This window comes from Cupriavidus sp. FW305-3-2-15-C-LB2 (assembly GCF_058787575.1).
In genome coordinates, this window is sequence record NZ_JBYSZW010000002.1 from 228059 (window position 1) to 285176 (window position 57118).

General features: G+C 69.1%; 46 protein-coding genes (2 of these 46 cut by a window edge). 22 read left to right on the top strand and 24 right to left on the bottom strand.

Annotated elements, in window-relative coordinates:
• The 5 genes from AC3WRR_RS02955 to AC3WRR_RS02975 all read left to right on the top strand — a co-directional run.
• Positions 1–358, top strand: partial view of a short-chain fatty acid transporter gene (locus AC3WRR_RS02955; RefSeq protein WP_492296197.1) — the end only. It extends 983 nt beyond the left edge of the window; the window shows 358 of its 1341 coding nt (coding positions 984–1341); its start codon lies beyond the left edge, outside the window; the stop codon is at positions 356–358.
• A gap of 41 nt (positions 359–399) precedes the next feature.
• Complete coding sequence (locus tag AC3WRR_RS02960; protein WP_010814571.1) at positions 400–696, top strand: YciI family protein; 297 nt, start codon at positions 400–402, stop codon at positions 694–696.
• A 53-nt stretch (positions 697–749) separates the two neighbouring features.
• Positions 750–1034 carry a muconolactone Delta-isomerase gene (catC, locus tag AC3WRR_RS02965; RefSeq protein ID WP_010814570.1) on the top strand — a complete coding sequence of 95 codons (285 nt, stop codon included), beginning with the start codon at positions 750–752 and terminating at the stop codon, positions 1032–1034.
• 39 nt (positions 1035–1073) lie between these two features.
• Positions 1074–1853, top strand: coding sequence for a 3-oxoadipate enol-lactonase (pcaD, locus tag AC3WRR_RS02970; RefSeq protein ID WP_058696817.1), 780 nt, complete (start codon positions 1074–1076; stop codon positions 1851–1853).
• A gap of 248 nt (positions 1854–2101) precedes the next feature.
• The gene (locus AC3WRR_RS02975; RefSeq protein ID WP_439669139.1) at positions 2102–3517 is read left to right on the top strand and encodes a DUF1254 domain-containing protein; all 1416 of its coding nucleotides are present in this window, start codon (positions 2102–2104) and stop codon (positions 3515–3517) included.
• A gap of 90 nt (positions 3518–3607) precedes the next feature.
• Here the strand turns inward: AC3WRR_RS02975 and metE are convergent, their stop codons facing one another.
• Complete coding sequence (gene metE, locus AC3WRR_RS02980; RefSeq protein WP_010814567.1) at positions 3608–5986, bottom strand: 5-methyltetrahydropteroyltriglutamate--homocysteine S-methyltransferase; 2379 nt, start codon at positions 5984–5986, stop codon at positions 3608–3610.
• Positions 5987–6116: 130 nt separating this feature from the next.
• On the opposite strand from metE, the gene AC3WRR_RS02985 reads away from it, so the two are divergent.
• Positions 6117–7040 (top strand): LysR family transcriptional regulator, encoded by a 924-nt coding sequence (locus AC3WRR_RS02985; protein ID WP_010814566.1) that lies wholly within the window; start codon positions 6117–6119, stop codon positions 7038–7040.
• Between the two features lie 7 nt (positions 7041–7047).
• Here AC3WRR_RS02985 and AC3WRR_RS02990 read toward each other — a convergent pair whose 3' ends face one another.
• The gene (locus AC3WRR_RS02990) at positions 7048–7389 is read right to left on the bottom strand and encodes a hypothetical protein (protein WP_010814565.1); all 342 of its coding nucleotides are present in this window, start codon (positions 7387–7389) and stop codon (positions 7048–7050) included.
• A gap of 151 nt (positions 7390–7540) precedes the next feature.
• Between AC3WRR_RS02990 and AC3WRR_RS02995 the strand changes: the two genes are divergently transcribed.
• Positions 7541–8011: an Lrp/AsnC family transcriptional regulator gene (locus AC3WRR_RS02995; protein ID WP_010814564.1), complete on the top strand. Its 471-nt coding sequence runs from the start codon at positions 7541–7543 to the stop codon at positions 8009–8011.
• An 8-nt stretch (positions 8012–8019) separates the two neighbouring features.
• On the opposite strand, the gene AC3WRR_RS03000 is transcribed toward AC3WRR_RS02995, so the two are convergent.
• The gene (locus tag AC3WRR_RS03000) at positions 8020–8550 is read right to left on the bottom strand and encodes a hypothetical protein (protein WP_010814563.1); all 531 of its coding nucleotides are present in this window, start codon (positions 8548–8550) and stop codon (positions 8020–8022) included.
• Positions 8551–8818: 268 nt separating this feature from the next.
• Here AC3WRR_RS03000 and ribA point away from each other — a divergent pair, with 268 nt between their 5' ends.
• The 3 genes from ribA to AC3WRR_RS03015 all read left to right on the top strand — a co-directional run bounded on the left by ribA (position 8819) and on the right by AC3WRR_RS03015 (position 11490).
• Positions 8819–9415: a GTP cyclohydrolase II gene (gene ribA, locus AC3WRR_RS03005; protein ID WP_010814562.1), complete on the top strand. Its 597-nt coding sequence runs from the start codon at positions 8819–8821 to the stop codon at positions 9413–9415.
• 178 nt (positions 9416–9593) lie between these two features.
• The gene (locus AC3WRR_RS03010; RefSeq protein ID WP_010814561.1) at positions 9594–10073 is read left to right on the top strand and encodes a MarR family winged helix-turn-helix transcriptional regulator; all 480 of its coding nucleotides are present in this window, start codon (positions 9594–9596) and stop codon (positions 10071–10073) included.
• 46 nt (positions 10074–10119) lie between these two features.
• Positions 10120–11490, top strand: coding sequence for a serine hydrolase domain-containing protein (locus tag AC3WRR_RS03015; RefSeq protein ID WP_010814560.1), 1371 nt, complete (start codon positions 10120–10122; stop codon positions 11488–11490).
• A gap of 51 nt (positions 11491–11541) precedes the next feature.
• Here AC3WRR_RS03015 and AC3WRR_RS03020 read toward each other — a convergent pair whose 3' ends face one another.
• Entirely contained in the window at positions 11542–11877 is a 336-nt protein-coding gene (locus tag AC3WRR_RS03020; RefSeq protein WP_439669137.1) for a HigA family addiction module antitoxin, read from the bottom strand.
• Between the two features lie 11 nt (positions 11878–11888).
• The gene (locus tag AC3WRR_RS03025; RefSeq protein WP_010814558.1) at positions 11889–12167 is read right to left on the bottom strand and encodes a type II toxin-antitoxin system RelE/ParE family toxin; all 279 of its coding nucleotides are present in this window, start codon (positions 12165–12167) and stop codon (positions 11889–11891) included.
• 225 nt (positions 12168–12392) lie between these two features.
• Between AC3WRR_RS03025 and uvrA the strand changes: the two genes are divergently transcribed.
• The 3 genes from uvrA to AC3WRR_RS03040 all read left to right on the top strand — a co-directional run bounded on the left by uvrA (position 12393) and on the right by AC3WRR_RS03040 (position 19577).
• A complete protein-coding gene (uvrA, locus tag AC3WRR_RS03030; RefSeq protein WP_492296199.1) occupies positions 12393–18254 on the top strand; it encodes an excinuclease ABC subunit UvrA in 5862 nt (1953 codons plus the stop codon).
• An 87-nt stretch (positions 18255–18341) separates the two neighbouring features.
• On the top strand, positions 18342–18692 hold the full coding sequence (locus AC3WRR_RS03035) for a hypothetical protein (RefSeq protein WP_010814556.1): 351 nt from the start codon (positions 18342–18344) through the stop codon (positions 18690–18692).
• Between the two features lie 24 nt (positions 18693–18716).
• On the top strand, positions 18717–19577 hold the full coding sequence (locus AC3WRR_RS03040; protein WP_492296201.1) for an endonuclease/exonuclease/phosphatase family protein: 861 nt from the start codon (positions 18717–18719) through the stop codon (positions 19575–19577).
• A gap of 102 nt (positions 19578–19679) precedes the next feature.
• Here AC3WRR_RS03040 and AC3WRR_RS03045 read toward each other — a convergent pair whose 3' ends face one another.
• From AC3WRR_RS03045 to AC3WRR_RS03055, 3 genes are read right to left on the bottom strand one after another with little or no spacing between them, the layout of a single operon-like run.
• Positions 19680–20063: a hypothetical protein gene (locus tag AC3WRR_RS03045; RefSeq protein ID WP_010814554.1), complete on the bottom strand. Its 384-nt coding sequence runs from the start codon at positions 20061–20063 to the stop codon at positions 19680–19682.
• 30 nt (positions 20064–20093) lie between these two features.
• Complete coding sequence (locus AC3WRR_RS03050) at positions 20094–20324, bottom strand: hypothetical protein (protein WP_010814553.1); 231 nt, start codon at positions 20322–20324, stop codon at positions 20094–20096.
• A 34-nt stretch (positions 20325–20358) separates the two neighbouring features.
• Positions 20359–20724 carry a BON domain-containing protein gene (locus AC3WRR_RS03055; protein ID WP_492296203.1) on the bottom strand — a complete coding sequence of 122 codons (366 nt, stop codon included), beginning with the start codon at positions 20722–20724 and terminating at the stop codon, positions 20359–20361.
• A 417-nt stretch (positions 20725–21141) separates the two neighbouring features.
• Here AC3WRR_RS03055 and AC3WRR_RS03060 point away from each other — a divergent pair, with 417 nt between their 5' ends.
• Entirely contained in the window at positions 21142–21777 is a 636-nt protein-coding gene (locus AC3WRR_RS03060; protein ID WP_492296204.1) for a malto-oligosyltrehalose synthase, read from the top strand.
• A gap of 32 nt (positions 21778–21809) precedes the next feature.
• Here the strand turns inward: AC3WRR_RS03060 and treY are convergent, their stop codons facing one another.
• The 8 genes from treY to AC3WRR_RS03100 form a co-directional block, all read right to left on the bottom strand.
• Complete coding sequence (treY, locus tag AC3WRR_RS03065) at positions 21810–24503, bottom strand: malto-oligosyltrehalose synthase (protein ID WP_454750247.1); 2694 nt, start codon at positions 24501–24503, stop codon at positions 21810–21812.
• A complete protein-coding gene (treZ, locus tag AC3WRR_RS03070; protein WP_492296205.1) occupies positions 24503–26509 on the bottom strand; it encodes a malto-oligosyltrehalose trehalohydrolase in 2007 nt (668 codons plus the stop codon). Before treZ ends, treY begins: the two co-directional genes overlap by 1 nt.
• Before the next feature lie 218 nt (positions 26510–26727).
• A complete protein-coding gene (locus AC3WRR_RS03075) occupies positions 26728–29271 on the bottom strand; it encodes a glycogen/starch/alpha-glucan phosphorylase (RefSeq protein ID WP_010814548.1) in 2544 nt (847 codons plus the stop codon).
• Positions 29272–29381: 110 nt separating this feature from the next.
• On the bottom strand, positions 29382–31631 hold the full coding sequence (malQ, locus tag AC3WRR_RS03080) for a 4-alpha-glucanotransferase (protein ID WP_010814547.1): 2250 nt from the start codon (positions 31629–31631) through the stop codon (positions 29382–29384).
• Positions 31628–33862: a glycogen debranching protein GlgX gene (gene glgX, locus AC3WRR_RS03085; protein WP_010814546.1), complete on the bottom strand. Its 2235-nt coding sequence runs from the start codon at positions 33860–33862 to the stop codon at positions 31628–31630. The genes malQ and glgX overlap by 4 nt, the downstream gene beginning before the upstream one ends.
• A complete protein-coding gene (glgB, locus tag AC3WRR_RS03090) occupies positions 33859–36129 on the bottom strand; it encodes a 1,4-alpha-glucan branching protein GlgB (protein ID WP_010814545.1) in 2271 nt (756 codons plus the stop codon). The genes glgX and glgB overlap by 4 nt, the downstream gene beginning before the upstream one ends.
• Positions 36126–39485, bottom strand: coding sequence for a maltose alpha-D-glucosyltransferase (treS, locus tag AC3WRR_RS03095; protein ID WP_439669133.1), 3360 nt, complete (start codon positions 39483–39485; stop codon positions 36126–36128). Before treS ends, glgB begins: the two co-directional genes overlap by 4 nt.
• Positions 39486–39506: 21 nt before the next feature.
• The gene (locus tag AC3WRR_RS03100) at positions 39507–42923 is read right to left on the bottom strand and encodes a maltotransferase domain-containing protein (RefSeq protein WP_492296208.1); all 3417 of its coding nucleotides are present in this window, start codon (positions 42921–42923) and stop codon (positions 39507–39509) included.
• Positions 42924–43266: 343 nt separating this feature from the next.
• Here AC3WRR_RS03100 and AC3WRR_RS03105 point away from each other — a divergent pair, with 343 nt between their 5' ends.
• From AC3WRR_RS03105 to AC3WRR_RS03125, 5 genes are all read left to right on the top strand, one after another.
• Positions 43267–43638 carry a hypothetical protein gene (locus AC3WRR_RS03105; RefSeq protein ID WP_492296210.1) on the top strand — a complete coding sequence of 124 codons (372 nt, stop codon included), beginning with the start codon at positions 43267–43269 and terminating at the stop codon, positions 43636–43638.
• A gap of 37 nt (positions 43639–43675) precedes the next feature.
• Positions 43676–44119, top strand: a complete 444-nt coding sequence (locus tag AC3WRR_RS03110; protein WP_010814541.1) for a PA2169 family four-helix-bundle protein — start codon at positions 43676–43678, stop codon at positions 44117–44119.
• 150 nt (positions 44120–44269) lie between these two features.
• Entirely contained in the window at positions 44270–45412 is a 1143-nt protein-coding gene (locus tag AC3WRR_RS03115) for a flavodoxin family protein (protein ID WP_439671886.1), read from the top strand.
• A 44-nt stretch (positions 45413–45456) separates the two neighbouring features.
• The gene (locus AC3WRR_RS03120; protein ID WP_010814539.1) at positions 45457–46023 is read left to right on the top strand and encodes a BON domain-containing protein; all 567 of its coding nucleotides are present in this window, start codon (positions 45457–45459) and stop codon (positions 46021–46023) included.
• 32 nt (positions 46024–46055) lie between these two features.
• Entirely contained in the window at positions 46056–46328 is a 273-nt protein-coding gene (locus AC3WRR_RS03125; RefSeq protein WP_010814538.1) for a BON domain-containing protein, read from the top strand.
• Between the two features lie 29 nt (positions 46329–46357).
• Here AC3WRR_RS03125 and AC3WRR_RS03130 read toward each other — a convergent pair whose 3' ends face one another.
• Together AC3WRR_RS03130 and AC3WRR_RS03135 are read right to left on the bottom strand one after the other, a co-directional pair.
• Positions 46358–47737 carry an erythromycin esterase family protein gene (locus AC3WRR_RS03130; protein WP_011617303.1) on the bottom strand — a complete coding sequence of 460 codons (1380 nt, stop codon included), beginning with the start codon at positions 47735–47737 and terminating at the stop codon, positions 46358–46360.
• A 65-nt stretch (positions 47738–47802) separates the two neighbouring features.
• The gene (locus AC3WRR_RS03135) at positions 47803–48024 is read right to left on the bottom strand and encodes a DUF2188 domain-containing protein (RefSeq protein ID WP_010814536.1); all 222 of its coding nucleotides are present in this window, start codon (positions 48022–48024) and stop codon (positions 47803–47805) included.
• 173 nt (positions 48025–48197) lie between these two features.
• On the opposite strand from AC3WRR_RS03135, the gene AC3WRR_RS03140 reads away from it, so the two are divergent.
• Positions 48198–48506 carry a hypothetical protein gene (locus AC3WRR_RS03140; protein WP_010814535.1) on the top strand — a complete coding sequence of 103 codons (309 nt, stop codon included), beginning with the start codon at positions 48198–48200 and terminating at the stop codon, positions 48504–48506.
• Positions 48507–48561: 55 nt separating this feature from the next.
• On the opposite strand, the gene AC3WRR_RS03145 is transcribed toward AC3WRR_RS03140, so the two are convergent.
• The 4 genes from AC3WRR_RS03145 to AC3WRR_RS03160 all read right to left on the bottom strand — a co-directional run bounded on the left by AC3WRR_RS03145 (position 48562) and on the right by AC3WRR_RS03160 (position 53051).
• Positions 48562–49920, bottom strand: coding sequence for an MFS transporter (locus tag AC3WRR_RS03145; protein ID WP_010814534.1), 1359 nt, complete (start codon positions 49918–49920; stop codon positions 48562–48564).
• Positions 49921–50061: 141 nt separating this feature from the next.
• Positions 50062–50286, bottom strand: coding sequence for a DUF2783 domain-containing protein (locus AC3WRR_RS03150; protein ID WP_492296213.1), 225 nt, complete (start codon positions 50284–50286; stop codon positions 50062–50064).
• A gap of 31 nt (positions 50287–50317) precedes the next feature.
• Positions 50318–52042, bottom strand: a complete 1725-nt coding sequence (locus AC3WRR_RS03155; protein WP_492296214.1) for an FAD-dependent oxidoreductase — start codon at positions 52040–52042, stop codon at positions 50318–50320.
• A gap of 49 nt (positions 52043–52091) precedes the next feature.
• Positions 52092–53051 carry an MBL fold metallo-hydrolase gene (locus tag AC3WRR_RS03160; protein ID WP_010814531.1) on the bottom strand — a complete coding sequence of 320 codons (960 nt, stop codon included), beginning with the start codon at positions 53049–53051 and terminating at the stop codon, positions 52092–52094.
• A gap of 310 nt (positions 53052–53361) precedes the next feature.
• Here AC3WRR_RS03160 and AC3WRR_RS03165 point away from each other — a divergent pair, with 310 nt between their 5' ends.
• Both AC3WRR_RS03165 and AC3WRR_RS03170 read left to right on the top strand, forming a co-directional pair.
• Entirely contained in the window at positions 53362–54189 is an 828-nt protein-coding gene (locus AC3WRR_RS03165; protein ID WP_010814530.1) for an IclR family transcriptional regulator, read from the top strand.
• Positions 54186–55043, top strand: coding sequence for an IclR family transcriptional regulator (locus AC3WRR_RS03170; RefSeq protein WP_011617300.1), 858 nt, complete (start codon positions 54186–54188; stop codon positions 55041–55043). Before AC3WRR_RS03165 ends, AC3WRR_RS03170 begins: the two co-directional genes overlap by 4 nt.
• Here the strand turns inward: AC3WRR_RS03170 and AC3WRR_RS03175 are convergent.
• Together AC3WRR_RS03175 and AC3WRR_RS03180 are read right to left on the bottom strand one after the other, a co-directional pair.
• On the bottom strand, positions 55027–56007 hold the full coding sequence (locus tag AC3WRR_RS03175) for a Bug family tripartite tricarboxylate transporter substrate binding protein (RefSeq protein WP_492296216.1): 981 nt from the start codon (positions 56005–56007) through the stop codon (positions 55027–55029). The two genes, AC3WRR_RS03170 and AC3WRR_RS03175, sit on opposite strands and share 17 nt — an antisense overlap.
• A gap of 109 nt (positions 56008–56116) precedes the next feature.
• On the bottom strand, positions 56117–57118 hold the 3' portion of the coding sequence (locus tag AC3WRR_RS03180) for a PAS domain-containing hybrid sensor histidine kinase/response regulator (RefSeq protein ID WP_492296218.1). It continues 993 nt past the right edge of the window; the window shows 1002 of its 1995 coding nt (coding positions 994–1995); the start codon falls outside the window, past its right edge — the gene reads right to left on this strand; it ends in the stop codon at positions 56117–56119.

Sequence of the window (57118 nt, forward strand, 5' to 3'; positions counted from 1 at the left end):
TACCATCTCGCGTGTGTTCGTGGAGATCGCCACGCCGCAGACGCTGCCGTTCTGGGGGCTGCTCAGTTCGTTCGTGATCAACTTCTTCGCACCGTCGGGCGGTGGCCACTGGATGATCCAGGGCCCGTTCATGGTCGATGCGGCCAAGGCCATCAACAGCTCGGTCAGCCAGACCTCGATGTCGGTGATGCTCGGCAATGCCTGGAACGACCTGGTGCAGCCGTTCTGGATATTGCCGGCGCTGGCGCTGTCCAGGCTGAACCTGAAGGACGTGATGGGCTACACCGTGATCATGATGTTCTGGGTGGGCCTGATCTACATTGCCGCGCTGCTGCTGTGGGGCGCGCAGATTACCTGACTTTGACCCGCGGCCAGCGTGCCGCTGACAGGAGGATTGCCATGCCGTACCTGATCGAAACCGTCGACAAGCCCAATCACCAGCACGTGCGCCAGGCCACCCGTGCCAGCCACCTGGATTACCTGGAAGCCAACAAGGACTTGCTGCTGGCTTGCGGCGCCAAGCTCAACGACGATGGCTCGGATGCCGGCGGCGGCATCTATATCGTCGATGTCGACACCCGCGACGCGGCACAGCAATTCATCGACGCCGATCCGTTCACCGAGGCGGGTTTGTTTGCCGAGGTGCGCATCGTGCGCTGGCGCAAGGCCTATCTCGACGGCGTGCGCCATCTTTGACGAGGCAGCCCGCGCTGCCTCCATCCCACCATACCCCCGGACAAGGAGACCCCATGTTGTTCATGGCAGAAATGACCGTCAAGATTCCCGCATCGCTCGATCCACAACTGGTGGAGCAGCTCAAGGCCGACGAGAAGGCCATGTCGCAGCGCCTGCAGCGCGAAGGCAAGTGGCGCCACCTGTGGCGTGTGGTGGGCCAGTACGCCAACGTCAGCATCTTCGATGTCGGCGACAACGACGAACTGCACACGCTGCTGACCATGCTGCCGCTGTACCCGTACATGGAGATCAAGGTCACGCCGCTGGCGCAACACGGTTCGGCCATCGCGCCGAACTGAGCGCCTGCCATCCAGCCACCTGATCCTGAGCCAAACGCCATGCCATACGCCGACCTCGCCAACCTCCGACTGCATTACCGCCTCGATGGCGCCGAGCACCTGCCGGTGCTGGTGCTGTCCAATTCGCTGGGCACCAGCTTCAGCATGTGGGAGCCGCAGGTGGCGGCCTTCAGCCAGCACTTCCGCGTGCTGCGCTATGACACGCGCGGCCATGGCGAGTCGTCGGTGCCGGCGGGTCCGTACAGCATCGCGCAACTCGGCGGCGACGTGATCGCGTTGCTCGATCACCTTGGCATCGGCGAAGCCAGTTTCTGCGGCTTGTCGATGGGTGGCATCACTGGCATGTGGCTGGCCCTGAACCATGGTCCGCGCCTGCGCAAGCTGGTGTTGTGCAATACCGCTGCCTATATCGGCCCGCCGGAGAACTGGACCAACCGCGCCGCTGCGGTCGGGCGCGACGGCGTGGCATCGATCGCTGCCGCGGTAGTCGACAAATGGCTCACCCCGCCGTACGCGGCCGCGCATCCGGGGCTGGTGGCATCGCTGCGCGCCATGCTCGGGGCCACCCCGGCTGCGGGCTACGCGGCCAACTGCCTGGCGGTGCGCGATGCCGACCTGCGCGCGCAAATCGAAAAGATCGCCACGCCGACGCTGGTGATCGCTGGCTCGGGCGACCTGCCCACGCCGCCGCGCGATGGCGTGTTCCTGGCGCAGACGATCCCGGGCGCCCACTATGTCGAGCTGGAGGCCGCACATATCTCCAACCTGGAGCAGGCCGAGGCGTTCAGCAAGGTGGTGCTGGATTTCCTGACGCGCTGAGGCTCTGAGGCGGAAAGGCCGAGCCATGCGTGCGGCTTTCATCACCCCTGATAGTGCTTATGATTCACCCGTGACCGATGCCGCCGGCGTTCGGTGCGCTTGCCCTCGCTTCCCGGCTTCAGAGGAATTGACAGGTCACCGGCGCGCGGGACAAGATGCGCACGGAATAGATGCGCCTTCGGGACGACATGCCGGCAGTCATAGCCGCAACACCCGAAAAGCCGCAAAAACATTGGGAAAACGGGGTCATGAAGCCATCCTTGCGTCAACTGGCGAGCGCGGTCACGCTTGCCGTCATGCTGTCCGGCTGTGCGTCCGCGCCGGATCACGGAACCAGCCCGGCAGTCGCCGAGCAACCGCCGTCCGACCAGGCGATGAAGGCCTTGTCTGCCGAGGTCTTCACCTTCGCCTATCCGATGGTGCTGATGGACGTGACGCGCGAGCTGATGACGCTGCGCACGCCGGCCAATACCTTCCACCACAAGCGCACCTTCCCGGACGCCAGCTTCACCGACGTGGTCAGCCCCAACGCCGACACGCTGTATTCGTCGGCCTGGCTCGACCTGTCCAGGGAGCCGGTCATCCTGTCGGTGCCCGATACGTACGGGCGCTACTACCTGATGCCGCTGATGGATGCGTGGACCAATGTGTTCGCGTCGCCGGGCAAGCGCACCACCGGCACCCGCCGCGGCAACTTCGCCATCACCGGGCCTGACTGGCGCGGCACGCTGCCCAAGGGCATGCAGGAGATCCGTTCGCCCACGTCGATGGTCTGGTTGATCGGCCGTACGCAGGCCAATGGCAAGCAGGACTTCCCGGCGGTGCACCGGCTCCAGGACCAGTACCGGCTGACGCCGCTGTCGGCCTGGGGTGGCGGGCGGCGCGTGCCGGAGAAGGCCGCGCCGCGGCCCACGGCCATCGACCCTGAAAGCTCGCCCGTGGAGCTGGTGGCGGCAATGGATGCACAGGCCTTCTTCACGCGCTTTGCCGCCTTGCTGCCGGCCAATCCGCCGGCGCCCGCCGATGCCGCCATGGTGGACAAGCTCCGCCGCATGGGCATCACCCCGGGGGTGCCGTTTAAGACCACGGTGATGGAGCCCTCCACCGCGCGCGCGGTGCAGGAGGGTGCTACCGCTGCGCTGGCCGCGATCGTTCAGGGTGCGCGCAAGGGCAATGCCGATGCCGGCAACGGCTGGGTCATGCATCGCGACCTGGGCACTTATGGCACCAGCTACGGCCGCCGCGCGGTGACCGCGTGGGTGGGCCTGGGTGCCAACCTGCCCGAAGACGCGATCTACGCCTCCACCCGCACGGATGCCAACGGCAAGCCGCTGCAGGGCGGGGCGCGCTATGTGCTGCATTTCGACAAGGACCAGTTGCCGCCGGCGCGCGCGTTCTGGTCGCTGACGCTGTACAACGACCGGCAGGCGTTCATTCCCAACCCGATCCAGCGCTACGCCGTGGGCAGCCGCGACCGCCTGCGCTACAACCGCGACGGCTCACTCGATATCTATATCCAGCACGAGCGCCCGGCCGGCGCCAAGGCGGCGAACTGGCTGCCGGCGCCGCCCGATGGCCTGAACATGATGCTGCGCGCGTACTGGCCGGAGCAGGTGCTGCTGGACGGCAACTGGATGCCGCCGGCGGTGATGCAGGTGGACTGACGAGGCCGCCATCGAGGACAAAGGCCGCATGCCTGTGAGGGGCATGCGGCCTTTGTCTTTTCCTGCCAGCGCAACTGGCGCTACGCCGTCTCAGTTCGCGTGCGTGGCGCAGGCCGTGCAGGCGTTGCCGGCGTGGGGCACTGCCGCGGCGGTGGCGGCTGCAGGCTTGCTGAGGCGCTTCCAGGTCGTTGCGCCCCGCGCCGACAGCCGCGCGCGCAGCGCGCGGGCCGCGCTGACCATATTGGCCAGCGCTGCTTCGGTCTCTTCCCAGCCGCGCGTCTTCAGGCCGCAGTCCGGGTTGACCCACAGCCGCTGCGGCGGCACCACCTCGCAGGCGCGGTCGAGCAGCCGCTCCATGGCCTGCACCGACGGCACGCGCGGCGAGTGGATGTCGTAGACACCCGGCCCGATCTCGTTCGGGTAGTCGAAGTCGCCGAAGCCTTCCAGCAGTTCCATCGCCGAGCGCGAGGTCTCGATGGTGATCACGTCCGCGTCCATGGCCGCGATGGCGGGCAGGATATCGTTGAACTCGGCATAGCACATATGCGTGTGGATCTGGGTCTGGTCCTGCACGCCGCTGGCCGACAGGCGGAAGGCAGTGACGGCCCAGTCCAGGTAGGCATCCCAGTCGGCACGGCGCAGCGGCAGGCCTTCGCGCAGCGCGGGCTCGTCGATCTGGATCACGCGGATGCCGGCCTGCTCCAGGTCGCACACTTCGTCGCGGATGGCCAGGGCCAGCTGGCGCGCGGTGGTGGCACGCGGCTGGTCGTCGCGCACGAAGGACCACTGCAGCATGGTGATGGGGCCGGTGAGCATGCCCTTCATCGGCCGCTCGGTCAGCGATTGCGCGTAGCGGGCGGTATCGACCGTCATCGGCTCGGGCCGGTACACGTCGCCGTAGATCACCGGCGGCTTGACGCAGCGCGAGCCATAGCTCTGCACCCAGCCGTTCTCGGTAAAGCCGTAGCCGCACAGCTGCTCGCCGAAGTACTCGACCATGTCGTTGCGCTCGGCTTCGCCGTGCACCAGCACGTCCAGGCCCAGTGCTTCCTGCTTGCGCACGGCCACCGCGATCTCGGCACGGATGCGTTCCAGGTATTCGAGCGCGCCGATCTCGCCACGCTTGAACGCGGCGCGGGTCTGGCGGATGGCCGCGGTCTGAGGGAACGAGCCGATCGTGGTGGTCGGCAACAGCGGCAGCTGCAGCGCCTGGCGCTGGCGCTCGATGCGCTCGGCAAAGGGGCTGGCGCGGTCGGCCATGCCGGCGCTCACGGCTGCCAGCCGCTGCTGCACCCGCGGGTTGACCACCCGGCGCGAGGCGCGGCGCGAGGCCTGCGCGGCGTCGGATGCTGCCAGCGCTTCGGCGACCACGGCGTCGCCTTGATTCAACGCGCGGCCCAGCACGGACAGCTCGTCGAGCTTTTCGGTGGCAAAGGCGAGCCACGACTTCAGCTCGACATCGAGACGCACTTCATGCGCGAGCGACACCGGCACATGCAGCAGCGAGCACGACGGTGCCAGCCACAGGCGCTCGCCCAGCGCGGCCTGCACCGGGCGCAGCGTGTCCAGGACTCGGCGCAGGTCGGTGCGCCAGATATTGCGGCCGTCGATCACGCCCAGCGACAGCACGGCGTGCGCGGGCAGCGCGGCCTGCCATGCGGCCAGTTGTTCCGGCGCCCGCACCAGGTCGATATGGAAGCCGTCGACCGGCAGGGCGGCGGCGCGCTGCGCATGGTCGGCGGCGGTGTCGAAATAGGTGGCCAGCAGCAACTTGGGGCCGGCTTCGCGCAAGGCAGCGTAGGCGGTGTCGAATGCGTCGAGCCAGGCCGGCTCCAGGTCCAGGCACAAGGCCGGCTCGTCGATCTGCACCCATTCGATGCCGCGCGCCTTGAGCTGGCCGAGGATGCGGCGATAGCCCTGCAGCAGTTGCGGCAGCAGGGTCAGGCGGTCGAAGCCCGCCACATGGCTCTTGGACAGCCACAGGTAGGTGACCGGCCCGATCAGCACCGGGCGGGCGCGCAGGCCAAGCGCCAGCGCCTCATCGGCTTCCTCGAAGAACCAGGCCGGGCCGCCGCCGAAAGTGGTCTCGGCGTCCAGCTCAGGGACCAGGTAGTGGTAGTTGGTGTCGAACCACTTGGTCATTTCCATGGCCGGCTGCTCGCGGTTGCCGCGTGCCAGCTCGAAGTACTGCGTCAGCGTGAGCCGGGCCGGATCGAAGCCGAAGCGGCGCGGCAGCGCGCCCAGCAGCGCGGTCAGGCTCAGCATCTGGTCGTAATACGCAAAGTCGCCGGTGGCCACCGTGTCCAGGCCGTGGTCGGCCTGCAGCTGCCAGTGGCGGCGGCGCAGTTGCGCGGCCACGTCGCGCAGCTCGGCTTCGGTGCGATCGCCGCGCCAGAACGCTTCTTGCGCAAATTTCAGTTCGCGGCGTTCGCCGATGCGGGGAAAGCCGAGGATATGGGTGCGTGCCATGGAGGTTGCTCCGGAAGATGTCTGGCGCACAGTGTCGGTTTGCCCGTAAAATGAATCAAGCGACAAGTTTTAAACAACATATGAATGAGTTTCATATCAAGACAGACGGGCAACAGGTTGGGGGCGCCGCATGATCGAAGTCCGCCATTTGCGCTCGCTGGTGGCGATTGCCGAGTCCGGCAAGCTGGCCACCGCGGCCGAGCGCGTGCATGTCAGCCAGTCAGCGCTGTCGCACCAGATCAAGGCGATCGAATCGCACTACGGCCTGCCGCTGTTCGACCGCACGCGCCAGGGGCTGCGCTTCACGCCGGCGGGCGAACGCCTGCTGGCGCTGGCGCGCGAGGTGCTGGCCGCGGTCAGCGCCGCCGACCGCGATATCGAACGGCTCAAGGGCGACACCCGTGGCGAGCTGCGCGTGGTGCTGGAATGCCATACCTGCTTCGACTGGCTGATGCCCGTGATGGACGAGTTCCGCCGCCGCTGGCCGGAAGTGGAGGTGGATCTGGTGGCGGGCTTCCACGCCGACCCGATCGCGCTGCTCAGCGACGGCCGCGCCGACATGGTGATAGGCTCGCAGCCGGCGGCCCGACGCGGGCTGGAGGTGGCGCCGCTGTTCCGCTTCGAGATCCTGGCGGTCATCGCCAATGAACACCGGCTGCGCAACAAGCGCCGCATCGAAGCCGGAGACCTGGCCGGCGAAACGCTGATTACCTATCCGGTGCCCGAGCAGCGCATCGACCTGATCCGCGAGGTGCTGGAGCCCGCGGGCATCCACCTGGAACGGCGCACGGCGGAACTGACGGTGGCGGTGCTGCAGCTGGTAGCCAGCCGCCGCGGCGTGGCGGCGCTGCCCAACTGGGGGGTGAAGAACTACGTCGACCACGACTACGTGCTGGCCAAGCGCATCGGTGCCAGAGGCTTGTGGAGCGAGCTCTATGCCACGGTGCCGGCGGCGATGGCGCGCAGGCCCTACGTGGCGGACTTTGTCTCGATCGTGCGCGATACGTGCGCGGCGCAGCTCGATGGGATCGAACTGCTGCCGCAGGCTGCTTAGGCGCGGTTCACGCGGGCAGGGCCAGGGCCGGCTCACTGTTGGTGCGGCGCATGGCGGCGCGCGGTGCCGGCTCGGCCACGGCGTCGCTGTCGGGGTCATCCACGTCGGCAAACAGCAGTTCCACGTCGAAACCATTGTCGAGGCGGCGCAGGAACAGCCACAGCTGGCCGGCATCCTGCGCCGTCAGGGTGGCATGCAGCACGGCCTGCCGGGCCGCGTCGAAGCTGAGTTGCGCGGGCGCCAGGCCGGTACGGCGCGCATTGGCCAGCACCCATTCCATGGCGCCGAACAGGTCGGCGGTTTCGAGTCGCAGCGAGAGGTGCAAGGTGGGGAGGGTGGTGGCTGGCATGTGTTGTTTCCGGCAGGTCGTTCGATAAGGTAAATTTACCAGCCGTTACGCAAAATTGGCTTCTAAATTTTCTTCGATATGGCTTCTATTGGAGAATAAACATCCATTCATGGCAGAATATAAGGATGTTTCTTTTCTTGTAGATATTGCGATGGCACAGCCGCCCAAACTCGACGACACCGACCGGCGCATCCTGCGTGAACTGCGGCGCGATGGCCGCCTGTCCAATGCGCGGCTGGCCGAGCAAGTCGGCCTGTCGGCCACGCCCTGCTGGAACCGTGTGCGCGCGCTGGAAGAAAGCGGGGTGATCGAAGGCTACGCCGCGCTGCTGAACCAGAAGGCGCTGGGATTGCCGGATACCGTGCTGATCGAGGTCACGCTGGAGCGGCACGACGACGACATGCTGTACCGCTTCGGCAAGGCCCTGGCGGAATTGCCTGAGGTGATGGAGGCCCACTTGCTGACGGGCGAATATGACTACCTGATCAAGGTCGCCGTGGCGGGGACCCTGGGTTATGAGGAGTTCCTGCGGCACAAGCTATACAAGCTGCCTGGCCTGCGCCACAGCCGCTCGACCTTTGTGCTGCGCACGCTCAAGCGCGAGCCTTCGGTCGAGCCCTGAGCAGCTTGTCAGGCTGTCCTGAGCACCTCGGCGGTGGTATTGCGCAGCGCGCGCATAGCCTCGTTGCATTGCTGCGGCGTGGTCGGGTGTACCAGTAGCGCCCAGCGGCCATGCTGCACGGCCTCACGCACCGGCGTTATTACCAGTTGATGGTCCGGTCGTGCGGTCACCAGCCCCGCCAACAGCATGCCGAACACCATGCCCAGGAAGAGGGCCGCCCCGATTGCGAATCCCGGGCTGTCCATGACGGCCTCGACTCCCTGCCGGTGCAGGATGCCGACAATGGCCAGCCCGACCACCGCGCCCAGCGTACCCATCATCAGGTGCGAGCGCACCGCGGTGCGCGCGATGGCGTCGTTCTCGGGCTCCAGCTTGCGGCCGAAGTGCGCTTCGTATGGATGCACCAGCCGCACCTGCCCGCGCCGGAGATGGGCCTCATGGCAGACCCGTTCGGCGGCGTCGTTGGCTGCCGACCTGGTATCGAACAGTGCTGCGATCTTGGTACTGGCTTGCTCAGCGTTCAAGGGATTACCGGTCATGGCCTGCTCCTGCTGGGGCCGGGGGCCGCCGTCAGGTGATGCGCACTGCGCTTTTTGTCGCCTGGAACGGCTCCGGCGATGTCCTGTAAACCGAGTCTACCGACCCGCTTGAAGCGGCTGCATAAGGGGATTGCGCGTACTGCTGTAGGACTTCGCCGACGGCTGTCCCGCCCCGCCTCGGCGGGGAATCCGAGCGCGAAGGTGCAATTCCGCTCATAATGTCGGCGGTGCCGGGCCGCGCCCCCGCCTTTTGACCAAGAATTCCGGTATGAATGACACAGAAATTGAGCTGATCGACTCGGCGCGCCTGCCGACGCGATTCGGCGACTTTACGGCGCACGCCTTCAAGGGCGCCGATTCAGGCATCGAACACCTAGCCCTCAGCGTGGGCGATGTGACGGGCGATGGCGTCCTGATCCGCATGCATTCCGAATGCCTGACCGGCGACGTCTTCGGTTCCTGCCGGTGCGACTGCGGTCCGCAGCTCGAGCTCGCCATGGAAAAGATTGCCGCCGAAGGCCGCGGCATCCTGCTGTACCTGCGCGGGCATGAAGGCCGCGGCATTGGCCTGGCCGAGAAGATCCGCGCCTACCGCCTGCAAGACGGCGGGCTCGACACGGTCGACGCCAACCTGGCCCTGGGCCAGGCGATCGACGCACGCAACTACGCCTTCGCCGCCGACCTGCTGCACCAGTGGGGCGTCAAGTCCGTGCGCCTGATGAGCAACAATCCGCTCAAGGCCGCAGCGCTCGAGAAGGCCGGCATCACGGTTACCGAGCAGTTGCGCCACATCGTGCCGTCCAACGCCGAGAACGAGAAGTACCTGGCTACGAAGCGCACGCGCATGGGGCACCTGCTCGACTGATCGCGCTTGAGCGCTGCAGGCAGCCGCCGCGCTGCCTGGACCGGCCCGCTGCCAGGAATCCTGGGGCGGGCCTTTTCTTTTGCCCGGCGATCCCGCGAAGAACCGTACTTACCCTTGGTTAGTTGCTCATGGAAACTATTGCCCATAGAATCTATCGGCCGCCTGATCACCCGTTCCCATGTCCAACACTGCCAGCACCACCGATTCCATCCTGGAATTCATGTCGTTTCGCCTGAACCGCCTTTGCGAAATGACCAAGAGTTCCGCCTCCGGCTTTTACGAGCGCGAGTTCGGCATCGGCCTGCGGGAGTTGCGTGTGCTGCGTTTTGCCGGGCTGGAGCCGGGCCTGACGTTGACGCGCCTGATCGAACTGGTGTTGCTGGAGAAAACGGTGACTTCCAAGCTGGTCACCGCGCTGGCAAAGCGGGGCCTGCTGCGCCGTGAAGTCGGCGAGGCCGACGCCAGGCAGCTGAACCTTTACCTGACCGCGGCGGGCGAAGCACTGGTCGCACGGACGTACCAGCGCGGCGACATGCTGGAGAAGATGTTCCTCTCGGTGCTGACGGAAGCGGAAGTGCAGACGCTGGACCGCTGCATCGACAAGCTGACCGCGGCCTTGATCGAGCACCAGCAGGGCGCGGATGCGCAGGCTGGCTAGCCCCGCGCGCGGCAATCCCTCAAACAAAACAAAGCAAGGAGACAGCATGTCGTTGAAGACCTATCCGGAATCCTCGCGCCCCTGGCGCCGCCTGGCATGCATGGCGCTGTGCGCGGCCAGCCTGCCGGCCTGGAGCCAGAGCGCCGGCAGCGCTGCCGGGAGTGTGGCCGCCCCGGCAGCCGCGGCGCCGACCCTGGTTGCAGCGCTGGACAGCGACCCGAACCGCATGGGCTGGATGCAGGGCTTCCCGCCGCCGCCGGACAAGCTGATCACGCATACGCCGGGCGCCGACAGGTTTCCGCGCAATCGCTGGCTGTTCTCGCATATCCGAGAACTGGTGCCGACCGCGTCCGTCTGGCGCGGCGCCGGCCCGGCCAGCGCGCTGCCGCGTGCGGAACGGGATGTCGGCTCGGTGCAGTTCACCGATGCGGACGGCACCCGCCGCACCTTCGACGAGATGCTGGCGCTGACCTACACCGACGGCATCCTGGTGATGCACAAGGGCAAAGTCATCTATGAGCGCTATTTCGGTGCGCTCGACGGGCACACGCCCCATATCGCCATGTCGGTCACGAAGTCATTTGTCGGCACGCTGGCCGCGATGCTCGCGGCCGACGGCAAGCTCGACCCGGCGGCATCGGTGACGCGCTACCTGCCCGAACTGGCTGGCACGGCCTACGGTGACGCCACGGTGCGGCAGGTCATGGACATGACCATCGGCGTGCGCTACTCCGAGGACTATGCCAATCCCAAGGCAGAGGTGTGGGACTACGCGCGTGCGGGCGGCATGCTGGCCCGCCCGGCGGGCTACAGCGGCCCGGGGACGTTCTACGACTTCCTGAAGACCCTGCAGAAGGAAGGCGACCACAATGCGGTGTTTGCCTACAAGACGGTCAATGCCGAGGTGCTGGCGTGGATCGTGCGCAGGGCCTCGGGTCAGTCGCTGGCCAAGCTGCTCTCGGAGCGGATCTGGCAACCGATGGGCGCGGAGCAGGATGCGTACTTCACCGTGGACAGCATCGGCACGGAGTCGGGCGGCGGCGGGCTGAACACCACGCTGCGCGACCTTGCGCGCTTTGGCGAGACCATCCGCGGCAACGGGCGCTTCAATGGCAAGCAGATCATTCCGGCCTCGGTCGTGGCGGATATCCGCAGCGGCGGCGACCGGGACCAGTTTGCCAGGTCGGCCAGCGCGCCGGTGCTGCCGGGCTGGAGCTATCGCGACATGTGGTGGGTCTCGCACGACAGCCACGGCATGTTCCAGGCCGCCGGCATCCATGGCCAGCGCATCTATATCGACCCCAAGGCCGAGCTGACCATCGTGCGATACGCGTCGCACCCCGTGGCCGGCAACGCGGCCAACAATCCGATCACGTTCCGTGCTTTCCGGGCGCTGGCGGAAACGCTGATGCGATAGGGAGATGGCCCCGGGGCGGCGTGGGCAGCGCCGCCCCGGCAATACCGTTTTCTACTTTTCAGCGGCCGGTTGACTGGCCGCCGCGGCATCGCGCGGCGCCACTTCCGCCATGATGCGCTCGCCGTGGTCGCGCTGCGCGACCTTCAGGTCATAGTCCAGCTGCAGGTTCAGCCACGACTGCGCATCGCCGCCAAAATAGCGCGCCAGGCGCAGGGCGGTGTCCGGCGTGATGCCACGTTGCTCGCGGACGATGTCGTTGATGCGCGCCGCGGTCACGCGCAGCGCGAGGGCCAGGGCGTTGGCGCTCATGTTGAGCGGTACCAGGAAATCCTCGCGCAGGATTTCGCCCGGGTGGATGGGACGCATGCCGTCCTTGAAGCGAACCATGTCTGTCTTCCTCAGTGGTAGTCGATGATCTCAACGACCGCGGGGCCGTCGTGGGTCCAGATGAAGCAGATTCGCCATTGCTCGTTGATGCGGATGCTGTAGCGGCCTTTGCGGTCGCCGGTCAGCAACTGCAGGCGATTGCCCGGCGGGGAGCGCAGGAACTCCAGCGTCGACGCTCTCTGCAGCAGCCGCAGCTTGCGTTCGGCCACGGCGCGGATATTGCCGAAGCGCGGTACACAGCGGCCCGCGAACAGTTCAGCGGTGTCGGAACATCTGAATGACTGAATCATATCGCATATCGGTAATCGATAAATAGCAATGCAGCGAAAGTCAGACTTTGGCCTGGCGCGAACGGTCATGAAAGCCGCTCGCCTCTCGCACCGCACCGTCACTTGTCTGATTCCGTGCGACGTGATCGATACCAATTCTTTTCCAACCTGATAGACTGTATGGATGTACAGTGGTCGGACCGTCCCCGGTCTCCTCCTTAACGTCCTGATTCGAAAAGAGAAATCGTGTCGAGCAAGCAGCTAATCCGCATTCGCGGCGCCCGCCAGCACAACCTCAAGAATGTCGATCTCGACCTGCGCCCCGGCGAGATGACCGTGGTGACCGGGCCGTCCGGCTCGGGCAAGTCCAGCCTGGTGTTCGACACGCTCTATGCCGAAGGCCAGCGCCGCTACGTCGAGACCTTCAGCGCCTACGCCCGCCAGTTCCTGGACCGGATGGACCGGCCCCAGGTGGAGCGCGTGGACGGGGTGCCGCCCGCCATCGCCATCGACCAGACCAACCCGGTGCGCAGCTCGCGTTCGACGGTGGGCACGATGACGGAGCTGAATGACCACCTGAAGCTGCTCTATGCGCGCGCGGCGGAGCTGTTCGACAAGCAGACCGCGCTGCCGGTGCGCCATGACTCGCCCGAAACCATCTACGCCGAGCTGCTGGCGCGCACGGCCGAGGGCCAGCCGCATCACGACGCGCGCCTCGTGGTGACCTTCCCGGTCGAACTGCCCGAGTCCGCCACCGACGATGAGGTCCAGCAGTGGCTGTCGGTCAGCGGCTATACGCGCGTGCAGGCGCAGCGCGTGGTGCAGTCGCCCACCGGCGCACGCAAGCTGCTCGATGTGGTGGCGGACCGCTTCCGCATCGGCAATGCGGAGAAGGTGCGCGTGGTGGAGGCGATCGAAGCTTCGCTCAAGCGCGGCGGCGGCCGCGTCAACATCTATGTGCTGGCTGACGGCGACGAGGGCCCCGTATGGCGCTTTTCCACCGGCCTGCACAGCCCCGACAGCGACCTGCGCTATGCGGACCCGCAGCCGGCGCTGTTCTCGTTCAACTCCGCCTACGGCGCGTGCGAGACCTGCCGCGGCTTCGGCCGCGTGATCGGCGTCGATCTTGGCCTGGTGATCCCCGACGCGCGCAAGACGCTGCGCGGGGGCGCGATCAAGCCGATGCAGACCCCGGCCTGGAAGGAGTGCCAGGACGACCTGATGCGCTACGCGGGCAAGGCCGGCATTCCGCGCGACACCCCCTGGGCGGAGATGACCGAGGCCGAGCGCCACTGGGTCATCCATGGCTCGCCGGACTGGACCGGCCAGTGGAACAAGCACTGGTACGGCGTGATGCGGTTCTTCAACTACCTGGAGTCGAAGGCGTACAAGATGCACATCCGCGTGCTGCTGTCGAAGTACCGCAGCTACACGCCGTGCGAAACCTGCGGCGGCGCACGCCTGAAGACCGAGTCGCTGCTGTGGCGCCTGGGCTCGAAGGACAATGCCGACGCCGTGCTGGCGCCGCCACGCCGCTTCCTGCCGCGCGGGGTGGACTGGGACCGCACCCGGCTGGAGGCTTTGCCCGGCCTGACCGTGCATGACCTGATGCTGCTGCCGATCGAGCGCATCCGCCGTTTCTTCGACGAGCTGACCCTGCCCAGCGCGATGCTGGACGATGCCCTCAAGCTGCTGCTGGCCGAGGTGCGCACGCGCCTGAAATACCTGTGCGACGTGGGTTTGGGCTACCTGACGCTGGACCGCCAGAGCCGCACGCTGTCCGGCGGCGAGGTGCAGCGTATCAACCTGACCACGGCGCTGGGTACCTCGCTGGTCAACACCTTGTTCGTGCTGGACGAGCCCAGCATTGGCCTGCACCCGCGCGACCTGAACCGCATTGTCGAGGCCATGCACCGGCTGCGCGATGCGGGCAACACGCTGGTGGTGGTTGAGCACGATCCGTCCGTGATGCTGGCTGCCGACCGACTGATCGACATGGGCCCGGGCCCCGGCGAGCGCGGCGGCAATATCATCTTCGACGGCACGCCGGCGGACATCCGCAATGCCGGCACGCTGACCGGCGAGTACCTGGGCGGGCGCCGCCGCGTGGCCGATGCCTCGCACTGGCAGCGCCGACCGGTGGATGCCAAGCTGCCGCGCATCGTGCTGGAAGGCGCCACCGAGCACAATCTGCAGGACGTCACGGTCGAGATCCCGCTGCAGCGGCTGGTGTGCGTGACCGGCGTGTCGGGTTCGGGCAAGTCCACGCTGCTGCAGGACGTGCTGCATCCGGCCATGGCGCGGCACTTCGGCAAGGCCACCGAGTCGCCGGGCGCGTTCCGCCAGCTGACCGGCGCGGACCTGGTCGACGATGTGGTCTTTGTCGACCAGTCGCCGATCGGCAAGACCGCGCGTTCCAACCCGGCCAGCTACGTGGGCGCGTTCGACGAGATCCGCAAGATCTTCGCCAAGGCGCCGATGGCGCTGCAGCGCAGCTACACCGCGGGCACCTTCAGCTTCAACTCGGGCGACGGGCGTTGCCCGACCTGCGGCGGCTCGGGCTTCGAGCATGTCGAGATGCAGTTCCTGAGCGATGTCTACCTGCGCTGCCCGGATTGCGACGGCACCCGCTATCGCCCCGAAGTGCTGGAAGTGAAGATCGAGCGTGCCGCCCCCGGCCAGCCGCCGCGCTTGCTGAGCATTGCCGACGTGCTGGAGCTGACCGTCAGCGAAGCGGCCGCCTGCTTTGCCGCCGACCCCGCGGTGCTGCGCGTGCTGCAGCCCATCGTCGATGTCGGCCTGGAATACATGAAGCTGGGCCAGCCGGTGCCGACGCTGTCGGGCGGCGAGGCGCAGCGCCTGAAGCTGGCCGGCTTCCTCGCCGAAGCGGTGCAGGCCACGCCGTCGCGGACCCGGCCCAGCGCCATCCCGCGCCGGCTGTTCATGTTCGACGAGCCGACCACGGGCCTGCACTTCGACGATATCGCCAAGCTGATGCGCGCCTTCGGCAAGCTGCTGGACGGCGGCCATTCGCTGATCGTGATCGAGCACAACCTGGACGTGATCCGCGCCGCGGACTGGCTGATCGACCTTGGCCCCGAGGGCGGCGACGCCGGCGGGCGCGTGGTCTGCACCGGCACCCCGGAAGACATGAAGCGCTGCGCCGAATCGCATACCGGCCAGGCGCTGATCCACTATGACGCGGCGCTCGGCGAAGCCGGCACGCTGGCCGCCGAGCGCGCCGAGATCGAAGGCGTGCCGCTGCAGGCCGCGCTGCAGGCACGGCGCGCGCGCCGCGAGGTCGAGGGCGAGGACGTGGTGCGCATCGTCAATGCGCATGAGCACAACCTGAAGGCGCTCAACGTCGATATTCCGCACGGCAAGTTCAACGTGGTCACCGGTGTGTCCGGATCGGGCAAGTCGACGCTGGCCTTCGACATCCTGTTCCACGAAGGCCAGCGCCGCTACCTGGAGTCGCTCAATGCCTATGCGCGTTCCATCGTGCAGCCGGCGGGCCGGCCCGAGGTGGATGCGGTCTACGGCATCCCGCCGACGGTGGCGATCGAGCAGCGCCTGTCGCGCGGCGGCCGCAAGAGCACGGTGGCGACCACCTCCGAGGTCTGGCACTTCCTGCGCCTGCTGTACGTCAAGCTGGGCATCCAGCATTGCGTGCATGACGGCGCGCCGGTGACCTCGCAGAGCCCGGAGTCGATTGCCGCCCAGCTGCTGCGCGACCATCGCGGCCAGCACGTGGGGCTGCTGGCGCCGCTGGTGGTCAACCGCAAGGGGGTCTATACCGACCTGGCCAAGTGGGCCAAGGCGCGCGGCAATACTCACCTGCGTGTCGATGGCGAATTCCTGCCGGTCGACCCGTGGCCGCGGCTGGACCGCTTCCGCGAGCACACCATCGAGCTGCCGGTGGGCGACCTGGTGGTCTCGCCTGAGAACGAGGCCGAGCTGCGCGCGCTGCTGGCGCAGACGCTTGAGGCCGGCAAGGGCGTGATGCACCTGCTGGCGCCGCTGGACGGCCTGCACCACGCCATGCACAACGGCGGCACCGCGCACGTGGGCGAGGTCAAGGTGTTCTCGACCAAGCGCGCCTGCCCGGTGTGCGGCACCAGCTACCCTGAGCTGGACCCGCGCATGTTCTCGTACAACAGCAAGCACGGCTGGTGCACCACCTGCGTGGGCACCGGGCTGGCACTGACGCGCGAGCAGCGCGCGGCGTTCGACGATACCGTGCTGGTGGAAGACAACCGCGGCCGCGAGCAGAGCCTGCCGTCGGAAGAGCAGGAGCCCGAAGGCGTGGTCGACACGCCGTGCCCGGATTGCCACGGCACGCGCCTGAACCTGGTCGCGCGCGCGGTGACCTTCGACGAGAATGCAATCGTCGACGTAGCGCAGTGGACCGTGTCCGATACCCGCCGCTGGGTCGAGGGCCTGCACCTCACGGGGCGCGATGCCGAGATCGCCCGCGATGTCATCAGCGAGATCGGCAGCCGCCTGCAGTTCCTGGAGGAAGTGGGGCTGGGCTACCTGAGCCTGGACCGTGCCGCGCCCAGCCTGTCTGGCGGCGAGGCCCAGCGCATCCGCCTGGCCGCGCAGCTGGGCAGCAACCTGCAGGGCGTCTGCTACGTGCTGGACGAGCCCACCATCGGCCTGCATCCGCGCGACAACCAGATCCTGCTGGACGCGCTGCGCAAGCTCGGCGACAAGGGCAATACGCTGGTGGTGGTCGAGCATGATGAAGACACCATCCGCCGTGCCGACCACATCATCGATATCGGCCCCGGTGCGGGCAAGCGCGGCGGCACGCTGGTGGCACAGGGCGGCGTGGCCGACCTGTCGGCGGCGCCGGACTCCACCACCGGGCAGTTCCTGGCGCACCCGATCATCCATCCGCTGCAGGCCAGGCGCAAGGTGAAGCCCGGCGCCGCCGGCAAGCCCGCCGATCCGCCGGAATGGCTGACCGTGCACGGCGCGTCGCTGCATAACCTGCGCAAGGTGACGGCGCGCATTCCGCTGTCGCGGCTGGTGGCCATTACCGGCGTGTCCGGTTCGGGCAAATCCACGCTGGCGCGCGATGTGCTGATGACCAACCTGCTCGATGCGGTGGGCCGCTCGGTGCTGTCGTCGCCGGCGACCCGGCGCGCGCGCAACGCTGCGAAGGATGAGGCCAAGGCAGCCAAGTCGAGCGCCAGGAAGCCGCTCAATGTCGAGCACAACTGGCATGGCTGCGACGCCGTCACCGGCTGGGAATCGATCGACCGCGTGCTGGAGGTGGACCAGACCCCGATCGGCAAGACGCCGCGCTCATGCCCGGCCACCTATATCGGCGTGTGGGACACCATTCGCCGGCTCTTTGCCGATACGCTGGAAGCGCGCGCACGCGGCTACACGGCGTCGCGTTTCTCGTTCAACACCGGCGACGGGCGTTGCCCGGCATGCGAAGGGCAGGGCGTGCGCACCATCGGCATGAGCTTCCTGCCGGATGTGAAGGTGCCGTGCGATGTCTGCCACGGCCAGCGCTTCAACCCCGAGACCCTGGCGGTCACCTGGCGCGGCAAGAATATCGGCGACGTGCTGACGATGGAGATCGACGAGGCGGTGGAGTTCTTCTCGGCCATGTCGAACATCGCCCATCCGCTGCAGCTGATGAAGGACGTGGGCCTGGGCTACCTGACGCTGGGCCAGCCGTCGCCAACGCTGTCCGGCGGCGAGGCGCAGCGCATCAAGCTGGTGACTGAACTGAGCAAGGTGCGCGACGACATCACGCGACGTGGCCAGAAGGCGCCGCATACGCTGTACGTGCTGGACGAGCCCACCGTGGGCCTGCATATGGCCGACGTGGCGCGCCTGATCCGCGTGCTGCATCGGCTCACGGACGGCGGGCACAGCGTGGTGGTGATCGAGCATGACCTCGACGTGATTGCCGAGGCCGACTGGATCATCGACCTTGGCCCCGAAGGCGGTGCGGGCGGGGGCGCCATTGTCGGCGCGGCCGATCCGGAGGCCTTGTCGCGCAATGCGGCCAGCCATACCGGTGCAGCGCTGGTGCCGGTGCTGGCACGGGGCAATGCCGGGGCAGGCAAGGTGAGCATCGCCTGAGGGATTGGCGCAGCGAAGGGCGTACGGGCACGCCTTTCGCTTGACCATGGCTACTGGCGTGCACATCGCGCGCAACCGGAGGTAACCATGAAGCATATCCGTCCCAGCCGAATCCTTGCGGCCGTGGCCCTGGCCGCTGCCGCAATCCCCGCCCTGGCGCAGGCGCCGGGCACGCCGCGCGGCACCTATGACCCGTATTCGCAAGGCGCGCGCAGCACCGACAAGTTCGACCCGTACACCCAGGGCGCCAACGCCCCCACCCGAACCGACCTGGCACCCGCGCCAGAGGCCCAGCCTTCGACCGTGCCGGCGCAGCCTGGCGTGCCTGGCACGACCATGCAGCGCGCCCCGGATCCATACACGGAGGGCGCACGTTGGGAAAGCCCAGACCTCGGCCGCCGCATCGGCAAGCCGAACCCGTTCCTGGATGGCGCCTGAGCATTGCGGCCAGCGCTGCCGGCCATGCGAATGCAACCGGACTTACCGCCTCTTGTAAATCCTGCCCAGGCGCGTGACCCTGGCGACACGCCTGCGGTCGCCAGCGCGCGGGCAGGGCTGCACTGCGCGGCGGACGCGGCCGGCATCGCCAGCATGACGGTGGTCAGCTACAACATCCACCGCGCCGTGGGCACGGACCGCCGCTATCGGCCTGACCGCATCGCAACGGTGCTGGAGGAACTGGACGCCGATATCGTCGCGCTGCAGGAAGTGGAATCCGGCAGCAGCAACGACCATACCCTGGAATACCTGTCCGGCCATACCGGCATGCACGTGGTCTCTGGATTTACGCGCGTGCGCGGCAATGCCGACTATGGCAATGCGCTGCTGGCGCGCTTTGCGCCGCAGGCGGTGAACCAGATCGACCTGACGGTGAAGGGCTGCGAGCCGCGCGGTGCCATCGATGTCACGCTGGCGTGCACGGCCTCGGGCTGGGAGAGCGCGCTGCGCGTGATTGCCACCCACCTGGGCCTGCGCCCCGGTGAGCGCCGGCGCCAGGTGCAGCAGTTGCTCAACTACGTGGCCGCCGCACCGCCGTTGCCGACCATCCTGCTCGGTGACGTCAATGAATGGTTCCTGTGGGGCCGGCCATTGCGCTGGCTGCATGCGTATTTCGAGCATGCGCCGCACACCGCCACCTTCCCGTCGCGCTGGCCGGTGTTTGCCCTCGATCGCATCTGGGTGTCGCCGCGCGCGCACCTGGTGTCGGTGGCCAGCCACCGTTCGCCGCTGGCGCGCGTGGCCTCCGACCACCTGCCGCTGCTGGCTCGCTTTGAGGTGCCCGCAGCGCCGCAGTATGACGGTGGAGACCTCAGTACGACATAGCGGTGGCTTTGATGAGCGTCCCGGCCGATCAAGACGGGGGTTCCGGGCGCACCGGGGCCCCCGTTCGTCTTGCCGCACGGATACGTCCTTGCCGGGCGCTAGCTAACGCGGTGCGCGGGGTGGGCGTTCCTCGCGCTCATCGGTGTGGTCAGCCTTGTCGACCGGCACTTCGGCCGGCAGGTCTTCGGCGGCATGCATCACTTCATCGGCGATCTCTTCCTCCGGGCTTTCCTCATCCTGCGCGGTGTGGGCCTCGTTCTCGCGTTGCTCGATTTCTTCGTCGATATCGTCGGTTTCCTGTTCGAGATCGGGGTCGAGCGTGCTCGGGATATGGCCCGCGTCGGCGCGCGCGGCACCGGACGCGGTGTTCTCGCGCGAACGGCGGCCGGCGGAAGCCTGCGCGCCTTCGCGCGGCGCGGGCGCGGTGCCGCCCACACGGTCACCGTGGCGTGGGCCGATACGGTGGGTACGTACGGTCTTGCTCATCGTGCCTCCTGTTCGGTTGGCTCGGCGGATTCAGTGGTTCTCCACTGGCGCTTCGCTGTCATCGGGCCTGTCGCCGCGGCGCCTGACTGAAGGCGGCTCGGTGTTCTCGTCCGGGATGTCATGCTCGCGCTCGACATCGTGGCGGCGGTCGCGCCCGGGCTTGCCCCGTTCATGTTCGGTGTCGGGGCCGCCCTTGTGCGGGTCGGGACGCTCGCTGCGGCGTCGCGTGGTGTCATGGTCGGGCTGGCGATGGGTGCTCATGGCGTCTCCACGGAGGTTGGCATGGCGCTGCCGGTCAGTCGGTGCCGGCGCGCAGCTCGTCGGATACGGCGCTCACACCGCGCACCGAACGAGCCAGTTCCATTGCCATCGTACGCTGTTTATCGTCGCGCACGGTGCCTTCCAGCTTGACCACGCCGTCAGTGGTGGATACGCGGATCCTGGCGGGGTCCAGCGTGCGCGCGTTGGCCAGGCGGGCCTGGACTTCGGCAGTGATGGCGCGGTCGCTGGCGGCTGCGGTGTCGCGCGGCGCGGCCGTGCGGCCCGTTGATGACGGCGCCGCCGGCGCATCGGTCGGGGCGGCCGCAACGGACTGGGAGGCGGCCATCGCCAGCACCGCCAGAGGCAGCGCCAGGCGGGCGATGCGGAAGCGTGGTGTCATGACGATCCTCCTGTACTTGGCAACGGGCAGGGCGATTCCTGCTCCGCATCTGTCTTTGACCTGCAAGCTCCGTTCCCGGCGCCGGCGCCGGCGCCGCCGGTGCGGAGCTGGGTCCTGTGCGGCTTGCGACGCTGCCGGTTCGGCGCACACGGCGTAGTTTTTACAGCCGCGGCAGAAACTGCATGTGCAGCCTGCCAGCGCCCGCGCGGCATGACCGGCGCGATGCTTGCGCCGTCGTGTGATTGCGTGCCGTCGTGTCTATAGTGGAGGAAATGCTGGCAAAAACTGGCGAGCGGCAAGTGCCGGCGAGCACAGCCCGCAACGCCGGCCCCATGCCGCGGCGGCCCCCTGTGCGCCGCGTGCCGCCGGGCCCGACAGCGCAGCCGGGGGGAGCGGCTCATCCGTTGCGAGGTAGTCATGAACCTAGCCAGCATCCTGTCCACCGTCGTCCTGGCCTCGTCCGTCTCGGTGTCTTCGGCGCCGGTGGAGCGCCAGCTGCTTGCGATGACGCCCACGGACTTCGCCCAGCGCTTCAATGCCGTGGCCCACGACACCGGCTCCGGCCTGGCCCTGCCCAGCTTCAAGGTCAAGCCGGGCTGGCACCGCGCCGCGCCCAGCTCGGGGGTGTCGGTGCTGGTGCGCGCCAGCCGCTCGGGCTACGCCATCGATGAGGTGGTGGTGGTGTGCCGCGAGGTCGAGCGCTGCTTCCTGACCATCTGCACGGCCGCGCTTGCGATTGACGACAGCGTCAACCCGCTGCTGCTGCAGCGCTTTATCGTGGCGCGCATCGCGACCGAGCTCGGTGAGGTCGGCCTGGTGATGTCGGGCCTGGCGTATATCGTCGTCACGCCCAAGGAGGACGATTACGTTGCCGTCGTGATCCGGCCCTACCTGCCGCAGGAACGCGGCGCTTCGCCCGGCCAGGCGAGGCGTGGGCCGCACGACGGCGCGCAGCCGCCGCAGCACGGCCAGGCGGTGCCGCATGGCACGCCACGCCATCACCACGGCCCGCTGACGCCGATCGTGTTGCACACGGCAGTGCAGAAGTCCTGAGGCCGCGAGCGTTCGCGCTGCCCCTGGGCCGCTTACGGCTGGCGCAGCAGCAGCGCCACCGGCAAGCCGCCCAGCACCTCGCGCAGGCGCAGCCGGCCCATGGGTGCGTCCAGCACGTGGCCGGTCAGCGCATCGGTCCAGCGGCTCGGCTGCGGCGCGCCCACGTTCAGGGCGGTGTCGCCCCAGCCCGCGGGCGGGATGCGCGGCATGGTCGGGTCGACCTGCGTGGCCACCAGCCGCGTCACCACGGTGATGGCCTGGTGCGCATCCGCGGTGCGGGCAAAGGCCAGCACCTGCGGCACCAGCGCGCCTTGCGCCGCCAGCATGCTGTATTGCCCGTCGGCAAAGAGCCGGGGATGGGCGTGGCGTACTGCAAGCACCTGGCGTATCAGCTGCTGCTTGATGCGCCCGTCGCGCCAGTGCGCCAGCCAGTGGGCCCAGCCAGCGCTGCAGCCCAGGCGCGCGCGCAGTTGCGCAAAATCGGGCGGGCGCCGGTTGTCGGGGTCTACCAGGCTCAGGTCCCAGCCTTCGCATCCCTGGTAGCGGTCGGGGATGCCTGGTGCGGTCAGCTGGACCAGCACCTGTGCCAGGCTGTTGACGGCGCCTGCCACGGCAATGTGCTGCGCAAACTGGCCGATATGCGCCAGCACACCCGATGGCCAGTCCGCCGCGATGGCGCGCAGGAAGCCCTCGCACGCGGCTTCGTAGGCTGCGTCGGGGCAGGTCCAGTTGCCGTGGCGCTTGGCTTCGCGGATGGCCTTGAGCTGCCACGCGGACACGCGCTCCAGGAAGGCCTCGACGGTGTTGCTGCCTGCAGGCTTGCCGATGTCCTCCATCGGCCACGCGCCGACCAGGGTCTGGTACAGCATCAGGCGGTCGCCGGGGTCCGGGGCCTGCGGCAGCGTCGACAGCAGCGGTGTGCAGGCGCGTTCCCATGCCGCCACGGCCTCGGCCCAGGCAGCGGGCATCTCGCTCAGCACGGCCAGGCGCATGCGTGTGTCCTCGCCGCGCTTGTGGTCGTGGGTCGCAGTGGCCAGCATGGCATGAGGACAGGCCATGCGCCGCGCCGCCATGCGCGCGTGGAACTGCGCCGGCGGCAGCGCCAGCGTGCCGGGGTCGCTGCCTACCTCGTTGCGCGACAGCAGCCGCCCGTAGCGGTAGAACGCGGTGTCTTCGCCGGCCTTGGCTGCCAGGGCGGGCATCAGTTGCTGCAGGCGGCGGCGCAGCACGCCGGTTTCGCTGTCGGGCGGGGCTGGCGTGCGCAGGCAGCCGCCGATAAAGGCCAGTGCCACGGCCTCGTCCGGGGCGAGGTCGGCGCGCGCCGCCTGCATGGCCTGGTCCAGCATGGCATGGTCGGCCTGTGCGGCAGAGGCGTCGCGTGCGCCGGGTTGCGCGTCAAAGTAGCTGCGGTAGACGGGCACCGCCGCCATCAGCGCGGCCAGCGCGCGCCGCAGCGCCGCGCGTGTCAGGTCACGCGTGCCGGGCTCCTGCTTCGCGCAGTCGTGCAGGCAGGCGGCGGCGCCTTCGTACTCGGTTACCAGGTGCCGCTCCAGCACCTGGCGCCGTGCCGCCGCGACATGGGCGGCATACGGGCGCGCATCGCCGCTGGCCGAAGTCCACAGCGCGCCCAGCGGCGCCTCGCCGTTGCCGTCGTGCAGCACGGCGGCAACCTCGTCCATGAAGTCGTAGCCCGTGGTGCCATCCACCTGCCAGTCCGGCGCCAGCCGTTCGCGCGGGCCCAGGATCTTCTCGACCACCAGCCACGGGTGCGCCAGCCGCAGCAACGGCGGGCGCGCGGCGGCGTGCCGGTCCAGTTCGGCGCGCAGCCGGCGGCAGTAGCCGGCAGGATCGGCCAGGCCGTCGACATGATCGACACGCACGCCGTCGATCCAGCCTTCGCGCAGCAGGCGGAAGACCAGCGCGTGGACGGCGTCGAATACCTGCGGGTCTTCCTCGCGCACGCCGACGAGATCGCTGATCTCGAAAAAGCGCCGCCAGTTCAGTGCCGCGGCGGCGGTGCGCCACCAGGTCAGCCGGTAGTGCTGGCGCTCCAGCAGTGCGTGCAGCCGGGTGCGGCCTTCGGCCTGCGTGGGGTCGTACCAGCCGGGCTGGGTTGCGGCGGCGGCATCCACGCTGCCCGGCGCCAGCGGCAGCGAGTGCTCGAAGTAGCGCAGGTGGGCGGCATCGTCTGCGCTTGCAGGCACCCATTGCAGCTCGCCCGCCACCAGCGTGTCCCAGTAGGACTGGCCCAGCATCGGCAGCAGCACCTTGCCATGCAGGGCGGGGTCGCGCGGGGTCCAGTCGATGTCGAAGCTGGCGGCGCAGCGGCTGGCGCGTCCGTGGGTCAGCACGTCGCGCCACCAGTGGTTGTGGGTGGGGTCGGCCGCCATGTGGTTGGGCACGATGTCCAGCACCAGGCCGAGGCCGGCGGCGCGGGCGCGCCCGGCCAGCGCTTTCAGGCCGGGCTCGCCGCCCAGCTCGTCGCGCACGCGGGTGAAGTCGGTGACATCGTAGCCATGGGTGGAGGCGGGCCGCGCGCTGCACACAGGCGACAGGTACAGGTGGCTGACGCCGAGCGCGGCGTAGTAGTCGACCACGGCAGCAGCATCGGCAAAGGTAAAGCCCGGGTGCAGCTGCAGCCGCGCGGTGGCGCGGGGCAGGTCATGGTCGCCGCCATCGCCATCGCCATGGCTGCCTGGCAGGGATTCCGGCAAGCCGGCGGGCATTATCTGGCGCGCGCCGCTGCGGGCTCGCACATGGTGGCGACGCAGGCCAGCGGCGGCAGCATGCCCGCGGACAGCTCGGCCGCGGCGCCGGGCAGGCTTTCATGCAGCGCCGCGCTCATGTCGTGGCATGGCCGCATGCATGGCACGGCTTCGCTGCCCAGGTTCAGCCACAGGCTCAGCTCCATGCCGTCCATCAGCCGCCAGCGTGCGCACAGCGCGGCCGGCCCCAGGATATCGACGCCGGCCGACTGGCAGCCGGCCAGCCGGTCCAGCAGTTCACGGCGGCGCACCGCGAGCAGCTCGTGGTAGTACGGGGTCCAGTCGCCGTCGTCTTCCAGCTCGGGGCGCGACGCCTCGAAGGTGGCCGGGTCGTTGGGATCGGGGATGGCCGCGGCGCGCGCATCGTCGCGGAATGCCGTGGAAGCCGCAAACTCGCGGCGCCGGCCGTCGCGCACGGCCTGCGCCAGTTCGGGCGGGTGGCTGGTGAAGTAGAGGAAGGGCCGCTGCGTGCCGGTTTCCTCGCCCATGAACACCAGCGGCACCTGCGGGCACAGCAACTGCAGCGCCACCGCCGCGCGCAGCGCATTGCGGTCCGCCAGGCCGGCCAGCCGGTCGCCCAGTGCGCGGTTGCCGGTCTGGTCGTGGTTCTGCAGGAAGCAGACGAAGGCCGTGGGCGGCAGGTGCGCGCTGGGCTGGCCGCGGCGCACGCTGTCCGCGCTTGACGGCACGCCCGGCGCGGCGGCGGAGCGGTGCGCCGACAACTCGCCCTGGTAGGCAAAGCCTTCGCCCAGCACGCGCGCAAGGTGGCGCAGCGCGGGCTCGCCGCGCCCCGCGGGCGCATCCTCGCCCTCATCGGCGCAGCGGGTGTAGTCGCAGTAATAGCCGTCGCCCTCGCCGGTCAGCAGCACGTGCAGGGCATGGTGGGCGTCATCGTTCCACTGTGCGTCGTAGCCCTTGGCCAGCAGTTCGGCATCGTTGTTGTCGTTTTCCAGCACCAGGTGGAGATGGCGGCTGGCGCCGTCGCCTTCGGCCAGCATGGTGCGCAGCTCGCCGGGCAGCGCCGCCAGCCAGCCTTCGTCCTCGATCGCGTGCACGGCGTCCAGGCGCAGGCCGTCGAAGCGGAACTGCTCCAGCCAGTAGCGCGCGTTCTCGGTGAAAAAACGCCGCACCTGCGGCCGGCGGAAATCGATGGCCGGCCCCCACGGGGTCTGCCGGTCTGCGCGGAAGAACGCGCTGGCGTAGCGGTGCAGGTAGTTGCCCTCCGGCCCGAAGTGGTTGTAGACCACGTCCAGCAGCACCATCATGCCGAGCTGGTGGGCGCGGTCCACCAGCGCGCGCAGTTCGTCCGGGGTGCCGTAGGCGGACTCCGGCGCGAATGGCAGCACGCCGTCATAGCCCCAGTTGCGCGTGCCGGGGAACTCCGCCACCGGCATCAGCTCGACCGCGGTGAAGCCCAGCGCCGCCAGCCGCGGCAGCTGCTGCGCCGCGCCGGCAAAGCCGCCGCACAGGCCCACGTGCAACTCATAGACGATGGCTTCATGCCAGGGGCGCCCGCGCCAGTCCGGACACGCCCACGCAAAGGCGCCGGCGGCGTCGGGCGCGGGCACGATGCTGGGCCCGTGCACATCGTCGGCCTGGCAGCGCGAGGCCGGGTCGGGCACGGTGGTGCCGTCGTCAAGCCGGAACCAGTAGCGTGCCCCATTGCAGCACGGAACGATGGCCTCGAACCAGCCGTTGGCGCCGGCCGCCATGCGCACCGGACCGAGCCCGGCGATCTCCAGCCGTACCGCCTGGCCTTGCTCGGCTGCGTCCGGGGCCCACAGGCGGAACCGCACGCGGCCGTCCGGCAACCAAGCCGGCCCGAACAGGTAGTCATGCGCATTGTCGTCGTTGCCGGGCAGGCCCAGCGGCCCGGCGGCAGTGGGCGCTGCAAAGCAGTCGTGCGGGGCCAGGCTGGGCATGGCGGAGCGGGCGCCGGGGGCGAGCAGAAACGGGTTGGCGTGCAAATTCGGCTCCTGGCTTTGGGACGGCCGTGGGGAATGCCAAGGGAGAGCCGGCCGGATGGCCGGTCTTGGCACAATGCGAACTCCATGCCCGCAGAACAACGCTTGGCGAGGCCGCGGGCTGGCGGGGGCAAGCGCCAGCGCGGGCTTTGTTACATGGGCCATTGTAGAAACTACCTGCGCGATGCGGACGTGCGCTAGCCCACGCCCGCAGTGCCGCCTTAGGCGGCGCGCGGTGCGTGCGCCGGAGATTCAACCTGCCAGGGCGCACCGCTGGCGCGGTGCAGCAGCCGCACCGGCACCGGCTCGATGTGCCAGATGCGCTCGCAATACTCGCGGATCGCCCGGTCCGAGGAAAAGCGCCCGGAGCGCGCGCACGACAGCACCGACATGCGTTGCCAGCGCGCCGGCTCGGCAAAGGCCTGGGAGACTTTCTCCTGGCACTCGATGTATGAGGCGAAGTCGGCCATCAGCAGGTAGGGGTCGTGCCTCTGCTGCGGGTCAAACAGCGGACGGAACAGCGCCGGGTCGCCGCGCGAGAAGAAGCCTTGCTGGACCAGGTCGATCACTGCGCGCAGCTGCGGGTTGCCGTGGTAGTAGGCGGCAGGGTCGTAGCCGCTTGCACGCAGCGCATAGACCTCAGGCGCGGTCAGGCCGAACGGGAAGAAGTTGTCGTTGCCCACGGCTTCGCGCAGCTCGATGTTGGCGCCGTCCATGGTGCCGATATTGAGCGCGCCATTCATCGCGAACTTCATGTTGCCGGTGCCGGACGCTTCCTTGCCCGCCAGCGAGATCTGCTCGGCCAGGTCGGCCGCCGGGTAGATGCGCTGCCCGTAGGTGACATTGAAGTTGGGCAGGAACACAACCTTGAGCCGGTCGCGCACCTGCGGGTCGCGGTTGACCACGTCGGCCACCGAGGTGATGAAGCGGATCATCAGCTTGGCATAGGCGTAGCCCGGCGCCGCCTTGCCGCCGAACAGGAAGGTGCGCGGCTGGATCTCGGTGCCGGGGTCGGACTTGATGCGGTGGTACAGCGCGATCACATGCAGCACCGCCAGGTGCTGGCGCTTGTATTCGTGGATGCGCTTGACCATCACATCGAACATGGAGGACGGGTCCACCACCACGCCGGTGGTTTCGCGGACCAGCTCGGCCAGCGCCACCTTGTTCTGGTGCCGCGCGGCCTGCCATTGTTCGCGAAAGCCCGCGTCCTCGGCATACGGCTCGAGCGCGCGGAGCTGCGCCAGGTCGGAGATCCAGCCGTCGCCGATCGCCTCCGACACCAGCCGCGTCAGGCGCGGGTTGGACAGCGCCAGCCAGCGCCGCGGCGTCACGCCATTGGTGATGCTGGTGAACTTCTCCGGCCACATCTCGTAGAAATCCTTGAGCACGTCCTCGCGCATCAGCCGTGAGTGCAGCTCGGCCACACCGTTGATGGCGTGGCTGCCCACACACGCCAGGTTGGCCATGCGCACCTGCTTTTCGCCGTACTCACTGATCAGCGACAGCCGTGCCAGGCGCGATTCGTCGCCGTAGAAGCGGATCCGCACCTCGTCCAGCAAGCGCGCGTTGATTTCCAGGATGATCTCGAGATGGCGCGGCAGCACCCGGGCAAACAGCGGCAGCGGCCACTGCTCCAGCGCCTCGGGCAGCAGCGTGTGGTTGGTGTAGGCAAAGGCATTCTGCGTGATGTGCCAGGCCTCGTTCCAGGGCAGGTCATGGTCGTCGACCAGCAGCCGCATCAGCTCGGCAATGCCCACGGCCGGGTGGGTGTCGTTCAGCTGCACCGCGAACTTCTCGTGGAAGCGCGTCACCGGGATGCCGTCGACGGCGAGCAGCCGCAGCATGTCTTGCAGCGAACAGGCGACGAAGAAGTATTGCTGCTCCAGCCGCAGCTCCTTGCCCTGGCTGGTCTCGTCGTTGGGGTAGAGGACCTTGGTCAGGTTCTCGGAAGTGACCTTCTTGCTGACCGCGCCCAGGTAGTCGCCGCGGTTGAAGGTATGGAAGTCGAACGCCTCGGTGGCGTCCGCGCGCCACAGCCGCAGGGTGTTCACGGTATTGACGCGGTAGCCCAGGATCGGCGAGTCAAACGGCACACCCACCACGGTCTTGGCCGGCACCCAGCGTACGCGGTAGTGGCCGCGGTCGTCGGTGTAGTGCTCGGTGTGCCCGCCCAGGCGCACCTGCACGGCCCACTCTGAGCGCTGGATCTCCCAGGGGTTGCCGTTGCGCAGCCAGGTATCGGTGGATTCCACCTGCATGCCGTCGATGATGGTCTGCTGGAAGATGCCGTACTCGTAGCGGATGCCATAGCCGAGCGCGGGGATTTCCAGCGTCGCCAGCGAATCCATGAAGCAGGCCGCGAGCCGGCCCAGGCCGCCATTTCCCAGCCCCGGCTCGACCTCTTGCTCCAGGATGCGGTCTAGATCCAGCCCGGCAGCGGCCATGGCCTCGCGCACCTCGTCGAAGATGCCCAGGTTGATCAGGTTGTTGCCCAGGTGCGGGCCCATCAGGAATTCCGCCGACAGGTAGGCGACGGTGCGCGAGGGCTGGCCCAGGTAGGCCTCGGCGGTGCTGATCCAGCGCTGCACCAGGCGGTCGCGCACGGTATGCGCCGCTGCCTGGTAGAGATCGTTCTGGCTGGCGTGGCCGGGCAGCTTGCCCTGGGTATGGAAGACGTGGTCGAGGAAGGCCCGGCGCAGGCTGGCGCCGGACAGGGCGGTACGGGTGTCATCGGCATGCTCGGGCCGGACAGATTCCTTCATGGCGAGGCTCCTGCGCATGTACGTGGGTCAAGCTTAGTGGATGGAGCAATCCCTGCAGGGAGATCGCGGAGCTGGTCTTGCAAGCGGCACTTTTTGCGGGCGAGCCGTGGCTACGCGCGTGGCGGCGGATGGCGTGCGCCGTGGCGGCCGCCGCGCAGGGCGTTGGCGCGCGCCCGCACCATCGGGGTATCGAACAGCGCACGTACATCGGCGTCGAGCCGGCGCTGCCAGTTGGGGTGGACGCTGGTGGTGCCGGGCAGGTTGGGTTGCTCGGCCTCGCCCAGCAGGTCTTCCAGTGGCACCAGGCGCATGGCGGTGCGCGCGGTGCCCAGCCACGCCAGCACGGCATCGAGCGGGGCATCGGCGGGGTCCGGCACGGCGCCGCTGCACAGCCCCGCTGCGCACAGCGCCTGCCAGAGCGCGCCGCGCTCGCGCGCACGGCCGGCCTGCATCGCCGCGAGGGTTTCGCCCGGCGCCAGCAGGTGCAGCCGGTCGCGCCACGCAAGGTCGCGGCCGGCCCACCAGCCGGTGACTGTGGGGAGGTCGTGGGTCGAGGTGGTGGCGATGGCATCGGGCGGCCAGGCTGCGGGAGGCAGGAAGGCCGGCACGGTGTCGGGCGCCGGGGCGGGCACCCGCTGAGCTGCCTCGGCCGCATCCACTGGCGCGCTCTCTTCGCGCTGGAACCACAGCACATCGATGCCCAGCACGCCACGGGCCGACAGCGCCGCATTCAGCTCCGGCGGCACCGTGCCCAGGTTTTCGCCGATGATGATGGCGCGGTGCCGCCATGATTCCAGCGCCACCAGCCGCAACATGTCCTGCAGCGGATAGCGCAGGTAGGCGCCTTCACTGGCCGGGGCACCGGCAGGCACCAGCCACATGCGTGCCAGGCCCAGCACATGGTCGATGCGCAGCCCGCCGGCATGGGCCAGGTTGGCGCGCAGCATCTCCAGGAAGGCCGCGTAGCCGCGGCGGCGCAGCCCGCGCGGCGAGAACACCGCCACGCCCCAGTCCTGCCCGAGCGGGTTGTACAGGTCCGGCGGTGCGCCGGCATGGAAGCCCGCCAGGATTTCCTGTTGCCGCGTCCAGGCCTGACTGCCGCCAGGGTCGGCCCCCACCGCCAGGTCGGAGACGATGCCGACCGCCATGCCCGCGCCGCGCGCCGCACGCTGCGCGCGTGCCATGCCGTCGGCCGTAATCCATTGCAGGAAAGCGTGGTAGGCGACCTCATCGGCATGGGCCTGTGCAAAGGCCGCCACGGCGGCATCGCCGGGCGCGCGCAGCGTGACCGGCCAGCAGCGCCAGTCAGGCGCGGGGTTGTGGTTCATGCCGTTGGCGCTGTCGGCCAGGCGCCGGGCCTGGATCGCCTCGTAGCATGCGTGCGCGTGCAACGCGGTGCCGCCGCGCGCGCGAAAGGCGGCGCAGTCATCGAGCGCCGCGCGCGGCAGCAGCGCATCGCTGCGCTCCCATAGCCACCGCAGGATGGCGTAGCGCAGCGGCGTCAGCTTGACCCAGTCGATCTCGCTGCGGGCTTCCAGCGCTTGCAGCGACTCGCCCGCGCCGAGCGCGGCGACGGCCCAGTCTACCGCGGCCTGCCCGAATTGCACGGCGGGGTCGGCATAGAGCGGATTCAGGAACAGGCGGCTGGACGGCGCATACGGGCTATAGCGCTCGGGCAGGGCGGCAAAGCCGGCGTGCAGCGGGTTGATGGCGACGGCGTCGGCGCTGGCGCCGGCTGCGCTGATGCAGCACTGGGTCAGCGCGCTCAGGTCGCCCAGGCCGCAGGGCGCGCCGCGGCGCAGGCCGTAGAGCTGCACTGCCAGGCCCCAGGGCCGGGTCAGTTCGCCCGCGCGGCCGGCGTGCCGCAGCGCATCGGCAACGCCGTAGCAGCGCGGCGGCGCGATTGCCAGCACGGTGTGCGCATCGCCGAGTTCCAGGCGGTGGTAGCCGCATACGTCGATGGCGGGCAGCAGCATGGTGCCGTCGCTGTCGCGCGCGCTGCCATCGTTGCCACGCTCCGCGGTGCCGGTGACGATGGCGCCGTCTTCCAGCGTCAGCCGGTAGGACCGCTGCGGCAGGGTATGTGGCCACGGCACCGCCACCGGCTTGCCGCGCTCGGCGGTGACCAGCGGCGGCAGTGCATGCGCGGCGTCATCGGAGGCAAGCCATGCGCGCGACGCTTCGCACTGGCCAGTGGTGGCGCAAGGCAGGCCCAGGCCGTCCAGGACGCGCCGCAGTGCGGCGTCCGACACGGTCTGGGGCTGGTTCCAGGCATCCGTCCACCGGGGCAGCAGGCCCGCGCGCAGTGCCAGCGCATGCAGCGCCGTGGGCGTGTCGTGGCGGGTGGCGCGCCGGCTCATGCCTGTGCCTCCTGCGGCGCGCCCAGCGGCGGGCTTTCCTGGGGCGCGCTCTGGCGGCTGCGGGCCTGGGCCGCCAGCAGCACCAGCGAGTGGCCCGCCACCGCCTGGCTGTCGGCGACCGCCTCGCCCGCGAGTTCGGCCTCGGTGGCGTCGGGCCGGCTGCTGTCGAACAGCAGTTTCCAGGCCAGCGTGGGCCCGGGCAGCAGGAAGGAGGCCTCGGCATCGCCGGCGTTGAGCAGCAGCAAGGTTACCTGCACGGCGCCGGCATCGTTCTCTTCGTCCTGCGCCAGCGAGCCCAGCTGCGCGCGCTCCGGTTGGGGCGGCGCGGCCGCGCGGCGCAGCGCGAGCGTGCGGATCTCCGGGTCGGCCCATTCCTCGGGGGTGGGCGGTTTGCCGTCGGTATCGAACCAGGCAATATCGGCAATGCCCTGCGCCGGTTCCTCGCGCCCGTGCGCGAAGCGGTCGCCGGCCAGGGAGTGCAGCCGCCGGCGCAGGTCCAGCAGGCGGCGCACCATGTGCTGCAGCGGCTGGGCGCCGGGCGTCTGGGCCTGCTTCCAGTCCAGCCACGAGATCTCGTCGTCCTGGCAGTAGGCGTTGTTGTTGCCTTGCTGGCTGCGGCCCCATTCATCGCCGGCGGTCAGCATCGGCGTGCCCTGCGACAGCAGCAGCGTGGCCATCAGTGCCTGTGCCACGCGCGCGCGGCAGGCCAGGATGGCGGGGTCGTCGGTGGGGCCTTCGATGCTGCCGTCGGGGCTCCAGTTGGCGCTGGCGTTGTCGTCGGTGCCGTCGCGGTTGTCTTCGCCGTTGGCCTCGTTGTGCTTGCTGCTGTAGCTGACCAGGTCGGCCAGCGTGAAGCCGTCGTGTGCGGTGATGAAGTTGATGCTGGCCCACGGGCGCCGGTGGCGGCGGTCGAAGAGGTCGGCCGAGGCCGCCAGCCGCGCCGCCAGTTCGCCGCGGTGGCCGGCGTCGCCGCGCCAGAAGCGGCGCGCCACGTCGCGGAACTTGTCGTTCCACTCGGCAAAGCCGGGCGGGTGGTTGCCAAGCTGGTAGCCGCCCGGGCCCAGGTCCCACGGCTCGGAGATCAGCTTGACGCGGCTCAGCACCGGATCCTGCATCAGTGCATCGAAAAAGCCCGAGCCCGCATCGAAGCCGTTGCCCTCGCGCCCGAGGGTGGTGCCCAGGTCGAAGCGGAAGCCATCGACGTGGTAGCAGTGCACCCAGTAGCGCAACGAGTCCATCACCATCTGCAGCACGCGCGGATGCGACAGGTTGAGCGTATTGCCGCAGCCGGTGTCGTTGATGTAGTGGCGCTCGTCGCCCGGCACCAGCCGGTAGTAGCTGGCGTTGTCCAGCCCGCGCCACGACACCGTCGGCCCCAGCTCGTTGCCCTCGCAGGTATGGTTGTAGACCACGTCCAGGATCACTTCGATGCCGGCCGCGTGCAGGCGCCGCATCGCCACCTTGAACTCCTGCAGTTGCCCGGTGCCCAGGTAAGCGGGCTCCGGCGCGAAGTACGCCATGGTGTTGTAGCCCCAGTAGTTGCGCAGTCCGCGCTCCAGCAGGAAGCGGTCCTGCAGGATGGCGTGGACCGGCAGCAGCTCGACGGTGGTGATGCCGAGCTGCACCAGGTGGTCGATAAAGCGCGGGTCGCACAGCGCGGCGAAGGAGCCGCGCAGGTTGGGCAGCAGATCGCCGCGCAGCATCGACAGGCCCCGCAGGTGGGCTTCATAGATGACGGTGGACGGCCACGGCACCGCGGGCGGGCGGTCGTCGCCCCAGTGGAAGCTCTCGTCGACCACCACCGCCTTGGGCATGGTGGGGGCGCTGTCGCGGCGGTCCGGTGTCAGGTCGCCGCGCGCGCTTTGCAGGCGGTAGCCGAACAGCGCATCGGACCAGCGCACCGGGCCGCTCAACTGGCGCGCATACGGGTCGAGCAGCAGCTTGTGCGGGTTGAAGCGGTGGCCGTGCGCGGGATCGTAGGGGCCGTGCGCGCGGTAGCCGTACAGCGTGCCGAGCGCCGCATCGGGCAGGTAGCCGTGCCAGATCTCGTCGGTGCGTTCCGGCAGCTGCAGGCGCGCCAGCTCCTTGCGCCCGTTGTCGGAGAACAGGCACAGGTCGATGCGCGAGGCATGGGCCGAGAACACCGCGAAATTGACACCCAGGCCGTCCCAGTGGGCCCCGAGGGGATACGGCTTGCCCGGCAGCAGCCGGTCCGCGAACTGTCGGCTCATGTCGATGCGCCCTGGATGCCGCCACCAGGATCGAAGCGCAGCACCAGCGTGGCCAGCGGCGGCAGCGTCAGCGCGAGCGAAGCCGGCTGCCCGTGCGAAGGCACGTCCACTGCCGCTACCGCGCCGCTGTTGCCGACATTGGTGCCGCCATACACGGCGGCATCGGTATTCAGGCATTCCTGCCAGGCGCCGGCATACGGCACCCCGAGCCGGTAGCCATAGCGCGGCACCGGGGTCATGTTGACCACCACCAGCACCACTTCGCGGCTGTATGGGCCCGCGCGGCGCAGCCACGCAAACACGCTGTTATGGTTGTCGTCGCCCACCACCCACTGGAAGCCTTCCGGGCGGTGGTCCAGCGCATGCAGCGCGGGCAGCTCCCGGTAGAGGCGGTTCAGATCCCGCACCAGCGTGTGCATGCCGCGGTGCATGGGGTGGTCCAGCAAGGCCCAGTCAAGCTCGGCATCGTGGTTCCATTCCTGCCACTGCGCCAGTTCGCCGCCCATGAACAGCAGCTTCTTGCCCGGGTGCGCCCACATGAAGCCGTAGTAGGCGCGCAGGCCGGCAAAGCGCTGCCACTCGTCGCCGGGCACCTTGCCGATCATCGAGGCCTTGCCGTGCACCACCTCGTCATGCGACAGCGGCAGCACGAAGGCCTCGGACCACGCATAGACCAGCCCGAAGGTCATGTCCTGGTGGTGCCAGGCGCGATGGACGGGCTCGTGACCGAGATAATGCAGCGTGTCGTGCATCCAGCCCATGTTCCACTTGAAGTCGAAGCCAAGCCCGCCGCTGGCGACGCTGGCGGTCACGCCGGGCCAGGCGGTGGATTCTTCGGCGATGGTCAGCGCACCGGGGCAGCGTTCGTGGACCACGGCGTTCAGTTCGCGCAGGAAGTCGATGGCTTCCAGGTTTTCCCGGCCGCCGAAGCGGTTCGGCACCCACTGGCCGGGCTCGCGGCTGTAGTCGCGGTAGAGCATGGATGCCACCGCGTCCACGCGCAGGCCGTCGGCGTGGAAGTGCTCCAGCCAGTGCAGCGCGCCGGCCAGCAGGAAGCCGCGCACCTCGTTGCGGCCGAGGTTGTAGATCAGGGTGTTCCAGTCCTGGTGGAAGCCTTCGCGCGGGTCCTCGTGCTCATACAGGGCGGTGCCGTCGAAGCGCGCCAGCCCGTGCGGATCGGTCGGGAAGTGCGCGGGCACCCAGTCCAGGAGCACGCCGATGCCGGCCTGGTGGCAGCGGTCGATAAAGGCGGCGAAGGCCTGCGGCGGCCCCAGCCGCGCGGTGGGCGCATACAGCGACAGCGGCTGGTAGCCCCACGAGCCGCCGAACGGATGCTCGGTGATCGGCAGCAGTTCGATATGCGTAAAGCCCAGTTCCTGCACGTATGGCACCAGCCGCTCGGCCAGGATCTCCCAGCCGCGCTGCGTGTCGTTGGCCGCGCGCAGCCACGACAGAGCGTGGACCTCGTAGACCGACATCGGCGCTGCGTAGGGATCGGCGCCGCCGCGGCGCGCCATCCAGTCGGCGTCATGCCAGGCGAAGGGGGGCGCGCCCTGGCCCGGTCCGGCCACCACCGAGGCGGTGGCGGGGGGCGCCTCGGTGGCCAGCGCGAGCGGGTCGGCCTTGTCCGGCAGCTCGGTGCCGTGCGGGTCGAGCAGGTCGTACTTGTAGCGGCTGCCGGGCTGCGCGCCCAGTGCGGCGGGGATGAACAGCTCCCAGATGCCGCTGGGGTGGCGCAGCCGCATCGGGTGCCGCGCCGGATGCCAGCCGTTGAAGTCAGCGATCACAGAGACCCGCCGCGCGTTCGGCGCCCATACGGCAAAGCGCACGCCGTCGATGCCGTCCACGCGCTGCCACTGCGCGCCCAGGCAGGCGCCGAGCTCGAAGTGGCGGCCCTCGGCGATCAGGTGCAGGTCCAGCTCACCCAGCAGCAGGCCAAAGGCGTAAGGGTCGGCGCCGCACTGCCCGCTGCCGTCGGACCATTGCACGCGCAGCCGGTAATCGGGCGCACCGCCCTTGTATTCGCGCGGCAGCCGCGCGGCGAAGACGCCGCCGCCATGCAGCCGTGCCATCTCCGCCAGTGGCGTGCCGCCCGCATCGGTCAGCTGCACCGACGCCGCCCCTGGCAGGCAGGCGCGCACCAGCGTGCCGTCGCCGTCAGGGTGCGGGCCCAGCACGGCAAACGGATCATGGTGGCGCGCACCAAGCAAGGCCTCGAACTCGTGGCCCGGCAGCATGCCGGGCTGCGTGCCATGGGCGGGGGTCATGGCTGGTCTCCCGGCGCCAGCAGCTTGCGCACCAGGCGCGCCAGGCCGCTGACCGGCAGGTCGATCCAAGCCACGCGGTTGGCGGCTTCGTAGTCGACCTCATAGGCTGCCCGTTCCAGCAGGAACAGGTCCAGCAATGGCTGCAGCTGGCCGGGCGCGACCCAGGGTGTGCCCGAGTCCTGCATGTGCAGGTGGTAGCAGTTCAGGAGGGCTTCGCTGGCGGTGCTGCGGAAGCGCTCCAGCAGCACCGCGCGGCGTTCGGCCAGCTGCGGCGGCAGTTCGCTGTGGGTGCGCTCCTGGCGGTCGGTGCCGACCGTGGCCGCGGCGTAGTCAAGCGAGCGCAGCAGCCCGGCCACATCGCGCAGCGGCGAGGTCTTGCGCCGGCGCCAGTCCAGCGGCAGGCCGGGCTCGCCTTCGAAGTCGACCAGGTAGGTGTCGTTCTGCGCAATCAGCACCTGGCCCAGGTGGAAGTCGCCGTGGATGCGTGTCTGCAGGCTGCCCGGCGCGGCAGCGGCGAGCTGTTCGACCAGCGCGGGCAGCGCGTCGCGCGCGGCCAGCAGGGTCTGCACGTCGGCCTCGAAGCCCTGGCGCACCGGTCCCGGCACGGTGGCGGGCGCGGACTCCAGCCGCGTCAGGGCGCGCTGCAGCGCACGCAAGGCTTGCTCGGCCCACGCGCGCGCATCGCCTTCGGTGGCCGGCAACGGCGCGAACGCGTCGTCGCCGCTGGGCCGTGCCAGCACCGCATGGAGTTCGGCGAGCCGGCGGCCGAGCGTGCCAGCCAGCGCGGCATAGCCGTTCATGGCCTCGGCAAACTCGTCCTCGCTCTCCTGCGAGGGCAGCGCGTCATCGATGGCGCGGCCCAGGTAGTCCAGGGTCCAGTCCCAGCCATTGCCCTGGTTCAGGACATAGCCCTGCAGCAGCATCAGCGTATGCGGCACGCCATCCGGTCCGGTGCGCACCACCTCGCCCAGCAGCGGCGCCGCGTGCGCATAGCCCTGCACGGTCAGGTAGCGCGTCATCTCGGCCTCGGGGTGGATGCCGCCAGAGACCCGGCGCACCATCTTGAGCACGGCGGTGTTGTTATAGGACAGCGAGCTGTTGGACTGCTCTGCCGACATGTATTCGATCGGGTCGCGCTCCAGTTCCAGCGCGGCCAGGCCGGCTTCGGCGCGGAAGTGGATGATGTCGTTGCCGGCGTGCACCTGCACGTCATTGCGCAGCGCGCGCACCACCTCGCGCGCAAAGGGCTCGACCACGAAACCGTCGGTGGCCAGCCCCACGCGGCTGCCCTGGCGCACGCGCGCCATCGACAGTCCATGTGCCAGCTGCGACACGCTGTCGGCGCTCTCGCGGTCCCACAGGATGCCCAGCGGCAGCTGGTAGCGTTCGGTGCGGCCAGGCAGGGTCACCTCCACCTCGCCCAGGTAGACATCTTCGCCGCTGCTGCCGCGCGCAAATGGCAGCAGGTACGCCAGGTCGATGCGCTCGATGCGCTCGTGCTTGGCGCCGAACCAGCGGCGCCGGCTGATGTAGTGCGGCAGCACGTCGCTGGCCATGATGCGGCGCGAGGCGTCGGTCAGCTCCGGCCGGCTCGTGTTCTGCATCACCAGGGTGATCTGGTCCGGCATCTGCTCGGGTGCTTCCACGTGCCATGACGGGGGCTGCGCCTCGTCACTGAGTACGAACCAGTAGAAGCCGTAAGGCGGCAGCGTGAGCAGGTAGGTCAGCGTGCCGATGGCCGGGAACGGCGTGGCGCCCATCATCTCCACCGGCACGCGGCCGTTGAAGGCGGACAGGTCCAGTTCGACGGCCTGCGGCGCGCGCGACAGGTTGGCCACGCACATGATGTGCTCGTCCTCGTATTCGCGCAGGTAGGCCAGGATCTTGCGGTTGCCCGGAAACAGGAAGCGCAGCGTGCCGCGGCCGAAGGCGCGGTGCTTGCGCCGCAGCGCCAGCATGCGCCGCATCCAGTTCAGCAGCGAATGCGGGTCGCGCGCCTGCGCCTCGACGTTGACGGCTTCGTAGCCATACAGCGGGCCTTGCAGCGGCGGCAGCACCAGGCGCTCGGGGTCGGCGTGCGAGAAGCCGCCGTTGCGGTCGGGTGACCACTGCATCGGCGTGCGCACGCCGTCGCGGTCGCCCAGGTGGATGTTGTCGCCCATGCCGATCTCGTCGCCGTAGTAGATCACCGGCGTGCCCGGCATCGAGAACAGCAGGCTGTTCATCAGCTCGATGCGGCGGCGGTCGCGCTCCATCAGGGGTGCCAGCCGGCGGCGGATGCCCAGGTTGATGCGGGCGCGCCGGTCGGTGGCGTAGACCTCCCACAGGTAGTCGCGCTCGCTGCTGGTCACCATCTCCAGCGTCAGTTCGTCATGGTTGCGCAGGAAGATGGCCCACTGGCAGTTGGGCGGCACCTCCGGCGTCTGGCGCATGATGTCGGTGATCGGGAAGCGGTCTTCGCGCGCGATCGCCATGTACATGCGCGGCATCAGCGGGAAGTGGAAGGCCATGTGGCATTCGTCGCCTTCCGGCTCCGGCCCGGTCAGGCCAAAGTACTGCTGCGCGTCCTCCGGCCACATATTGGCTTCTGCCAGCAGCATGCGGCCGGGGAAGCGCGCGTCCAGGTGGGCACGGATATGGCGGATGACGGCATGGGTCTCGGGCAGGTTCTCGTTGCTGGTGCCTTCGCGCTCGACCAGGTAGGGCACCGCGTCCAGGCGCAGCCCGTCGACGCCCATGTCGAGCCAGTAGCGCATCACCGACAGCACCTCGTTGAGCACCTGCGGGTTGTCGAAGTTCAGGTCCGGCTGGTGCGAGTAGAAGCGGTGCCAGAAGTAGGCGCCCGCCACCGGGTCCCAGCTCCAGTTGGACTTCTCGGTGTCGCAGAAGATGATGCGGGTGCCGGCGTAGGCCTGGTCATGGTCCGACCACACGTAGTAGCGCCGTGCCGCCGAGCCGGGCTTGGCGGCGCGCGCGCGCTGGAACCACGGATGCTGGTCGGAGGTGTGGTTGATCACCAGCTCGGTGATCACGCGCAGTCCGCGCGCGTGCGCCGCGGCGATAAAGCGGCGCGCCTCGGCCAGCGTGCCGTAGTCGGGGTGGACGTTGCGGTAGTCGGCGATGTCGTAGCCGTCGTCGCGGCGCGGCGACGGATAGAACGGCAGCAGCCAGACCGTGTCCACACCCAGGTTGACCAGGTAGTCGAGCTTGGCCAGCAACCCGGCAAAATCGCCCACGCCGTCGCCGTTGGCGTCGTAGAAGGACTTGATGTGGAGCTGGTAGATGATCGCGTCCTTGTACCAGAGCGGATCGGCGTTGAGCAGGGCGGCACTGCCGGTTTCGGTAAGGCGTTTCATCCGTGTCTCCACGTATGCCTGTCAGGCGCCGTGCGGGTCGGTCGAGGCCGGCGCCGAGGGTGGGCGGGGAGCGGGGCGCTCCAGCGGGCGCACATGCCAGACCGTGAACGGCAGTTGCGCCGGATCGAGCCGGATGCGCTGGTGCTTGCCGCGCAGCTCGAAGCGCCGGCCGTGCATCAGGTCGTGCACCGCCAGGCCGGCCTGGTCGGGCAGCCCCCATTCCCACAACGGGATTTCGATGTCGGTCTCGTGCGCCGTGCGCGGATCCAGGTTGATCGCGGCCAGCAGCACGTCGTCGCCGAACAGGTAGTCGGTGCCCGGCATGAAGCGCGCGAACCACAGCACGGCGTCGCTGCCGGCATGGTAGAAGCGCAGCCCCAGGTGGTTCTGCAGCGCCGGGTGCCCGGCGCGGATCTCGTTGAGCCGTGAGATCTCCGCGACGATATTGCCGGGCTGCTGCCAGTCGCGCACGCGCAGCTGGTATTTCTCGGAATCGAGATATTCCTCGCGCACCTTGCCGTTCAGCACAAAGGGCGCGCTCTCGCACAACTCGAAGCCGCTGTACATGCCCCACAGCCCCGACAGCAGCGTGGCCAGCGCCGCGCGGATCAGGAACGCGGGGCGCCCGCCCTGGTGCAGGAAGTAGGGGTTGATGTCAGGGGTGTTGACGAAGAAGTGAGGCCGGAAGAAGTCGCGCAGCGGGCTTTGCGTCAGCTCGGTCAGGTATTCGGTCAGCTCCCACTTGGCATTGCGCCAGGTGAAGTACGTGTATGACTGGCTGAAGCCCAGCTTGGCCAGCCGCGCCATCATCTTGGGCCGGGTGAAGGCCTCGGCCAGGAAGATGGTGTCGGGGTGGCGCGCGCGCACGTCGGCGATCATCCACTCCCAGAACGGCAGCGGCTTGGTGTGCGGGTTGTCGACGCGGAAGATGCGCACGCCCTGGTCGGCCCAGAACATCACCACGTCGCGCAGGGCCTGCCATAGCGCGGCGCCCGCGGGCGCTGCGGCGTAGAAATCGACGTTGACGATGTCCTCGTACTTCTTGGGCGGGTTCTCGGCATAGCGCAGCGAACCGTCCGGGCGGTGTGCGAACCATTCCGGGTGGTCGCGCAGCCACGGATGGTCGGGCGAGCACTGGATGGCGAAGTCCAGTGCCAGCTCCAGGCCATGTCTGGCCGCCGCGTCGCGCAGGCGGCGGAAGTCTTCAAAGGTGCCGAGCTCGGGATGCAGCGCATCGTGGCCGCCTTCCTTGCCGCCGATGGCGTAGGGGCTGCCGTGATCGCCCGGCTCGGCGCGCAGGCTGTTGTTGCGGCCCTTGCGGTGGGTGCGGCCGATCGGGTGGATCGGCGTGAAGTAGAGCACGTCGAAGCCCATCGCGCGAATCGCGGGCAGCCTGGCGATGACATCGTCGAAGGTGCCGTGGCGGGTCTCGTCGTTGCTTTGCGAGCGCGGGAACAGCTCGTACCAGCTGGCGTAGCGCGCGGCCAGGCGATCGGCCTCGACCGGCATGGCCACCGGATGACGCGAGGCAAACGGGCGACCCGCCGGGGTTGCCATCACTGCCTGCATCGCGGCCTCGGTGCGTGGCGACAGCAGGATCTCCTGCCGGCGAGCGTCATCGCCGGCAGCGGTGATCAGTTCGTCGACGATGGCTGAGAGCTCGGTGTCCGCGGTTGCCGTCCGGGTGTTCTTCCCGCCATTGCCCTGCTTCCCGTTCCTGGCAGGCTGCAGCAGCGCATCGGCCACCAGCCGCGCGCCTTCCTCGATCTCCAGCGCCACGTTGAGGCCGGCCGCGCGCTTCTTGCCGATCTCGTCGAGCCAGCTGGCGAAGGTGTCGCGCCAGGCCTCGACCGTGAATTCATGCCGGCCCAGCGCCACCAGCGGGAAACTGCCTTCCCAGCGGTCGTTGATTACGGGCTGCATCGGCGCCTGGTGCCAGCCAGTCTCGCCCGGCGCACGCCACAACACCGTGGCGGCAAGCTTGTCGTGGCCATCCATCCAGATATCGGCACTGACGGTCACGCGCTCGCCCACCACGCGCCGCACCGCGAAGCGGCCTTCGTTGCAGGCGGGCTCGACGTGCTCGATGGCGATCCGCGGGGCCTCCATTGCCGCCACCACGCTGCCCAGGCCGGTGGCGGCCAGCGTTTCATGGCCGTGCGGCGCGCGCGCGTCGGCTGCCGGCATGCCGGGCCGCGTCAGGGGCACCGGGGGCACTTCGTAGAGGCGGATATCGGCCGGTGCCAGCGTGATGCTGGCCAGCGCATCGAGCCGGTGGTTGGCATCGACCGTCCCGCCCGGGCCGCCCAGTGACGATTCCAGGTGCGCGCTGGCGTGCGGCAGCGCGCTCAGCACGCGGTCGGCGCCCAGCGTGCCGGGCGCCGCGGGGTCTGGATTGAGCACCACTGCCAGGGCGGGGGCACCGTCCGGTACCTCAGGGTCGCTACGGGTGCCGGCGGCGTCGGGAGCGGGGCAGGCGCCGTCCGGCACAGGCAGCCGTGCCAGCACCGTCAGCGGCGCGTCGGGTCCGCTCAGCAGGCGCACGGCCAGTGCCGGCCCCGGATCGCGCGCAGCCAGCCAGGTATTGGTTTCCAGCAGCTCGTGGGTGATGTCGTACGGCGCGCCCTGATGCGGGGCACCATCCGTGGCCAGCGGGTCGCGTGCCAGCGCGCCGCCGGTCTCGAAGCCGGCCGGCACCAGGATGCCGTCGCCGATCGCCGCGGCGGTCCACAGCGCACGCCGCGCGCTGAGTGCGTCATGGCTTGCCGGCGTCAGCGCTGGGGCGGCCAGCACCCGGCCGAAGGGGCGCAGCCGCGCGATTTCCTCGGTCAGCCAGGGGCTGCGAAAATCCCACCACGGCAGCGAGCAGAATGCGCCGTCGAAGCCGGCGGGCGCGAGATCGTCCAGTTGCGCCGGCGTCAGCCCGGGCGTCCATGCCAGGAAGCATGGCGCACCGCGCGCCTGTGCCGGCACAGCATCGCTGCGCAGCGTGCCGGTCACCGCGGCCCAATGCCTGCCGTGCACGCGTGCCGGCGCACGGCAGCAGAAGCCCGCCGCGCCTGCCACCCAAGCCTGGCGCAGCCGGGCCGCCCACCACTGCACCAGCGCCTCGGCCGCTTGCTGGTCATGCCAGCGCAGGCGCGCGCCGGGGATGTGGCTGTCGGTCTCGTGTGGGGCGAAGGCTGGGAGCGCACTGTCGATCCAGCCAGGGTCGGGTGCTGGCCCGGTGCCGTCGGCGGGGTCGACCGCATAGCGGTCCAGTGAGATGTCGAGCAGCGGGGCCAGCCCGTGCCGGGCGCAAGCCGCGAAAGCGTCTTCGCCGGGCAGGTGCGGCCAGCCGCCGATCAGTACGTGGTCGAAGCCCAGTGCCGCCACGCGCTGGAGCGCGTGTTCATCGGCATCGGGCGTTCCGGTCAGGTCGATCTGGCAGATCCGCACAAAATCCTCCCGGTGTTTCGCTCCGACGGAGCAACAAAATCCCGCTCCGGCGCCTTGCGGCCAGCCGGCGGGATGGCACAGCCATGCGAAGTGCGTGCCAGCGCGCCCGGCCAGTCTCCAATTGCGCGCCCAGCCAAGGCACCTCAAGGGCAAGCGCCGCGGCATCTCATGTGCGCGATGCCTTACTGTTTGTAAAAACTACCGGCGCGCGCCGCGCCGATGGAAAGAACGCGCAGGGCATTTGGGCCGATGCCAGCGCGGTGTCCAGCCGGTACGCTTCTTGCCGCTGTCTGGCAGCGCGTGTTGTTCCCGGCACGGTGGGAAGGCCCGCGGAAGGAGACGCATGGGCTGGTGGCTGGAGGCAGCGCAATGGCCGGCAATGGTGGTGACGGTGGTGGCCACCTGGCTGGTCGGCTCACGCCGGAGCGCGCGCCGGCGCGCCGGCTTCTGGGTCTTTCTTGCCAGCAACGTGCTGTGGATTGCCTGGGGCTGGCACGGCGGCGCCAATGCGCTGGTGGTCCTGCAGCTGGCGCTGATCGCGATGAACCTGCGCGGCATGCGCGAGGCCCGCAAGGCGTGGCCGCCCGCCTCGCAGCGCGCGCTTGCGGCCACTGGCGGCGCGCGGGACGAGCCGCTATCCTTGCACGAGCCCGGCGTGCGGCGCACGTCCGGCGCGAGCGAGCAACCGCCGGCGGCAGCCGGCCCCGATCGGTGACTTCACGGGTCCGCGCGCGGACCAGGGCAGGTGTGTCATGGCGAAGAAGAAGATCCTGTTGCTCAATGCGCTGATTGCGGCATCGCGCGAAGGCGAGCTTGGCTGCCGCGTCGCAGCGCTGGCCGCGGCCAATCCCCACCTGAAATCGCTGCTCACCAGCCGCGCCAATGCGTTTGCGCAAGCGGCGCGGGAGCTGCAGGCGTGCCTGCTTGACCTGGGGCAGCTGCCCGACATGACGGCAGCCCCGGCTGCGTCGGCCGGAAGCGCGATCGGCAAGCACGGCTCGGACCGGTCCATCCTGCAGGCGGTCAGCAAGCGTGAACACGCCGTGCAGCGACGCTATGCGCGGGCGCTGCGCACGCAGGTGCTGGGCTCGCGCCTGCGCGCCCTGGTGCGCCGCCAGTACCGTGGGGTGCAGGTCAGCCACGAGTTGTTTCGCGTGCTGCAGCAGCAGTACCGGACGCCGCAGGCAAGCCCGTAGCCGCCGGCCGAGACCGCATTTCTTACAAGGCAACGAACGAATTGCACGCGCGGCCGGCCGCCACGCAGGGCGCGGCGCGCAATGCATGCCCGCAGGGGATGGCGCTCATCTTGCATGTCTGCGGGACATGCATCCCGTACGGAGACCGTCATGCCCGAGCACCCGCCCAAGCCAGCCCGGCCATCGCAGGATGCGCCGCGTGCGCCGCGCCATCCCGGCAACCCGGAAGATGTGCGCAAGGGGCAGGTGACCACTCCCCTGGCGCGCGACGCTTTCCGCCAGCGCTTTCTTGCGCGCTTCGCGGATCCCGCATACCGGCAGGAGGATGAGGCGCTGGACCGCCTCGAACACATTGCCTGGGATGCCTATCAGGAAGGCCGCAAGGCACCCCGCACGCATAAGGCCGGGCCAGGCTATGCCGATCCGGACTACGAGCTCTCCGACGAGTGGCGCGCCGCCAGCGAGGCCGTGCGCAGCGCACAGCAGCGCCAGGCAGATCCCGCCACACCGTCGCGCGTGTTGCTGGTGTGCGCCGCGGCGCGCAACGACTACACCTGCCCGGGCGAGGTGTCGAAATCCTGGCGCCTGGCCGGGCGCGCACGGGAACGGCTGGAGGCGGACGGCATCGAGGTCGACCTGCTCGACCTGAGCCACCTCGCTTCAGATGCCGACCTGCGCATCCATCCGTGCAAGGCGTGCGTGTCGACCGCAATGCCGTTGTGCCACTGGCCGTGCAGCTGCTATCCCAACCATGCGCTGGGCCAGGTCAACGACTGGATGAACGAAATCTATCCGCGCTGGGCGGCCTGCCACGGCGTGCTGATCGTGACGCCGGTGTACTGGTACCAGGCCGCCAGCCCGCTGAAGCTGATGATGGACCGGCTGGTCTGTGCCGACGGCGGCAATCCCGACCCCACCACCACGCATGGCAAGGACGTGGTGCGCGCCAAGGCGATGGAGCTGTCCGGCTGGGACTATCCCAAGCATCTGTCCGGGCGCGCCTACGGGCTGGTGGTGCACGGCGACGTGGCCGGCACCGAGGGCGTGCGCCGCGCGCTGGCCGACTGGCTCGACTGGATGGGCCTGATCGACGCGGGCCCGCAGGCGCGGCTGGACCGGTATATCGGCTACTACGAGCCCTATGCCACCAGCCACGTGGCACTGGACCAAGACACTGGCGTGCAGGGCGAAGTGGACAACGTGGCGCGCGCGCTGGCGTGCGCGGTGCGGCAGTTGCGCAAGGGCGAACTGCGCGCGCCGGACCGCGGGCTGGTGCCACCGCGGCAGAAGTAGCGGCACGCTGACTGACTGACGAATCGGGGCAAGCGGAGACGACGATGGATCGCAGAGACAACTGGCGCGGCCAGCCATGGCACGAGAGCGCGGTGCCTGAAGCCGATATGCGCAGTCACTACGTGGGCGCCTACGGGGTCTACGACTATGACGAGCCGGTGGACCCGGACGAGTCTGGCGGGCGCCGCGGGGCGTGGGAATGGCGGCCGGAGCGCTTGCCGCCGGACGCGCCGGCGCCGCGCGCCCGGGGCCAGACCGATCCTTACCGCCAGTTCACCGGCTACAACGAGCGCATGGATCTCTACCGGGGCGGGCCGCAGCGGGCGCGTCCGGTGGGGCCGCGCAATTACCAGCGCACGGACGAGCGCATTCTCGAAGACCTGTGCGAGCAGCTCTCGCGCAGCGCGCGGCTAGACCTCAACGATGTCGAAGTCCGGGTCGAGCAGGGCGTGGTGACGCTGGAGGGCAGTGTGCCGGACCGGCTGCAGAAGTACCGGATCGAGGATATTGCCGACGAGGTTTTCGGCGTGAAGGATCTGGTCAACCACTTGCACGTGGCGCGCACTGGCGCAGCGCAAGCGCATCCGGGCCACGGCATGCGTGCCTACTGAGGCGTTGTTCCCACGGACGGGAGAGTGCGCACATGACCGGTTCCCCGAACCCAGCCAATCACCGTGGCAATGCCGCGACGGCAGCGGATATGGCGCTGCAGGCGGCCCTGTGCTCGCGCCTGTGGGACGCCGGCCTCGACGTGAGCGAGGTTGCCGTGGACGTGGCGCAAGGCCGCGTGACGCTGCGCGGCGCGATCGGCGCGCAGGCCGACTGCGATGCAGTCGAAGCCTGCGTCCGCGGCTGTGACGGTGTGCGCGAGATCGTCAATCGCATCCAGGTTGCGCCGGACCGCACCGGCGGATGAGCGTCCGTGCAAGCGACAAGGCGGCCACTTCAGAGCCCGTAAGGCCAGGTCTCCGGCGCGCCCGGCGCGGGCTCCGCCGGCAGCGCCGGAACCGCGCGCGTACGGTCGAACCACAACAGCAGATCGAATTGCCGCGGCAGCGTGGCGCGCGCATAGTGGCTCTGCAGTTCGGTCTCGGGGCGGTAGATCACCCCGATAAAGCGCTCTTGCCGTGCCGGCATCAGCAGCTGACGCACTTCGGCCTGCACGCCGCCGTTGGCGCCGCCGGACGGACCGCGCAGGTCGATCCAGGCTTGCGCATGGCCGGCCGCATGGAACAGATGCTCGTAGCTGTCGGCACGGGCAGGGCGCACTTGCTTGATTTCCATCGGGCCGTCCCACGATGTCGCCGCGGCGACGGTGCCGTCGTAAGTGCTCAAGCCAACCAGCGCGGCGTCGTCGCCGAAGGACTCGCGGCACAGCTGGCCGATACTCAGCTGCCCCTGGCTGGCGCCCATCTCGGTCTGCGAAGCATCCCCGATATGCGAGTTGTGCGCCCATACCACCGCGCGCGCTTGCGGGCCATGCGCCTGCAGCAGATGCGCCAGGGTTTCAAACATATGTGTGTCGCGCAGGTTCCAGCTGTCGTCGCTGCCGTGATACATCACGCGGTAGTAGCGCTCGGCTGAAGCGACCAGGCGCGCGTTCTGCGCGGCATCGAGAAAGTCCTCGTGACCCGCCCGGGCATAGGCCAGCCGTTTGTCCAGCAGCGCCTGCAGCTGTGCGACGACGGCATCCTCGCAGTCGGCATGCGTGCCGTGCAGCACGGCACGCCCATAGCGCGCCGGATCCCGGCCCCACGGTTCCAGGCAGCCATAGCGCTCGCGCGCCGCTCGGGCGGCCTGTGGATCTACGCCCTCCAGGTAGGCCAGCACTGCAGCCATGGAAGCGCGCAGGCTGTAGATATCGAGGCCGAAGAATCCAGTGCGCTGCGCAGGCGCCAGGGTTTCATTGTGCGTGTGCAGCCAGCGGATAAAGCGCGCCACCTCCAGGTTGCGCCACATCCAGACCGGGAAGCGTGTAAAGGCTGCGCCGGGCGATTCGGCCGGCTGTGGCGGGCGGCCGCGCACGTGGCGGTCGACTGCCGCGGCATCTGGCCAGTCTGCCTCGACCGCGATGATGCGGAAGCCGTGCCGGGCCACCAGGTGCGCTGTCAGGGCAGCGCGGGCATGATAGAACTCGGCGGTGCCGTGCGTACTTTCGCCCAGGAGCACCACGCGGTGTCGGGCCAGCAAATCGGCCAGCACGCCGGTGGCATTGGCAAACGGACCGCGGAACGGGCTTGCCGCCGGGTCGTCGATGGGCGGCAATGGAACCGCCGCGGCCGCAATCGCGGCGGCGGCGCGGGGGGCAGCCCGGTGGTGTGGCATCTCGCATCGGTATCCGGGATTAGCAGCGCCGGAGTCTTCAGCGGGGCCTGACGAGTGGCCGGCGATCAGCCCGGAATGGTGCGCGGGTCGTGGCCGAAGCTGCTGCGCGAGCGGATCTGCCCGTCGCGGCCGTGGATCAGCAACTCGACGTGCTCGCTTTGCGCCTTCGTGGTGCCGGCCGCAACCGCTTCTTCCTGGGTGGCGTGGTGCGATTCCGCATAGCGCGCACCCTCGTGGATCACATCCCAGCCTTCGTCGTGCGGTACGACGTGTATGTTGCTGCCCATGTCGGGTCTCCTCGATGATCGGTGCTTTCATTGTGGCGCATCTGCGCGCGCTGTCTATCCGGCGCCGTCTGACAGCCGCAAAGGGCACCGGGTTCCACTTTTCGATGGAAATCCCTGGTTATTTGTCGGGCCTCTTGTAAGCTGGACTTGGATCGCAAAAAGAGGAGCGGACCATGCGTGCAAGATTTGCCAGGGGGCTGACGCAGTCGCCGGTGACCGTGGTGGCCCGGGCGTTCGACGGAGAAGCGGTGCGCACTCCCCAGGTGGGCGACCTGGTGACGGTGTATAGCCAGGATCAGGACACCGAATTCAATATCCGCCTGTGCGAGGCCGTCGAGCCCGGCCGCTGGCGCGGCGTGGTCTACGCGATCGGCCGCGGACAGGACGTGCTGGTCACCGCCGAAGGGCTGGAGATCGACGACGTTGTCGAGGTGATGCGCGAGGAAATCGCCTCCGTCATCCCCTGCGGCCGATCCCACTGAACGCTGCACCCCGTGGGTGCGGACATTCCGGTCTTGAAGACGCCTGCGGCCCGGTTCAGGCCGGCCGCGCGGGCTGCCTTGGCACACCCAGCCACATGGCCAGTCCGCTGGCCAGCAGCAGCGCCGCCAGCAGGTAGAGGGCATGGTCCAGGCTGCCGGTCCGGGTCTTGATCTGTCCAATCACCCACGGGCTGACGATGCCGCTGGTGATGCCGATGCTGCTGATGAAGGCGATGCCGGCGGCCGTGCCCGCGCCCGGCAGGTAGCTGGGCGGCAGCGACCAGAACACCGGCAGCGCGGCAAAGATCAGCACCGCGGCCACCGACAGGATGGCCAGCATCAGCGCCAGGCTGGGCAGGTGCAGGGTCAGCGCCGCCAGGGCCAGCGCGCCGCCTGCCGTGCACAGCAGGAAGTGGCGGTGGCGCTCGCCGGTGCGGTCGGAGTGGCGCGCGATCAGGAGCAGGCCGACCGCGCCCACGGCATTGGGTACCACCGAATACAGGCTGACCGACATCACGTCGGTGATGCCGAAGTCGCGGATCATCAGCGGCATCCAGAAGCTCAGCGCCAGCGAACCACAGGTCAGCGAAAAATAGATAAACGCGAACAGGTACACGCGCGGGTTGCGCAGAACCTGCCGCAACGCGTGCAGCGAATGGCCGCCGGCATGTGCTTGCGCGGCCGTGTCGCGCGCCAGGTGGGCACGTTCGCCGTCGGTCAGCCAGCTGGCCTGCTGCGGGCCATCAACCAGGCAGCGCGCGGCCAGCAGGCCCAGCAGCACCGCGGGCGCGCCCTCGATCGCAAACATCCACTTCCAGCCCTGCAGCCCGAGCACGCCGGCCATGTCGCGCATGATCCAGCCGGACACCAGCCCGCCCAGCACACCCGCCACCGCCACGCCGGCAAAGAAGATCGCCATCACCGCGGCGCGGCGGCGCGCCGGGAACCAGTAGGTCAGGTAGAGCACGATGCCGGGGAAGAAGCCGGCTTCGAACACGCCCAGCAGGAAGCGCAGCGTATAGAACTGCGCCGGGGTGGAGACGCCCATCATCGCCACCGAGGCCAGGCCCCACAGCACCATGATGCGCGTGAACGTGCGCCGTGCGCCAAAGCGCGCCAGCAGCATGTTGCTGGGCACTTCGCACAGCACGTAGCCGACGTAGAAGACCGCGGCGCCCAGGCCGTACATGGCGTCGCTGAAGCCCAGGTCCTGCTTCATCTGCAACTGGGCGAAGCCGATGTTGATGCGGTCCAGGAACGACACCACGTAGCAGACGAACAGGAACGGGATGATGCGCAGCCAGACCTTGCGGTAGAGCGCATCCTCATCGTGCGCAGCCAGTGCTGCGGGAGGCAGGGTGGGGGACGTCAGGCTGGATAGGGACGAAAGATCCCCTGAGACCGGATGGCTCATGAACGTTGTCTCCGTACGGTGGTGGCTGCGGCGGCGGGCAGCCGGAGGGTTCCGCCAGTGGGCAGCGTCTTGCGCGCGTTGGCCCGCGATGGTGCCGGGAAAAGAACAGGACAGGCGCGGCGGTACCGCGCCTGTGTCAGGTCAGGCTGGCGTGGTGGCCGGCAATTCGGTCACGCCTTCGCGCGCGGCGGCCATGGCGGCCAGGAGCACATCGTGGTCGCCGATATGGTTGGCCAGCAGCAGGATCAGCTGCGCATTGGCGGCCTGGCTTTTTGCCTCGTCGAGGTCGCGGTGCATCTCGATCAGCGCTTCGTAGAAGTCGTCGGGCCGCGCCAGGTTGGGTTGGGTGTTGAGCGTATTGGGCATGGGAGTCTCCGCGGTGCAGGTCTGGCCGGTCTCAGGCGGCCATGCGGCCGGGCTGCGGGGCGCGCAGGTCGGCACCGGTGGCACGCGCCAGCGCGGCGCGGATCGCGGCCGGGTCGGGGTGGTGCCAGCGGGCGCAGACATGCTGGTCCGGGCGGACCAGGTAGCAGGTGCCGGGCGTGGCACCGTAGCGCGCGGCGGCCAGGCCCTCGTCGTCGCGCAGCACGGTGGCATTGGTGCAGGTCACCGCCGGCTGCGCGGCGTCGGTCACGTAGACCAGCCGCAGCGGCACGCCGCTGTCTTTCAGCGCGGCGAGGCCGGCGAGCGTGGCTGCATCGATGGTGTCAGGGCTGCCGAACACCAGCACAGTGAAGTCCCCGCCCAGGTGCGACAGCAGCCAGCCCGCGCCCTGCGCGCCGGATACCGGCGCGTCGCAGCAGACCGCGCCAGGCACCAGCTTGCAGGCATAGTCCTGGGCATCGTCAGCGGTGTTCAGCGGCGAATCCTGCAGCACCGCGGGCACCGACAGCCGCCCGCTGTTGACCAGGGTGCGCGCAAACGCATGGCGCCTGGACAGGGTCAGCACCGCATCGCGGAACACGCGGCTGACCGCGCTCTTGGGCGTGATGAAGTCGGTGGAACGTGTGGAGTTGCGCAGGTTCTCGTCGGCGGCGTATTCGCGCTCGCTGGCGTAGGTGTCCAGCAGCTTGTCGCAGGCATGGCCCTGCAGCACATAGGCCAGCTTCCAGGCCAGGTTCTCGGCGTCCTGGATGCCGCTGTTGGCGCCACGCGCGCCGAACGGCGACACGCCATGCGCGGCATCGCCGGCGAACAGGATATTGCCGTGGCGGAAGCTGTCCATGCGAAGGCAGGAGAACGTATAGACGCTGACCCATTCCAGCTCGAACTTCATGTCCTTGCCCAGCAGCGCCTGCACCCGCGGGATCACGCGCTCCGGCGTTTTCTCCAGCTCCGGGTCGGCGTCCCAGCCGAGCTGGAAGTCGATGCGCCAGACGTTGTCCGGCTGGCGGTGCAGCAGCACCGACTGGTTCGGGTGGAAGGGCGGGTCGAACCAGAACCAGCGCTCGCTCGGGAAATCCGCTTCCATCTTCACGTCGGCAATCAGGAAGCGGTCGCGGAAGGTGCGGCCCTTGCTGTCCAGGCCCAGCAGCTTGCGCATCGGGCTGCGCGAACCGTCGGCGGCCACCACGTAGCGCGCCGCCAGCGGGTAGCTGCCGTCAGGCGTCTCGATGGTCAGTATCACGCCGTCCTCGGACGTGCCGCGCTGTTCCAGCCCGACCACCCTGTTGCGCCAGCGGATCTCGATATTGGGCAGCGCCTGCGCGCGCTCCAGCAGGTAGCCTTCGAGGTAGTACTGCTGCAGGTTGATGAAGGCAGGGCGGCGGTGGCCGCTCTCGGGCAGCAGGTCGAAGCTGTAGACCTGCTGGTCGCGCAGGAACACCTTGCCGACGTGCCAGCGCACGCCCTTGTCGACCATGCGCTCGCCGCAGCCAAGCCGGTCGAAGATATCCAGCGTGCGCTTGGAAAAACAGATTGCTCGCGATCCGGTGGACAGCGTGCAGTCGTCATCCACCAGCACCACGGCCACGCCGCGCTGCGCCAGGTCGATGGCGGTGGCCAGGCCGACCGGCCCGGCGCCGACCACGACGACCGGGTGGACGGCCGGATCGGCCCCTTTCTGTTGCTCGGCGCAGGGCTGGTACTCGAACGACAGCCGCTGGTAATCGATGCTGCTCATGCCTGTGTCTCCATCCATAGCTTGTTGCCCGACTTATTCTTTTTGGAGGTCAGTCCTGCAGTGCGGCCCACATTTCCTTGTCGCGCTGGGCCGTCCAGATGCGCGGGTGGCGGACGCCGCTGGCCTCGTCATAGGCGCGCGAGACGTCGAAGGGCAGGCAGTGCTCGTAGATAAAGACCTGGCCAAACTTGGGGTCCATCGCGCGCCGGGTGTGCGCCATCGCGGCCTTCAGGTCGAGCTTCTCGGCCACGGCTTCCTTGCCGGCCTGGAACAGCGTGGTGACGAAGTCCTTGGTGTAGGCGATACCCTTGTCCACTTCCTCCGGCGTGGTCAGCGCGGGGCCGCGGCCGGGCACCAGCTTTTCCGGCTTGAGTGCCTGCAGCGCGTCCAGCGTGGCCGGCCAGTCTTCCAGCTGGGCGTCGCCGCAGTAGCAGGCGGCGTCGTACTCGACCAGGTCGCCGGAGAACAGCACCTTCTGCTGCGGCAGCCAGACCACGGTGTCGCCCTTGGTATGGCCCGAGCCCAGGTGGGCGATGCGCACTTCCAGCTTGCCCAGGAACAGCGTGATTTCCTTCTCGAACACCAGCGTCGGCCAGGTCAGGCCGGGCACGGTCTCGACGCCGGCGAACAGGCGCGGGAAGCGCTCGATCTCGGACTTCATGTCGGCCTCGCCGCGCTCGACGATCATCTCGTAGGTGCCGCGGCTGGCGATGACCTGCTGCGCGCCTTCCGCGAAGTAGGCCGACGCGCCCAGCACGCGCACCGCGTGGTAGTGCGACAGCACCACGTACTTGATGGGCTTGTCGGTGATGGTGCGGATGCGGGCGATCAGGTCCTGCGCCATGGCCGGCGTGGCGGTGGTGTCGACGATCAGTACGCCGTCGTCGCCGATGACCACGCCCGAATTGGGATCGCCTTCGGCGGTGTAGGCCCAGGCGTTCTCTGACAGTTGGGTGAAGGTGACCTGCTTGGCTTCCAGGTCGGCCTGCGATGCGAATGCCTTGGACATGGCGTCTTTCCTTTGTGTGGGGAGGCGAGACGGCACCGGCACGATGGCTGCGTTGCGCTGGCCGCGGGCTGTCTCGCCCCGTTTCTATGGATGTCTGACGGCGTGGGTCGCCGTGTTCGGACGGGGTAGTGCAATCTTAGGAAACGTTAAAAAATTAATCAATAGCGAAATGATTAGCCTATGACAAATAATTGAGGCATGCCGCGAACGCCATCGGAGGCAGGTGGAGTTTGTTCGGGTAAACCCCCGTGCGCACGGCAACGGGAGGCGTTCGATTAATATCCGGGTTTTCCGATCACACAGGATGGCAATGGCCAGGCGCAAGGCTGGGGAAGCAGGAACGCAGGCGGACGAGCCCGCTGCGCGTGCCGACAAGGCGCAGCGCGGCATCCAGAGCGTGGAGGTGGGCGGGCGCCTGCTGGTGGCGCTGGCGGTCGCGCGCGCGCCAATGCCGCTGGCCGCGCTGGCCGAGGCGGCGCAGCTGGCGCCGGCCCAGGCGCATGCCTACCTGGTCAGCCTGACGCGGCTGGGCCTGATCAAGCGCGACCACCTCTCCGGCCGCTACGAGCCCGGGCCGCTGTCGCTGCAGCTGGGCATGCTGCACCTGGAGCAGGACGCCGCCTGGCGCGCCGCGCAGCCCCGGGTGGATGCGCTGGCGCAGGCGTCCGGATTCAGCGTGGCAATCAGCATTGCCGGGCCGCAGGGCCCGACCATCGTGCGCTATGTGCCGGCCAGCGCGCCGCTGCATGTCAACCTGCACGTGGGCACGGTGATGGCACTGGCCGCCACGGCCACCGGGCGCGTGTTCTGTGCCTTCCAGCCGCCGGCACTGTGGCAGCCGCTGTGGCGCGCACAGCAGCCGGGCGCGGCCGAGTCCGACCTGGCCGCCTTCAGCGCCAGCCTGGGAGAAATCCGAGCGCGCGGCATCGAGCGCAGCATCGACACGCCCAGCCCGGCTGTCAGCAGCCTCAGCGTGCCGGTGCTGGACGCCGCTGGCGTGCTGCGGCTGGTGCTGACGCTGGTGGGATCGACCGGTGCCATCGAGGTGGACTGGCGCGGCGCTGCGGCGCAGGCCCTGCTGGCCGCGGCGGCGGACATCGGCGCCGCGCTGCGCGATGAAGAGGGGCGCCTGGCATGAGCAGCGCGACCGAAGCCCAGCAAGACCTGGAAGGCGGCAAGCCGCAGCGCGGCATCCAGTCGCTGGACAGCACCGGCCAGCTGCTGGTGGCGCTGGTGGCTGCCGGCCGGCCGCTGGCGCTGCGCGACCTGGCGCTGGCCGCGGGCATGCCGCCGGCCAAGGCGTTCCCGCATCTGGTCAGCCTGCAGAAGACCGGCCTGCTGGCGCGCGATGCCGCGGGCAACTACCTGTGCGGACCGCTGGGACTGGAACTGGGGCTGATCGCGCTGCAGCGGCTGTCGCCGACGCGTGAGGCGGAACCGGAGGTGATCGAGCTGGCCGGCGCCACCGGCCTGAGCGTGGCCATGGCAGTGCTGGGGCCGCTGGGGCCCACGGTGGTCCGGCTGGAGGAATCGGCGCGGCCCCAGCACGTAAGCCTGCGCGTGGGCACGGTGCTGTCGCTGGTCCATACCGCGATTGGCCGCACCGCCGCTGCGTACCTGCCAGCCAACGTGCTGGCGGGCTTGCTGGAAAAGGACGATTTGCGCATGGCCGGCGCTGCCGCGGCCGAAGTGCTTGAACCCGGCGGCAAGCTGGCGCCGGCCTACGCCGGGCGCCTGGCGCAGGTGCGCGCGGCCCGGCTCGACAATGCGCTGAGCCACCCGGTGCCGGGCATCGACACGCTGGCGGCGCCGGTATTCGACCACACCGGCAGCCTGGCGCTGGTGATCGCCGTGATGGGCTCGAGCGGCAGCTTTGACAGCAGCACCGCGGGCGCCACTGCCGCGCTGGTGCGGCAGGCGGCGCGCCGGCTGTCGTGGCGCTTCGGCGCGCCGGACACGGCCTGGGCTCAGGCTATCAGTTGTCCAGCTTGATGTTGGCCGACTTGATCAGGCTGTCCCACTTCTCGAACTGCGCGCGGATATAGCTGCCGAACTGCGCCGGCGTGGCGGGGAAGGGCACGGTGCCCTGGCTGGCCAGCCTGGCGGCCAGGTCAGGCTGCTTCAGCGCCGCCACGATCTCGCCGTTGAGGCGGTCGATCACTGCCTTGGGCGTGCCGGCCGGCGCGGCCACGCCAAACCACGCGGTCAGCTCGTAGCCGGGCACGCCGGCGGCGGCCAGCGTGGGCACGCCGGGGAGCTGGTCAGAGGGTTTCTGCGTGGTCACCGCCAGCGCGCGCACGCGGTTGTCGCGGATATACGGCAGCGCGGTCGAGACGCTGTCGAACATCATGGTGATGCGCCCGCCGATCAGGTCGGTCATCGACGCGGCGCTGCCCTTGTACGGAATGTGCGTGATATTGACAGCCGCCAGGTGGGTGAAGAGCTCGCCCGCCAGGTGCGACGACGAGCCGTTGCCGAACGAGCCATAGGTCAGCTTGCCCGGCTCCTTGCGCGCCAGCGCCAGCAGCTCCTGCACGGTGCGCGCCGGCACGCTGGGATGCACCACCAGCACGTTGGGCAGGTAGGCGACCGAAGCCACCGGCGCGAAGTCCTTCAGCGGATCGTAGCCAGGCTTGTCATAGAGGCTTTTGTTGACCGCCAGCGAGCCGAAGGTGCCGAACAGCAGCGTATAGCCGTCGGCCGGGGCCCGCGCCACCGCGATGGCCGCCAGGTTGCCGCCGGCGCCGGGCCGGTTGTCGATCACCACCGGCTGGTGCAGCCGCGCCGACAGTGCGTTGCCGATCTCGCGCGCCAGCAGGTCGGTGGCGCCGCCGGGCGGAAAGGGCACCACCAGCCGCACCGGCTTGTCGGGATAGTCCGCCAGCGCGGTACCGGCGGCCGTGGCCGCGAACGCAAATGCCAGCCCCGCGGCTGCGCGCCTGATCCAACCCTGCATCGCTGTCTCCTTTCTGTGATCTGTTGCGATGGAATGGCCGTCAGTGTGTCGCAGCGCCGGCAGGCGCGTGTTTGGAATTGGCGAAGGTCGGGTTCGGTGCCGGAACGGGTCATTCCGGCGGGCGCAGCCGGGCGATGGTGCCGAACAGCGTTTCCAGCTCCACCGGCTTGACCAGGTGTGCGTCGAAGCCGGCGGCCTCGGTACGCTGCCGGTCCGCCGGCTGGGCGAAGCCGGTCAGCGCCACGAAGCGCGTCAGCTCGGTGCCGGCCACGAGGCGCATGGCGCGCACCACTTCGAAGCCGTCCATGCCGGGCATGGCCAGGTCGATCAGCGCGATATGCGGGCGGCAGCGGGGCGCCACATGCAGGGCCTCGGCGCCGTCGTAGGCAATGGTCACCTCGTGGCCGCATATCTCGAGCAGCATGGCCAGGCTGTCGGCGGCGTCGCGGTTGTCGTCGACCAGCAGGATGCGCTGCGCCTGCAACTCGGGTGCGACCGGACCCTGGGCCGGCAGTGCGGCTCCTGGCCGGGGGTCCTCCTTGTGCGAGGCCGTCAGCGGCAGCCGCAGCGTGAAGGTGCTGCCTTGTCCCGCCCCGGCACTGGCGGCAGAGATGGTGCCGCCATGCAGCTCAACCAGTGACCGGCACAGCGACAGGCCGATGCCCAGCCCGCCATGCAAGTCGGTGCCCGGACGGCTTTCCTGCATGAACAGGTTGAAGATCTCGTCGATGGCCTGGGGCCCGATGCCACAGCCCTGGTCCATTACCTGGACCTGCAGTGTGCGGTTCTGGATGGTGGTGGCGATCGTCACCGACGAGCCGGGCGGCGAGAATTTCGATGCATTGAGCACCAGGTTCTGCATGACCTGCACCAGCCGCGTCTTGTCGGCACGCATTGGGATCGAGCCGGCATGGGTCCGCACTTCGACGCACTGCGACTTTGCATCCAGCGCCGGCTGCGCTGCCTCGACGCCGAGCGCGATGATCTCGTTGAACTCGACCGGCTCCATGCGCAGGTCGATCCGGCCGGAGGTGATGCGCCCGATGTCGAGCAGGTCGTCCACCAACCGGCTCAGGTGGGTCACCTGGCGCTCGATCATGGCCAGGCTCCG

Bases quoted from the DNA above. Each gene is read 5' to 3' on its own strand.
- AC3WRR_RS03135 (WP_010814536.1), bottom strand. From the start codon at position 48,024: ATGGGCAGCAACATACACGTCGTACCGCACGACGAAGGCTGGGATGTG.
- AC3WRR_RS03155 (WP_492296214.1), bottom strand. From the start codon at position 52,042: ATGAGCAGCATCGATTACCAGCGGCTGTCGTTCGAGTACCAGCCCTGC.
- AC3WRR_RS03115 (WP_439671886.1), top strand. From the start codon at position 44,270: ATGCCCGAGCACCCGCCCAAGCCAGCCCGGCCATCGCAGGATGCGCCG.
- AC3WRR_RS03160 (WP_010814531.1), bottom strand. From the start codon at position 53,051: ATGTCCAAGGCATTCGCATCGCAGGCCGACCTGGAAGCCAAGCAGGTC.
- AC3WRR_RS03125 (WP_010814538.1), top strand. From the start codon at position 46,056: ATGACCGGTTCCCCGAACCCAGCCAATCACCGTGGCAATGCCGCGACG.
- AC3WRR_RS03075 (WP_010814548.1), bottom strand. From the start codon at position 29,271: ATGAAGGAATCTGTCCGGCCCGAGCATGCCGATGACACCCGTACCGCC.
- malQ (WP_010814547.1), bottom strand. From the start codon at position 31,631: ATGAGCCGGCGCGCCACCCGCCACGACACGCCCACGGCGCTGCATGCG.
- AC3WRR_RS03105 (WP_492296210.1), top strand. From the start codon at position 43,267: ATGGGCTGGTGGCTGGAGGCAGCGCAATGGCCGGCAATGGTGGTGACG.
- AC3WRR_RS02990 (WP_010814565.1), bottom strand. From the start codon at position 7,389: ATGCCAGCCACCACCCTCCCCACCTTGCACCTCTCGCTGCGACTCGAA.
- AC3WRR_RS03170 (WP_011617300.1), top strand. From the start codon at position 54,186: ATGAGCAGCGCGACCGAAGCCCAGCAAGACCTGGAAGGCGGCAAGCCG.
- AC3WRR_RS03055 (WP_492296203.1), bottom strand. From the start codon at position 20,724: ATGACACCACGCTTCCGCATCGCCCGCCTGGCGCTGCCTCTGGCGGTG.
- AC3WRR_RS02985 (WP_010814566.1), top strand. From the start codon at position 6,117: ATGATCGAAGTCCGCCATTTGCGCTCGCTGGTGGCGATTGCCGAGTCC.
- AC3WRR_RS02975 (WP_439669139.1), top strand. From the start codon at position 2,102: ATGAAGCCATCCTTGCGTCAACTGGCGAGCGCGGTCACGCTTGCCGTC.
- AC3WRR_RS03015 (WP_010814560.1), top strand. From the start codon at position 10,120: ATGTCGTTGAAGACCTATCCGGAATCCTCGCGCCCCTGGCGCCGCCTG.
- AC3WRR_RS03145 (WP_010814534.1), bottom strand. From the start codon at position 49,920: ATGAGCCATCCGGTCTCAGGGGATCTTTCGTCCCTATCCAGCCTGACG.
- treS (WP_439669133.1), bottom strand. From the start codon at position 39,485: ATGAAACGCCTTACCGAAACCGGCAGTGCCGCCCTGCTCAACGCCGAT.
- AC3WRR_RS03045 (WP_010814554.1), bottom strand. From the start codon at position 20,063: ATGAGCAAGACCGTACGTACCCACCGTATCGGCCCACGCCACGGTGAC.
- AC3WRR_RS03040 (WP_492296201.1), top strand. From the start codon at position 18,717: ATGCGAATGCAACCGGACTTACCGCCTCTTGTAAATCCTGCCCAGGCG.
- AC3WRR_RS02995 (WP_010814564.1), top strand. From the start codon at position 7,541: ATGGCACAGCCGCCCAAACTCGACGACACCGACCGGCGCATCCTGCGT.
- ribA (WP_010814562.1), top strand. From the start codon at position 8,819: ATGAATGACACAGAAATTGAGCTGATCGACTCGGCGCGCCTGCCGACG.
- AC3WRR_RS03165 (WP_010814530.1), top strand. From the start codon at position 53,362: ATGGCCAGGCGCAAGGCTGGGGAAGCAGGAACGCAGGCGGACGAGCCC.
- pcaD (WP_058696817.1), top strand. From the start codon at position 1,074: ATGCCATACGCCGACCTCGCCAACCTCCGACTGCATTACCGCCTCGAT.
- catC (WP_010814570.1), top strand. From the start codon at position 750: ATGTTGTTCATGGCAGAAATGACCGTCAAGATTCCCGCATCGCTCGAT.
- glgX (WP_010814546.1), bottom strand. From the start codon at position 33,862: ATGAGCCGACAGTTCGCGGACCGGCTGCTGCCGGGCAAGCCGTATCCC.
- AC3WRR_RS03010 (WP_010814561.1), top strand. From the start codon at position 9,594: ATGTCCAACACTGCCAGCACCACCGATTCCATCCTGGAATTCATGTCG.
- AC3WRR_RS03035 (WP_010814556.1), top strand. From the start codon at position 18,342: ATGAAGCATATCCGTCCCAGCCGAATCCTTGCGGCCGTGGCCCTGGCC.
- AC3WRR_RS03140 (WP_010814535.1), top strand. From the start codon at position 48,198: ATGCGTGCAAGATTTGCCAGGGGGCTGACGCAGTCGCCGGTGACCGTG.
- AC3WRR_RS03130 (WP_011617303.1), bottom strand. From the start codon at position 47,737: ATGCCACACCACCGGGCTGCCCCCCGCGCCGCCGCCGCGATTGCGGCC.
- AC3WRR_RS03000 (WP_010814563.1), bottom strand. From the start codon at position 8,550: ATGACCGGTAATCCCTTGAACGCTGAGCAAGCCAGTACCAAGATCGCA.
- AC3WRR_RS03175 (WP_492296216.1), bottom strand. From the start codon at position 56,007: ATGCAGGGTTGGATCAGGCGCGCAGCCGCGGGGCTGGCATTTGCGTTC.
- glgB (WP_010814545.1), bottom strand. From the start codon at position 36,129: ATGACCCCCGCCCATGGCACGCAGCCCGGCATGCTGCCGGGCCACGAG.
- AC3WRR_RS03050 (WP_010814553.1), bottom strand. From the start codon at position 20,324: ATGAGCACCCATCGCCAGCCCGACCATGACACCACGCGACGCCGCAGC.
- AC3WRR_RS03020 (WP_439669137.1), bottom strand. From the start codon at position 11,877: ATGGTTCGCTTCAAGGACGGCATGCGTCCCATCCACCCGGGCGAAATC.
- AC3WRR_RS03025 (WP_010814558.1), bottom strand. From the start codon at position 12,167: ATGATTCAGTCATTCAGATGTTCCGACACCGCTGAACTGTTCGCGGGC.
- AC3WRR_RS02960 (WP_010814571.1), top strand. From the start codon at position 400: ATGCCGTACCTGATCGAAACCGTCGACAAGCCCAATCACCAGCACGTG.
- treY (WP_454750247.1), bottom strand. From the start codon at position 24,503: ATGCCCGCCGGCTTGCCGGAATCCCTGCCAGGCAGCCATGGCGATGGC.
- AC3WRR_RS03110 (WP_010814541.1), top strand. From the start codon at position 43,676: ATGGCGAAGAAGAAGATCCTGTTGCTCAATGCGCTGATTGCGGCATCG.
- AC3WRR_RS03120 (WP_010814539.1), top strand. From the start codon at position 45,457: ATGGATCGCAGAGACAACTGGCGCGGCCAGCCATGGCACGAGAGCGCG.
- AC3WRR_RS03060 (WP_492296204.1), top strand. From the start codon at position 21,142: ATGAACCTAGCCAGCATCCTGTCCACCGTCGTCCTGGCCTCGTCCGTC.
- AC3WRR_RS03150 (WP_492296213.1), bottom strand. From the start codon at position 50,286: ATGCCCAATACGCTCAACACCCAACCCAACCTGGCGCGGCCCGACGAC.
- metE (WP_010814567.1), bottom strand. From the start codon at position 5,986: ATGGCACGCACCCATATCCTCGGCTTTCCCCGCATCGGCGAACGCCGC.